General features: G+C 73.0%; 51 protein-coding genes and 1 pseudogene (2 of these 52 cut by a window edge). 28 read left to right on the top strand and 24 right to left on the bottom strand.

Features of this window, described 5'->3' with window-relative positions; genetic code table 11:
• Both AB0A94_RS25790 and AB0A94_RS25785 read left to right on the top strand, forming a co-directional pair.
• Positions 1-2,426, top strand: partial view of a molecular chaperone Hsp90 gene (locus AB0A94_RS25790; RefSeq protein WP_361748018.1) — the 3' portion only. Its footprint begins 757 nt before the window's first position; only the last 2,426 of its 3,183 coding nucleotides appear in the window; its start codon lies beyond the left edge, outside the window; the stop codon is at positions 2,424-2,426.
• 167 nt (positions 2,427-2,593) lie between these two features.
• Positions 2,594-3,373, top strand: coding sequence for a DUF5707 domain-containing protein (locus tag AB0A94_RS25785; RefSeq protein WP_361748016.1), 780 nt, complete (start codon positions 2,594-2,596; stop codon positions 3,371-3,373).
• A gap of 11 nt (positions 3,374-3,384) precedes the next feature.
• Here AB0A94_RS25785 and AB0A94_RS25780 read toward each other — a convergent pair whose 3' ends face one another.
• Positions 3,385-5,784 (bottom strand): cation-translocating P-type ATPase, encoded by a 2,400-nt coding sequence (locus AB0A94_RS25780; protein WP_361748014.1) that lies wholly within the window; start codon positions 5,782-5,784, stop codon positions 3,385-3,387.
• Between the two features lie 188 nt (positions 5,785-5,972).
• Complete coding sequence (locus AB0A94_RS25775; RefSeq protein ID WP_361748012.1) at positions 5,973-6,263, bottom strand: DUF2530 domain-containing protein; 291 nt, start codon at positions 6,261-6,263, stop codon at positions 5,973-5,975.
• A 181-nt stretch (positions 6,264-6,444) separates the two neighbouring features.
• Here AB0A94_RS25775 and AB0A94_RS25770 point away from each other — a divergent pair, with 181 nt between their 5' ends.
• Complete coding sequence (locus AB0A94_RS25770; protein WP_361748010.1) at positions 6,445-7,896, top strand: NCS2 family permease; 1,452 nt, start codon at positions 6,445-6,447, stop codon at positions 7,894-7,896.
• Positions 7,897-8,026: 130 nt separating this feature from the next.
• Here AB0A94_RS25770 and AB0A94_RS25765 read toward each other — a convergent pair whose 3' ends face one another.
• Positions 8,027-8,209, bottom strand: coding sequence for a ribbon-helix-helix protein, CopG family (locus AB0A94_RS25765; RefSeq protein ID WP_361748008.1), 183 nt, complete (start codon positions 8,207-8,209; stop codon positions 8,027-8,029).
• Positions 8,210-8,364: 155 nt separating this feature from the next.
• On the opposite strand from AB0A94_RS25765, the gene AB0A94_RS25760 reads away from it, so the two are divergent.
• From AB0A94_RS25760 to thpR, 3 genes are read left to right on the top strand one after another with little or no spacing between them, the layout of a single operon-like run.
• Positions 8,365-8,802: a MarR family transcriptional regulator gene (locus AB0A94_RS25760; RefSeq protein ID WP_217130473.1), complete on the top strand. Its 438-nt coding sequence runs from the start codon at positions 8,365-8,367 to the stop codon at positions 8,800-8,802.
• A gap of 36 nt (positions 8,803-8,838) precedes the next feature.
• Complete coding sequence (locus tag AB0A94_RS25755) at positions 8,839-10,206, top strand: MFS transporter (protein ID WP_361748006.1); 1,368 nt, start codon at positions 8,839-8,841, stop codon at positions 10,204-10,206.
• A 15-nt stretch (positions 10,207-10,221) separates the two neighbouring features.
• Positions 10,222-10,794, top strand: coding sequence for an RNA 2',3'-cyclic phosphodiesterase (thpR, locus tag AB0A94_RS25750; protein WP_361748003.1), 573 nt, complete (start codon positions 10,222-10,224; stop codon positions 10,792-10,794).
• A 121-nt stretch (positions 10,795-10,915) separates the two neighbouring features.
• On the opposite strand, the gene AB0A94_RS25745 is transcribed toward thpR, so the two are convergent.
• From AB0A94_RS25745 to AB0A94_RS25735, 3 genes are all read right to left on the bottom strand, one after another.
• Positions 10,916-11,908 (bottom strand): aldo/keto reductase, encoded by a 993-nt coding sequence (locus AB0A94_RS25745; RefSeq protein ID WP_361748001.1) that lies wholly within the window; start codon positions 11,906-11,908, stop codon positions 10,916-10,918.
• Positions 11,909-11,938: 30 nt separating this feature from the next.
• Entirely contained in the window at positions 11,939-12,541 is a 603-nt protein-coding gene (locus AB0A94_RS25740; protein WP_217130477.1) for a Uma2 family endonuclease, read from the bottom strand.
• A gap of 110 nt (positions 12,542-12,651) precedes the next feature.
• A complete protein-coding gene (locus AB0A94_RS25735) occupies positions 12,652-13,329 on the bottom strand; it encodes an SGNH/GDSL hydrolase family protein (protein ID WP_361747998.1) in 678 nt (225 codons plus the stop codon).
• Positions 13,330-13,417: 88 nt separating this feature from the next.
• On the opposite strand from AB0A94_RS25735, the gene AB0A94_RS25730 reads away from it, so the two are divergent.
• Entirely contained in the window at positions 13,418-14,389 is a 972-nt protein-coding gene (locus AB0A94_RS25730; protein WP_361747996.1) for a WD40 repeat domain-containing protein, read from the top strand.
• Here AB0A94_RS25730 and AB0A94_RS25725 read toward each other — a convergent pair whose 3' ends face one another.
• On the bottom strand, positions 14,390-15,169 hold the full coding sequence (locus tag AB0A94_RS25725; RefSeq protein WP_361747994.1) for a TetR/AcrR family transcriptional regulator: 780 nt from the start codon (positions 15,167-15,169) through the stop codon (positions 14,390-14,392).
• Positions 15,170-15,255: 86 nt separating this feature from the next.
• On the opposite strand from AB0A94_RS25725, the gene AB0A94_RS25720 reads away from it, so the two are divergent.
• Together AB0A94_RS25720 and AB0A94_RS25715 are read left to right on the top strand one after the other, a co-directional pair.
• On the top strand, positions 15,256-16,221 hold the full coding sequence (locus tag AB0A94_RS25720; RefSeq protein WP_361747991.1) for an ATP-binding cassette domain-containing protein: 966 nt from the start codon (positions 15,256-15,258) through the stop codon (positions 16,219-16,221).
• Positions 16,218-17,042 carry an ABC transporter permease gene (locus AB0A94_RS25715; protein WP_361747990.1) on the top strand — a complete coding sequence of 275 codons (825 nt, stop codon included), beginning with the start codon at positions 16,218-16,220 and terminating at the stop codon, positions 17,040-17,042. The genes AB0A94_RS25720 and AB0A94_RS25715 overlap by 4 nt, the downstream gene beginning before the upstream one ends.
• An 81-nt stretch (positions 17,043-17,123) precedes the next feature.
• Here the strand turns inward: AB0A94_RS25715 and serC are convergent, their stop codons facing one another.
• The 7 genes from serC to AB0A94_RS25680 form a co-directional block, all read right to left on the bottom strand.
• Entirely contained in the window at positions 17,124-18,242 is a 1,119-nt protein-coding gene (serC, locus tag AB0A94_RS25710) for a phosphoserine transaminase (protein ID WP_361747988.1), read from the bottom strand.
• Positions 18,243-18,400: 158 nt separating this feature from the next.
• Positions 18,401-19,651: a cytochrome P450 gene (locus AB0A94_RS25705; protein ID WP_361747986.1), complete on the bottom strand. Its 1,251-nt coding sequence runs from the start codon at positions 19,649-19,651 to the stop codon at positions 18,401-18,403.
• Positions 19,648-20,883: a cytochrome P450 gene (locus AB0A94_RS25700; RefSeq protein ID WP_361747984.1), complete on the bottom strand. Its 1,236-nt coding sequence runs from the start codon at positions 20,881-20,883 to the stop codon at positions 19,648-19,650. Before AB0A94_RS25700 ends, AB0A94_RS25705 begins: the two co-directional genes overlap by 4 nt.
• Positions 20,880-21,497 (bottom strand): ATP/GTP-binding protein, encoded by a 618-nt coding sequence (locus AB0A94_RS25695; protein ID WP_361747982.1) that lies wholly within the window; start codon positions 21,495-21,497, stop codon positions 20,880-20,882. The genes AB0A94_RS25700 and AB0A94_RS25695 overlap by 4 nt, the downstream gene beginning before the upstream one ends.
• On the bottom strand, positions 21,478-21,825 hold the full coding sequence (locus AB0A94_RS25690) for a DUF742 domain-containing protein (protein ID WP_217130489.1): 348 nt from the start codon (positions 21,823-21,825) through the stop codon (positions 21,478-21,480). The genes AB0A94_RS25695 and AB0A94_RS25690 overlap by 20 nt, the downstream gene beginning before the upstream one ends.
• A complete protein-coding gene (locus AB0A94_RS25685; protein ID WP_361747980.1) occupies positions 21,822-22,229 on the bottom strand; it encodes a roadblock/LC7 domain-containing protein in 408 nt (135 codons plus the stop codon). The genes AB0A94_RS25690 and AB0A94_RS25685 overlap by 4 nt, the downstream gene beginning before the upstream one ends.
• On the bottom strand, positions 22,226-24,331 hold the full coding sequence (locus AB0A94_RS25680; RefSeq protein ID WP_361747978.1) for an ATP-binding protein: 2,106 nt from the start codon (positions 24,329-24,331) through the stop codon (positions 22,226-22,228). Before AB0A94_RS25680 ends, AB0A94_RS25685 begins: the two co-directional genes overlap by 4 nt.
• A 300-nt stretch (positions 24,332-24,631) precedes the next feature.
• On the opposite strand from AB0A94_RS25680, the gene AB0A94_RS25675 reads away from it, so the two are divergent.
• Positions 24,632-27,499, top strand: a complete 2,868-nt coding sequence (locus AB0A94_RS25675) for an FAD-binding and (Fe-S)-binding domain-containing protein (RefSeq protein ID WP_361747977.1) — start codon at positions 24,632-24,634, stop codon at positions 27,497-27,499.
• A 30-nt stretch (positions 27,500-27,529) separates the two neighbouring features.
• On the opposite strand, the gene AB0A94_RS25670 is transcribed toward AB0A94_RS25675, so the two are convergent.
• Both AB0A94_RS25670 and AB0A94_RS25665 read right to left on the bottom strand, forming a co-directional pair.
• Positions 27,530-27,814 carry a hypothetical protein gene (locus tag AB0A94_RS25670; RefSeq protein WP_361747975.1) on the bottom strand — a complete coding sequence of 95 codons (285 nt, stop codon included), beginning with the start codon at positions 27,812-27,814 and terminating at the stop codon, positions 27,530-27,532.
• Complete coding sequence (locus AB0A94_RS25665) at positions 27,811-28,062, bottom strand: hypothetical protein (RefSeq protein ID WP_361747974.1); 252 nt, start codon at positions 28,060-28,062, stop codon at positions 27,811-27,813. The genes AB0A94_RS25670 and AB0A94_RS25665 overlap by 4 nt, the downstream gene beginning before the upstream one ends.
• Before the next feature lie 141 nt (positions 28,063-28,203).
• Between AB0A94_RS25665 and AB0A94_RS25660 the strand changes: the two genes are divergently transcribed.
• A complete protein-coding gene (locus AB0A94_RS25660; protein WP_361747972.1) occupies positions 28,204-28,443 on the top strand; it encodes a GntR family transcriptional regulator in 240 nt (79 codons plus the stop codon).
• A 37-nt stretch (positions 28,444-28,480) separates the two neighbouring features.
• On the opposite strand, the gene AB0A94_RS25655 is transcribed toward AB0A94_RS25660, so the two are convergent.
• Positions 28,481-28,933: an NUDIX domain-containing protein gene (locus tag AB0A94_RS25655; protein ID WP_361748053.1), complete on the bottom strand. Its 453-nt coding sequence runs from the start codon at positions 28,931-28,933 to the stop codon at positions 28,481-28,483.
• Positions 28,934-29,158: 225 nt separating this feature from the next.
• Here AB0A94_RS25655 and AB0A94_RS25650 point away from each other — a divergent pair, with 225 nt between their 5' ends.
• The 11 genes and pseudogenes from AB0A94_RS25650 to AB0A94_RS25600 all read left to right on the top strand — a co-directional run bounded on the left by AB0A94_RS25650 (position 29,159) and on the right by AB0A94_RS25600 (position 42,290).
• A complete protein-coding gene (locus AB0A94_RS25650; protein WP_361747970.1) occupies positions 29,159-30,115 on the top strand; it encodes an EamA family transporter in 957 nt (318 codons plus the stop codon).
• Positions 30,116-30,727: 612 nt separating this feature from the next.
• Complete coding sequence (locus AB0A94_RS25645) at positions 30,728-31,447, top strand: hypothetical protein (protein ID WP_361747968.1); 720 nt, start codon at positions 30,728-30,730, stop codon at positions 31,445-31,447.
• Between the two features lie 159 nt (positions 31,448-31,606).
• Entirely contained in the window at positions 31,607-32,404 is a 798-nt protein-coding gene (locus tag AB0A94_RS25640) for a TIGR03084 family metal-binding protein (RefSeq protein ID WP_361747966.1), read from the top strand.
• The gene (locus AB0A94_RS25635) at positions 32,401-34,092 is read left to right on the top strand and encodes an acyclic terpene utilization AtuA family protein (RefSeq protein WP_361747964.1); all 1,692 of its coding nucleotides are present in this window, start codon (positions 32,401-32,403) and stop codon (positions 34,090-34,092) included. Before AB0A94_RS25640 ends, AB0A94_RS25635 begins: the two co-directional genes overlap by 4 nt.
• Positions 34,089-35,687 (top strand): carboxyl transferase domain-containing protein, encoded by a 1,599-nt coding sequence (locus AB0A94_RS25630; RefSeq protein ID WP_361747962.1) that lies wholly within the window; start codon positions 34,089-34,091, stop codon positions 35,685-35,687. Before AB0A94_RS25635 ends, AB0A94_RS25630 begins: the two co-directional genes overlap by 4 nt.
• 7 nt (positions 35,688-35,694) lie before the next feature.
• Entirely contained in the window at positions 35,695-37,536 is a 1,842-nt protein-coding gene (locus tag AB0A94_RS25625; protein WP_361747960.1) for a biotin carboxylase N-terminal domain-containing protein, read from the top strand.
• 108 nt (positions 37,537-37,644) lie between these two features.
• Positions 37,645-38,781, top strand: a complete 1,137-nt coding sequence (locus AB0A94_RS25620) for an acyl-CoA dehydrogenase (protein WP_361747957.1) — start codon at positions 37,645-37,647, stop codon at positions 38,779-38,781.
• Positions 38,782-38,815: 34 nt separating this feature from the next.
• Positions 38,816-40,396 (top strand): annotated as a pseudogene (locus tag AB0A94_RS25615) (4-coumarate--CoA ligase family protein).
• Complete coding sequence (locus AB0A94_RS25610; protein ID WP_361747955.1) at positions 40,393-41,127, top strand: enoyl-CoA hydratase family protein; 735 nt, start codon at positions 40,393-40,395, stop codon at positions 41,125-41,127. Before AB0A94_RS25615 ends, AB0A94_RS25610 begins: the two are co-directional and overlap by 4 nt.
• On the top strand, positions 41,115-41,729 hold the full coding sequence (locus AB0A94_RS25605; RefSeq protein ID WP_361747954.1) for a TetR/AcrR family transcriptional regulator: 615 nt from the start codon (positions 41,115-41,117) through the stop codon (positions 41,727-41,729). The genes AB0A94_RS25610 and AB0A94_RS25605 overlap by 13 nt, the downstream gene beginning before the upstream one ends.
• 3 nt (positions 41,730-41,732) lie before the next feature.
• Positions 41,733-42,290, top strand: a complete 558-nt coding sequence (locus AB0A94_RS25600) for a hypothetical protein (protein WP_361747952.1) — start codon at positions 41,733-41,735, stop codon at positions 42,288-42,290.
• Positions 42,291-42,302: 12 nt separating this feature from the next.
• On the opposite strand, the gene AB0A94_RS25595 is transcribed toward AB0A94_RS25600, so the two are convergent.
• Both AB0A94_RS25595 and pdxH read right to left on the bottom strand, forming a co-directional pair.
• Positions 42,303-42,461 carry a hypothetical protein gene (locus AB0A94_RS25595; RefSeq protein WP_361747950.1) on the bottom strand — a complete coding sequence of 53 codons (159 nt, stop codon included), beginning with the start codon at positions 42,459-42,461 and terminating at the stop codon, positions 42,303-42,305.
• Complete coding sequence (pdxH, locus tag AB0A94_RS25590; protein ID WP_361747947.1) at positions 42,458-43,144, bottom strand: pyridoxamine 5'-phosphate oxidase; 687 nt, start codon at positions 43,142-43,144, stop codon at positions 42,458-42,460. Before pdxH ends, AB0A94_RS25595 begins: the two co-directional genes overlap by 4 nt.
• A gap of 274 nt (positions 43,145-43,418) precedes the next feature.
• Here pdxH and AB0A94_RS25585 point away from each other — a divergent pair, with 274 nt between their 5' ends.
• Together AB0A94_RS25585 and AB0A94_RS25580 are read left to right on the top strand one after the other, a co-directional pair.
• Positions 43,419-44,519 (top strand): citrate synthase 2, encoded by a 1,101-nt coding sequence (locus AB0A94_RS25585; protein WP_361747945.1) that lies wholly within the window; start codon positions 43,419-43,421, stop codon positions 44,517-44,519.
• Between the two features lie 911 nt (positions 44,520-45,430).
• On the top strand, positions 45,431-46,825 hold the full coding sequence (locus AB0A94_RS25580) for a PAS domain-containing protein (RefSeq protein WP_361747943.1): 1,395 nt from the start codon (positions 45,431-45,433) through the stop codon (positions 46,823-46,825).
• Between the two features lie 107 nt (positions 46,826-46,932).
• On the opposite strand, the gene AB0A94_RS25575 is transcribed toward AB0A94_RS25580, so the two are convergent.
• Entirely contained in the window at positions 46,933-47,688 is a 756-nt protein-coding gene (locus AB0A94_RS25575) for an SIS domain-containing protein (RefSeq protein ID WP_361747941.1), read from the bottom strand.
• 228 nt (positions 47,689-47,916) lie between these two features.
• Between AB0A94_RS25575 and AB0A94_RS25570 the strand changes: the two genes are divergently transcribed.
• Both AB0A94_RS25570 and AB0A94_RS25565 read left to right on the top strand, forming a co-directional pair.
• A complete protein-coding gene (locus AB0A94_RS25570; protein WP_073934467.1) occupies positions 47,917-48,609 on the top strand; it encodes a metal-dependent transcriptional regulator in 693 nt (230 codons plus the stop codon).
• A 543-nt stretch (positions 48,610-49,152) separates the two neighbouring features.
• A complete protein-coding gene (locus AB0A94_RS25565) occupies positions 49,153-50,085 on the top strand; it encodes an alpha/beta hydrolase (protein ID WP_361747939.1) in 933 nt (310 codons plus the stop codon).
• An 8-nt stretch (positions 50,086-50,093) separates the two neighbouring features.
• Here the strand turns inward: AB0A94_RS25565 and AB0A94_RS25560 are convergent, their stop codons facing one another.
• From AB0A94_RS25560 to AB0A94_RS25550, 3 genes are all read right to left on the bottom strand, one after another.
• On the bottom strand, positions 50,094-51,692 hold the full coding sequence (locus AB0A94_RS25560; RefSeq protein WP_361747936.1) for a transporter: 1,599 nt from the start codon (positions 51,690-51,692) through the stop codon (positions 50,094-50,096).
• Positions 51,693-51,697: 5 nt separating this feature from the next.
• Complete coding sequence (locus tag AB0A94_RS25555; RefSeq protein WP_361747934.1) at positions 51,698-52,474, bottom strand: ABC transporter ATP-binding protein; 777 nt, start codon at positions 52,472-52,474, stop codon at positions 51,698-51,700.
• Between the two features lie 147 nt (positions 52,475-52,621).
• Positions 52,622-53,284 (bottom strand): bifunctional DNA primase/polymerase, encoded by a 663-nt coding sequence (locus tag AB0A94_RS25550; RefSeq protein WP_361747932.1) that lies wholly within the window; start codon positions 53,282-53,284, stop codon positions 52,622-52,624.
• Positions 53,285-53,590: 306 nt separating this feature from the next.
• Between AB0A94_RS25550 and AB0A94_RS25545 the strand changes: the two genes are divergently transcribed.
• Entirely contained in the window at positions 53,591-54,976 is a 1,386-nt protein-coding gene (locus AB0A94_RS25545) for a transcriptional regulator (RefSeq protein WP_361747930.1), read from the top strand.
• A gap of 177 nt (positions 54,977-55,153) precedes the next feature.
• Positions 55,154-56,878, top strand: a complete 1,725-nt coding sequence (locus tag AB0A94_RS25540; RefSeq protein WP_361747928.1) for a hypothetical protein — start codon at positions 55,154-55,156, stop codon at positions 56,876-56,878.
• A gap of 50 nt (positions 56,879-56,928) precedes the next feature.
• On the opposite strand, the gene AB0A94_RS25535 is transcribed toward AB0A94_RS25540, so the two are convergent.
• Positions 56,929-57,226, bottom strand: partial view of an ABC transporter substrate-binding protein gene (locus AB0A94_RS25535; protein ID WP_361747926.1) — the 3' portion only. It continues 1,016 nt past the right edge of the window; only the last 298 of its 1,314 coding nucleotides appear in the window; its start codon lies off the right edge, out of view — the gene reads right to left on this strand; its stop codon occupies positions 56,929-56,931.

The raw sequence follows: 57,226 nt of genomic DNA, 5'->3' as shown, positions 1-57,226 counted from the left end.
ACGGACTCGTCGTCGTCGAGGACTCCCTCCCCCACTCTCGGCTTCGCTCGAGCGGGGGGACCCCCACCGGCGTCACCCGCTGGCGCACCGCCCTCGCGCACGGCCCGCTCACCCCCGATCTGCTCGCCGACCGGCCGGTCGAGGAGCGGCTGCGCCCCCACTGGTCGGTCACCTGGGCCGTTCCCGTGGACCCCGACGGGGGCCCCGCCCGGCCCCGCACCAGCGCCGTCGTGCACGCCCCCACCCCCAGCGACGAGCCGCTCGGCGTGCCCGCGCTGCTCATCGCCTCCTTCCCGCTGGACTCCACCCGCCGGCACGCCGCCCCCGGCCCGCTCACCGACTTCCTCGTGCAGCGCGCCGCCGACGCCTACGCCGGGCTCCTCGCCGACTGGCGCCCGGTGACCGCCGGGATCATCGACCTGGTGCCGGGCCCGCTCGGCAAGGGCGAACTGGACGGCGCCCTGCGCCGGGCGATCCTCGAACGGCTGCCCCGTACGTCCTTCCTCCCGCCGGCCGTCGGGCCGCGCGGGCAGGACGGCGACTCCGAACTGCCGGAGTCGCTGCGGCCCCGGGACGCCGAGGTCGTCGAAGGCGCGGGGGCCGACACCGTACGGGTGCTGGCCGAAGTCCTCCCCACCCTCCTGCCCGCCGGTCTCGAACGCCGCGTCGAGCTGCGCACCCTGGGCGTGGCGCGCGTCCCGCTCACCGACGCGATCGACCGGCTGGCCGGTCTGGAGAAGTCCCCCGACTGGTGGCGGCGGCTGTACGACAGCCTCGCCGGGGTCGACCCGGACCGGCTCTCCGGGCTGCCGGTGCCGCTGGCCGACGGCAGGACGACGATCGGGCCCCGGCAGGTGCTGCTGCCCACCCCCGACTCGGCCTCCCTCGACGCGGAACTCCTCGCCCGGCTCGGGCTCAAGGTCGCCCACCCGGACGCCGCCCACCCCCTCCTGGAGAAGCTCGGCGCGCTCCCCGCCACCCCGCGCGCCGTCCTCACCACCCCGCAGGTGCGGGCCGCCGTCGCCGCCTCGCTCGACGACGAGGGCGGGGTGAACTGGGAGGAGGACGTCCCGGACGCCGAGGAACTCGCCGACACCGTGCTCGGCCTGGTGCGCGACGCCGGGCTCGAACCCGGCGACGAGCCCTGGCTGGGCGCCCTCGCCCTGCCCGATGAGGACGGCGAACTCTCCCCGGCCTGCGAGCTGGTCTTCCCCGGCGGACCGTTCGCCCAGGTCATGCGCGAGGGCGAACTCGCCGCAGTGGACGGTGAACTGGCCGAGCGGTGGGGCGAACAGCCGCTGGCCGCCTGCGGGGTGCTGGTGGACTTCGCGCTGATCCGCGCCACCGACGTCGTCCTCGACCCCGACGAGCTGGAGCCCCGCGAAGGGGACTTCGCCGAACCCGACGACGCCGGTCTGCTGGACGCCGTGGACGTGTGGAGCGAGGACGTCCTCGACCGCTTCCCGGACAGCCCCGTCCCGCCCGTCGCCACCGAGATCGTCGCCGTGCGCGACCTCGACCTCGTCGACGACGACCGCTGGCCGCAGGCCCTCGCCCTGCTGTCGCGGCCCCCGCTGCGCGACGCGCTCATCCAGCCGGTGCGGATCCTGCTGCACGACGGCACCCACGAAACCGTCCGGCCGTACACCGCCTGGTGGCTGCGCGGGCACCCGGTGATCGGCGGGCGCCGCCCCGCCGGCCTGCGCGCGGCCGGCGGCGACCCGCTGCTGCGGGGCCTGTACGACGAGGCCGACGCGACCGGGTTCGAGGACGAGCAGGTGCTGCGGGCGCTGGGCGTACGGACCTCGGTGGCCGCCCTCCTCGACGAGCCCGGCGGCGCGGCGGAGCTGCTGGACCGCCTCGCCGACCCCGACCGTCCCGTCACGGCCGCCCAACTGCACGCCCTGTACGGCGCGCTGGCCGAACTGGATCCCGAACAGGTGACCCTGCCGGACGACCTGCGGGCCGTGGTCGACGGCCGGGTCGAGGTGGTGGACGCCGCCGACGCGGTGGTCGTCGACTCGCCCGACCTGCTGCCGTTCACGTCCGGTGTGCCGCTGCTGCCGGTGCGGCCGGCGCGGGCCGCCGAGCTGGCCGAGCTGTTCCAAGTGCGGCGGCTGAGCGAGTCCGTCACCGGCGAGGTGGACTCCGAGGGCACGGAGCACGACGTACCGGACGCGGTGCGGGTGCTGCTGGGGCCGGGCACCCCGGCGTCGTACGTCGAGCACGAGGAACTCGTCGTCGACGGCGTGGAGATCGACTGGCGCCTGACGGACGACGGTGTGCTGCACGCCGCGACGCTGGAGGGCGTGGCCGCGGGCCTCGCCTGGGCGGCGGGCCAGTGGCCCCGGCGCTTCGAGGTGGCGGCCCTGCTGGAAGACCCGTCCCGCACGCAGGAGTTGGCCCGGGACCGCTGGTTCGACTGAGCCCGACGACGGCCGCACATTTGTTTCACTTCTCGTACAACCATTTGGGCGAGTGGTGTATCTGATCATGCGAGTCAACAGACTCCATGGTCATTCGGGGCCCCGCGCCGACGACCGGTCGTGGAACACGATCAGAGCCGGGGCCCCTGTCTTCACGTGGGGAACACATGCGATTCCGCGCCACCGTGGCCGCCGTCTCCGGCGCCCTGGCCCTGTCCGCCCTCGCCGTCCCGGCCGCCCACGCCGACGACTCCGAGGGAGACACCAAGATCTCCAACGTGGTGGTCAACGGCGGCAAGTCCGTCGTCGTCGGCCCCACCACCGCCAAGAAGGTCACCGTGACCTTCACCGTCACCGACAACTCCGGTGCCGACTGGGCACAGGCCATCCTGTACCACGGCTCGAGCATCGAGGAGTCCGACAGCGGAGCGGTCGCCGACACCAGCGACGGCGAGGCCAAGTGCACCAAGGTCGACGCCACGACGTCGACCTGCACGTCCCCCTTCACCCTGGACCCGGGCGAGAACCTGATCAACTCGGTCGCCGGCACCTGGAAGGTGTGGGCCATCGCCACGGCGAAGGACTACGACTTCACGCAGAAGGACAACGCCAAGAGCTTCAAGGTCCAGCGCGCCTCCAAGCTCACCGTCAACGCCTCCCCCGAGCCGGTGAAGAAGGGCAAGACCATCACCGTCACGGGCAAGCTGACCCGGGCCAACTGGGAGACCGGCACGTACGCCGGTTACTCCGGCCAGTCGGTGAAGCTGCAGTTCCGCAAGAAGGGCTCCAGCACCTACAGCACGGTCAAGACCATCAAGACCAACTCCAAGGGCGAGCTGAAGACCACGGTCAAGGCCTCCGCCGACGGCTACTACCGCTACTCCTTCGCGGGCACCTCGACCACCCCGGCGGTCAACGCGACGGGTGACTTCATCGACGTGAAGTAAGCACCTCAGCGCTAAGCGGGAACGCGGCGGTCCACCCACCTCCACAGGAGTTCCAGGGTGGCCGCCGCCACCACCGCGATGCCGGTCGCGACCCACGGCATGGTCATGCCGACCAGCCTCAGCGCGAAGAACTCCTGCAACCACGGCACCACCAGCACCAGCAGGAACCCAGCCCCCATCGCCGCGACCAGGCCGATCCGCCACCAGGTGTACGGCCGGGCGATGATCGCCAGCACCCAGATCGAGATCAGGAACAGCGTCAGCGTCGCCGCGCTCGTCTCCGCGTCCAGCGCGCCCGCACCGGTGTAGTGCTCCCGTGCGACCAGGTACGACGCGAACGTCGCCAGTGCGGCCAGCACCCCGCCCGGGATCGCGTACCGCATGACCCGCCGCACGAAGTTCGGCCGGGCGCGTTCCCTGTTGGGGGCGAGGGCGAGGAAGAACGCCGGGACGCCGATGGTGAGCGTGGACAGCAGCGTCAGATGGCGCGGCAGGAACGGGTACTCCACCTGCGAGACCACCACCAGCACCGCCAGCAGCACCGAGTACACCGTCTTCACCAGGAACAGCGTCGCGACCCGGGTGATGTTGCCGATCACCCGCCGCCCCTCCGCCACCACCGACGGCAGCGTGGCGAAGCTGTTGTTCAGCAGCACGATCTGGGCGACCGCCCGCGTGGCCTCCGAACCGGAGCCCATCGCCACGCCGATGTCGGCGTCCTTCAGCGCGAGCACGTCGTTCACGCCGTCCCCGGTCATCGCGACCGTGTGGCCCTTCGACTGGAGCGCGCCCACCATGTTCCGCTTCTGCTGCGGGGTGACCCGCCCGAACACCGTGCCCTGATCGAGCGCCTCGGCCATCCCGTCCCGGTCGGCGGGCAGCCGGCGCGCGTCCACCGTCGTACCGGACAGACCCAGCTTGGACGCGACCGCCCCGACCGACACCGCGTTGTCCCCGGAGATGACCTTGGCGCGGACGTTCTGCTCGGCGAAGTAGCGCAGGGTGTCGGCCGCGTCGGGGCGCAGCCGCTGCTCCAGCACCACCAGCGCGGTCGGCCGTACGCCCTCGGCGGCTCCGGGGTCGTCGACGTCCACGCCGTCACGGGCGCGGGCGAGCAGCAGCACCCGCAGTCCCCGCTCGTTCATCCGCTCGGTGTCGGCCAGCGCCGGGTCGTCGGGGTCCAGCAGCACGTCGGGCGCTCCCAGCAGCCAGGTGACGGACGTGCCGGGGCCCTCGTCGAACGTGGCGCCGCTGTACTTGCGGGTGGAGGAGAAGGGCAGGGTGTCGGTGAGGCGCCACTCCCGCGTGTGCGGATACGCGTCGATGACCGCCTGCAGGGAGGCGTTCGGGCGGGGGTCCGCCGCACCCAGCGCGCCCAGCACCTCGCGCACGTACGTCCCGTCGCCGTCGCCGAGCACCCGCAGCTCGGTGACGTCCATGCCGCCCTCGGTGAGCGTGCCGGTCTTGTCCAGGCAGACCGTGTCGACGCGGGCCAGCCCCTCGATCGCGGGCAGCTCCTGCACCAGGCACTGCTTGCGCCCCAGCCGGATCACCCCGATCGCGAAGGCGACGGAGGTGAGCAGCACCAGCCCCTCGGGGACCATCGGCACGATCCCGCCGACCGTGCGGGCGACCGAGTCCTTCAGCTCGTTGTCCTTGACCACCAGCTGGCTGATGATCAGACCGATCGCGGTCGGGACCATCATCCACGTCACGTACTTGAGGATGGTGGAGATGCCCGAGCGCAGCTCGGAGTGGACCAGCGTGAACCGGGACGCCTCCTCGGCGAGCTGCGCCGCGTACGCCTCGCGCCCCACCCGGGTCGCCTGGAAGGAGCCGCCGCCCGCGACGACGAAGCTGCCGGACATGACCTGGTCCCCGGGCCGCTTCACCACGGGGTCGGCCTCGCCGGTGAGCAGCGACTCGTCGATCTCCAGGCCGTCCGCCTCGACGCACACCCCGTCGACGACGACCTTGTCCCCCGGCCCGACCTCGATCAGGTCGTCCAGCACGATCTCGGAGGTGCCGACCTCCGCGGCCGTCCCGTCCCGGCGCACCGTGGGCCGTACCTCGCCGATCACCGCGAGGGAGTCGAGGGTCTTCTTCGCCCGCCACTCCTGGACGATGCCGATGCCGGTGTTGGCGAGGATCACGAAGCCGAACAGGCTGTCCTGGATGGGCGCGACGATCAGCATGATCACCCAGAGCACGCCGATGATCGCGTTGAACCGGGTGAGGACGTTCGCGCGGACGATCTCGGCCAGGGACCGGCTGCTGCGCACCGGTACGTCGTTGACCTGCCCGCGCGCCACTCGTTCGGCCACTTCCGCGGCCGTCAGACCGGTCACCGGTGAGGTGACCCCGGCGGGTCGCACGCCGTCGACCCGGTCGTCCGCCTCGAGATGCGTCATGCATTCGACGGTACGGGCGGATCCGGGGGGCCACCCACCCGATCGGGGGAAGATCCGACCTGGGGAGGACGGCCGTAGTGCCGTGGTCGTACGGCGGTGGCGCGGAGGCCGGCCGGGGTCAGTCGGCCGGTGGGGAGCGGAAGCCGGCCGGGGTCAGCCGGCCGACGGGGAGCCGCGATCCGGCGGGCTCAGTCGGCCGACGGGGCGGGGGAGCGGTCCGGCTCCGGCGCCTCGGCCGTCCGCGCCCGCCGGATCGCGGCGTCGCGCCTGCGGACGTACCAGATGCCGATGAAGCCGAGCCCGCCGCCGGCCAGGCAGGTCCACAGCCACCAGGTGTGGCCGTGGTCGTCGAACCAGCCGTAGAACGGCAGCTGGACCAGGAACAGGGCGAACCAGACGATCGTGCCGCCGATGATGGTGGCGACCACGGGGCCCTCCAGGGGCTCCGGCGCCTCGTGCTTGGGGGTCCACTTCGCCATGCGGACAAGCTTACGAGGCCCGGCACGTGACGGGGACCGCACGGGACCACATGGTTCTACGCGCGGAGATAGCGTGGACGACGTTATATGTTCATACTGAATCCGTTTGTCTCTGACCGCTTTTATTCGTAGAAAACACCAAAGGGCTTCGGGGGGCGCCCGCCGGTGATGAGGTCTTTGCATGTCCACGTCGGCCACCACCAAGGCCCCCACCCCCGAGCAGCCGGGGTCAGGTGCCGCGTCCGGCGCCCTCGACCGCTACTTCCGGATCTCCGAGCGCGGCAGCACCCTGTCCCGTGAGGTCCGCGGCGGTTTCGCCACCTTCTTCGCCATGGCGTACATCATCGTGCTGAACCCGATCATCCTGGGCAGCGCGAAGGACATGTACGGCAACCAGCTCGACAACGGCCAGCTGGTCACCGCGACCGCCCTGACGGCGGCGTTCACCACGCTGCTCATGGGCGTCATCGGCAACGTCCCGATCGCGCTGGCCGCCGGTCTCGGCGTGAACTCGGTCGTCGCGCTCCAGCTCGCGCCGCGCATGTCGTGGCCGGACGCCATGGGCATGGTGGTGCTGGCCGGCTTCGTCGTGATGCTGCTGGTCGCCACCGGTCTGCGCGAGCGCGTGATGAACGCCGTCCCGCACGGTCTGCGCAAGGCCATCGCCATCGGCATCGGCCTGTTCATCATGCTGATCGGTCTGGTCGACTCCGGTTTCGTCACCCGTATGCCGGACGCCGCCCAGACCACCGTCCCGCTCCAGCTCGGCACCGGCGGTCACCTCACCGGCTGGCCGGTGCTCGTCTTCATCCTCGGCGCGCTGCTGACGCTGGCGCTGATCGTGCGCCGGGTGCCGGGCGCGATCCTCATCTCGATCGTCGCGATGACGGTCGTCGCGGTGGTCATCAACGCCGTCGCCGACATCCCGTCCTGGGGCCTGACGACGCCGACCTGGCCCGGCAACCCGGTCGCCACCCCCGACTTCGGTCTGATCGGCGAGGTCAGCCTGTTCGGCGGCTTCGGCAAGGTCGGCGTGCTGACCGGCGTCCTGTTCGTCTTCACCGTGCTGCTGTCGTGCTTCTTCGACGCGATGGGCACGATCATGGGCGTCTCGGACGAGGCCAAGCTGACCGACGCGCAGGGCCAGATGCCCGGCATCAACAAGGTCCTGTTCATCGACGGCGTCGCGGTCGCCGCCGGCGGCGCCAGCTCCTCCTCGGCCACCACCGCGTTCGTGGAGTCCACGGCCGGTGTCGGCGAGGGGGCGAGGACCGGCTTCGCCAACGTCGTCACCGGCGGTCTGTTCGCGGTGGCGCTGTTCCTCACGCCCGTCGCCACGATGGTCCCGTCCCAGGCGGCCACCCCGGCGCTGCTCGCGGTGGGCTTCCTGATCCTGGCCGGTTCGGTCAAGGAGATCGACTGGGCGGACCACACGATCGCCGTCCCGGCCTTCGTGACGATGGTGATGATGCCGTTCACCTACTCGATCACCAACGGCATCGGCATGGGCTTCATCACCTTCGCGGTGCTGCGGCTGGCGGCCGGCCGCGGCCGGGAGGTCCCGCCGGCGATGTACGTGGTGGCGGCGGTCTTCGCCTTCTACTACCTGATGCCGGCACTGGGCCTGACCTGATCCCACGCCACGGGCTCACGTGACCCCGCGCCACAGGCTCACCTGATTCCGCGCCACGGGCTCACGTGATCCCACGCCACGGGCTCACCTGGTTCCGCGCCACGGGGTCACGTGACCCCGTACCACGGGCTCACGTGACCCCGTAGAACTTCTCCGTCTCCTCGACGGCGGTCTGGAACCGCTGGTCGAAGTCATCGCGCATGAGCGTCCGGACGACATAGTCCTGGACGCTCATGCCGCGTCTGGCGGCATGCTCGCGGAGTCGTTCGAGCAGGTCGTGGTCGATGCGCAGGCTGAACACGTCGGTCCCCATGCGCATGAGGGTTGCTGCACACCACGGTGCGGCGCGCCACGATTCGCGGATGGATCACTCGTATGGGTGATGCGGTGTGGCAGTGGCGGGGGTCACGGACGTGTGAGCGCCCTCCGGGTAGTCCTTAGCGAGGGTAATGAGTTACGCTAAAGAACATGCCGGACTTCAGCCATGGCGACGACGCAGCCGCCGTGAACGCCCTCCGATCCGCCGTGATGCGGCTGTCCCGTCGGCTCAAGCACCAGCGCGTCGACGAGTCCCTCAGCCCCACCGAGATGTCGGTGCTGGGCACCCTGGCCCGCTGCGGCCGGGCCACCCCGGGCGAGCTCGCCCGCAAGGAGCACGTCCAGCCGCCGTCGATGACCCGCATCGTGGCCCTGCTGGAGGCCAAGGGACTGGTCCGCCTCGAGCCGCACCCCGACGACCGGCGCCAGAAGGTCGTCACGCAGACCGAGCAGGCCGAGGCGATGCTCGAGGAGAGCCGCCGCAAGCGGAACGCGTTCCTGGCCTCGCTGGTCGAGGAACTCGACGACGACGAGTGGGCGAAACTGCGCGCCGCCGCCCCCGTGCTGGAGAAACTGGCGCACGTCTGAGCACACGGCACAGCAGCAGCTAGGAGGCGAACCCTTTTGAGTACGGGATCCGGAGCAGCTTCCGCCCCCGCACCTGACCCCCACGACACCCCGGCCGCCCCCGACCCCACCCCCGCCCGCAAGACCTCGATGTTCTCCTCGCTGAAGGTCAGGAACTACCGCCTGTTCTTCGTCGGCCAGGTCGTCTCCAACATCGGCACCTGGATGCAGCGCATCGCCCAGGACTGGCTGGTGCTCAGCCTCACCGGCTCCTCGGCCGCCGTCGGCATCACCACGGCCCTGCAGTTCCTGCCGATGCTGCTGTTCGGCCTGTACGGCGGTGTCCTCGTCGACCGCCTGCGCAAGCGCCCCACGCTGCTCGTCACGCAGATCGCGATGGCCCTCACCTCCCTCGTCCTCGCCGCCCTCACCCTGACGGGACGGGTCGAGGTCTGGCACATCTACGTCGCCGCCTTCGCCCTCGGTCTCGCGACCGTCGTCGACAACCCGGCCCGCCAGTCCTTCGTCTCCGAACTCGTCGGCCCCGGCCAGTTGCAGAACGCGGTCAGCCTGAACTCCGCGAACTTCCAGTCCGCCCGCCTGGTCGGCCCCGCCGTCGCGGGCCTGCTGATCACCGGCGTCGGCACCGGCTGGGCGTTCCTCCTCAACGGCCTGTCCTTCGTCGCGCCGCTGGCCGGCCTGATGCTGATGCGCGCCCGCGAGCTGCACGCCGTCGAGCGCGCCCCGCGCGGCAAGGGGCAGCTGCGGGAGGGCCTGCGCTACGTCGCCGGGCGGCCCGACCTGGTCTGGCCGATCGTCCTGGTCGGCTTCATCGGCACCTTCGCCTTCAACTTCCCCGTCTACCTCTCGGCCTTCGCCGACGACGTCTTCCACGGGGGCGCGGGCGCCTACAGCATGTTCAACACGCTGATGGCGGTCGGCTCGGTCTCCGGCGCCCTGCTCGCCGCCCGGCGCGGCACGGCCCGGCTGCGGCTGCTGATCCTGGCCGCGCTGGCCTTCGGCGCACTGGAGATCCTCGCCGCCGCCTCGCCGGAGCTGTGGATGTTCGCCCTGATCATGGTCCCGCTGGGCCTGTTCTCGATGACGGTCAACGTCACCACCAACACCAGCCTCCAGATGGCCACCGACCCGGCGGTGCGCGGCCGCGTCATGGCCCTCTACATGATGGTCTTCCTCGGCGGCTCCCCCGTCGGCGCCCCGATCGTCGGCTGGATCACCGACACCTACGGCGCCCGCGTCGGCTTCGCGGCCGGCGGCGCGGTCGCGGTCGCCGCGGCGGCCGTCATCGGCCTGATCCTGGCCAGGGTCGGCGGACTGCGCCTGTCGGTGGGCTGGCACCGCGGCCACCCCAGTGTCCGCTTCGTGCCGCGGGAGCGTCAGGAGGCACTGGCGCCGGTGGCCTGACGGCAGACTGGCTCCATGAGACTCTTCGCCGCCGTACTGCCCCCCGAGGACGTGGTCCAGGAGCTCGCCGCCGAGGTGGCGGAGTTGCGGAGGCTGCCCGGGGCGGACGGGATGCGGTGGACCGAGCGGGCCGGGTGGCACTTCACGCTCGCCTTCTACGGCGAGGTCGACGACGAGCTCGTACCGGAGCTGACCGCGCGGCTGGGGCGGGCCGCGTCCCGGACCGAACCGTTCCGGCTGGCTCTCGCCGGCGGCGGCCAGTTCGGGCACGGCCGGGCGCTGTGGGCCGGTGCGGAGGGGGACCTGCGCACCATGCGGCTGCTGGCCGAGCGGGCCGAGGCGGCGGCGCGGAAGGCCGGGGTGCCGATGGAGGACCACCGCCGCTACAAGGCCCACCTGACCGTGGCCCGCAGCCGGGACGCCGTCGACACACGACCGTACGTGACGGCCCTGCACGCCTTCCACAGCCGTACCTGGACCGTGGACGAGCTGGTGCTGGTGCGCAGCAACCTGCCGACGTCGGGGGTGCCGGGCGAGCAGCCCCGTTACGAGGCGGTCGCCCGACGGGCACTGGGCGCGGCCGGTTAGGCTCGGGGGCGTGGACCCGAAGACCCGTAACCGGATCATGGCCGGCGCGCTCGTGCTGATGTTCGTCGTGGTGGTGCTGACGGCGGCGCTGGGCAGGTAGCGCCGCCGCCGTACGCGCCCGCTACCAGGCGAAGGCCTCCGGCGACGGCCCCGGGCCCGGGAAGATCTCGTCCAGCGAGGTCAGCAGCTCCTCGCTCAGCTCCAGCTCGACCGCCTTCAGCGCGGAGGCGAGCTGCTCGGCCGTGCGCGGGCCGACGATCGGGCCGGTCACGCCGGGACGGGTGAGCAGCCAGGCCAGCGCGGCCTCGCCGGGTTCGACGCCGTGCTTGTCGAGCAGGTCCTCGTACGCCTGGATCTGCGCGCGGGACGACGGATCGGCGAGCGTGTCGGCGGCCCGCCCGGAGGCGCGTCGGCCGCCCTGCACCTCCTTCTTGAGCACACCGCCCAGCAGGCCGCCGTGCAGCGGCGACCACGGGATGACCCCGAGCCCGTACTCCTGCGCGGCCGGGATGACCTCCATCTCGGCGCGGCGCTCGGCGAGATTGTAGAGGCACTGCTCGCTGACCAGGCCGATGGTGCCGCCGCGCCGGGCGGCGATCTCGTTGGCCTGGGCGATCTTGTAGCCGGGGAAGTTCGAGGAACCGGCGTAGAGGACCTTGCCCTGCTGGACCAGGACGTCGATCGCCTGCCAGATCTCCTCGAACGGGGTGTTCCGGTCGACGTGGTGGAACTGGTAGACGTCGATGTAGTCGGTGCCCAGCCGCTTCAGCGAGGCGTCGACCGCCCGCCGGATGTTCACGGCCGACAGCTTGTCGTGGTTGGGCCACGCCTCGCCGTCCGCGCCCATGTTCCCGTACACCTTGGTCGCGAGGACCACCTTGTCGCGGCGGTCGCCGCCCTTCGCGAACCAGCTGCCGATGATGCTCTCGGTGCGGCCCTTGTTCTCGCCCCAGCCGTAGACGTTGGCCGTGTCGAAGAAATTCACTCCCGCGTCCAGCGCGGCGTCCATGATGGCGTGGCTGTCGGCCTCGTCGGTCTGCGGACCGAAGTTCATCGTCCCGAGGACGAGCCGGCTGACCTTGAGTCCCGTGCGTCCGAGCTGCGTGTACTTCATGGTCGTCAAGCCAACGGCTTGGAGTGCGCTCTATGCAAGAGGGGATCGGTCCCGGGGGAAGTTGCTGGTGCTCACGGTCAGGTCGGCCACGGTGCCGGTCAGATCGATGTCGTCACCGAAGTCCACCCGCGTCCGCGTGACGTAGTCGCCGTTCTTCGGGTCGGTGTAGACGTAGCAGCGGCCCCGGTAGGGGTCGACGATGACGTAGAGGGGCACTTCGGCGGTCGCGTAGGCGGCCTTCTTCGGGCCGTAGTCGTTGGCGGCCGTGCCTTCGGAGATGACCTCGAAGACGAACTCGACGTCCTCGTACCGCCAGTGGCCCTCGTCGTCCTTCTCGGCGGAGGCGCGGAGTACGGCGACGTCCGGGCAGAGACCGTTCTCGTGGCCGGGGAAGTCGATGCGGACGTCCGAGAACACCTTGACGTCCTCCCCGAACCGGGCTTCAACAGCCATGGCGAGCTTGAAGATGATGGCCCAATGGGTGTCACGCTGCGGTGTCATGTAGACGTTGCCCCCGACGATCTCGACCCTGAATCCTTCGGGGACGGGCATCCGCTCCAGGCGCTCGAACCACTCGTCCAAGCGCTGAGTGTTGACGTCGGCCATGGCGATCCTGTCTTCAAGGACGGTCATCGTGGCGCTCCTCCCCGGCCGCCCCACGGACGAGTGCGGCCGCGCGGTACAACGATACGCACGGTGAGGAGGACACGGGGCGGAGCGCATATGCCAGAACTCCCCGACCGCTACGCCGCCCCGTACGGCCCGCCCAGCCCCCACCCCCGCCACATCGCCTCCGCGAAGGCCCCCGCGATCCTGTGCTCGCCGCTCTCGTTGGGGTGCGTGCCGTCGTAGGTGTCCGTGTGGAAGTCGTACGACGCCGGCGGCGGGACCAGCAGCAGTGGCGAATCCGCCTCGTCCAGGTCGGCGACGGTCTTGGCGAGGAGTTCGTTGAAGTGGGCGACCTGTTCGGCGAAGGCCGGGTCGGCCTCCACGCGGATGTTCCGGATCACCGGCATGACGGCCACGCGGACGCGCGGGTTGGCCTCCCGCGCCCCGGCGACGAAGGCGCGGACGTTCTCCGCCGTCTGTTCGGCGTTCGTGTAGAAGCCCAGGTCGATCAGGCCCAGCGACACCAGCAGCACGTCCGCGTGGCAGGAGCGCACGGTCTCGCCGATCAGCGGGGCCATGTGCTGCCAGCCCTCGCCCCAGTCGGCCAGGTGGGCGCGGGGGAAGTCCGGGTCGGCGTACGCGTACGACGTGGGGGCGTCCGTCGACGGGTCGTGGAGCGCCTCGCGCGGGCCCACCAGCGTGAAGGGGCCGCCGTACGCCGTGCACAGGTGCTGCCACAGCCGGTAGCGCCAGGTGTGTTCACCCGCGCTCCCGATCGTCATCGAGTCACCTACGGGCATGAACCTGAGCACCCGATCATCATGGACGATCGGTCCGGGCGCCGCGATGTGAGTCCGGACACCCGCCGTGAAGTGCGCTGAACAATGGCACTCTTGGCACATGCGCCGACCCTTCGCCCTGCTCGCCGCGACCCTCCTCACGGGCGCGCTCGCCGTGCCCGCCGCCTCCGCAGCCGACGGGGACGAGGGGTTCACGATCAAGGACCCGCGCATCACCGAGTCCAGTGGACTCGCCGCCTCCCGCCTCCACCCCGGCGTCTACTGGACCCACAATGACCAGGACGACGGGCCCTACCTGTACGCCGTCGACGGCGGCACCGGCGAGACGGTCGCACGCGTCGCGCTCTCCGGCGTCGGCACGCTCCGCGACGTCGAGGCCGTCTCCATCGGCCCCGGCAACAAGATCTTCGTCGGTGACATCGGGGACAACCTCGGCGGCACCTGGCCCCACGTGTGGATCTACGAACTGCCCGAGCCGACGGAGCTGAAGGACCGGACGGTCCGGGCGACGCAGTACGTCGTGAAGTACGCGGACGGCGCCCGCGACGCGGAGTCGATGGTCGTCCACCCGAAGACCGGACGGGTCTACATCATCGACAAGAACGAGGACGGCGGACACCTGTACGAGGGCCCGGCGAAGCTCTCCGCCTCCGGAACGAACGTCTTCCGGCCCACCGTCCCCGTCGAGCTCTGGGCCACCGACGCCGCGCTCTCCCCGGACGGCGAGCGGCTCGCGGTGCGCGGCTACCTCGGAGGCATCTGGTACGACTGGAACGGCGGCGAGATCCGGCGCGGGGGGCGGATCAGCGTGCCCCTGGGGCAGGGCGAGTCCGCCACCTACACCACCGACGGCAGGAAGCTGCTGCTCGGAATGGAGGGGGCCGAGAGCCCCGTCGAGGCCGTGGACGCGCCCGGGGGCGGTGGAGAGCCGGGGGCGGGCGCCGAGGGCGAGGGGAGCGGGAGCGGCGCCGCCGCCGACGGTACCGGGGGCGGGATCAAGGTCGGCGCCGCCGCCGCGACGGCCCTCCTCTGCGTGCTCCTCTTCAGGCTGCTGCGGCGCCGCAACCGCTGATCAGCCGTCCTGCCGCTCCGCGTTCCGCCCGGCGACGAACACCTCGAGGCCGTCCAGGATGCGCTGCAGCCCGAACTCGAAGTGGTCGAAGCCGGAGCCGAAGGTGTCCTCGGAGAGGCCGGCCAGGACGGGGTAGCGCCCGCTGAGCATGGCCTTCTCCAGCACCGGCCGCTGCGCCTCCCAGAACTGCGCGTCCGTCAGCCCCGAGTTGCGCTCGGCCTGCTCCTGGTACAGCTGGGTCCGGGCGGCCCCGACCACGTACCCGTCGACCATGACGATCGCCGACAGCAACTCGGGGTCGGACAGGCCCATCGGCTTGATCCGGGTGAGCACCTTCTCCATGCCGTCCAGCGTGCCCGGGCCGAGGACCGGGCGGGACTGGTTGACCTCCAGCAGCCACGGGTGCCGGCGGTACAGGGCGAGGGTGGCGCGACCGAGGGCCTCCAGTGCCGCGCGCCAGCCGCCGTCGCCGAGGTCCGCGGGGTCCTCCGAGGGGCGCTGCACCCGGTCCAGCATCAGGTCGAGCAGCTCGGACTTGCCGGGGACGTAGCGGTACAGGGACATCGTGCCGGTGCCGAGCTCCGTGGCGATCCGGCGCATGGACAGCGCGGCGAGCCCGTCCCGGTCCGCGACCTCGACGGCGGTCTCCACGATGCGGTCCAGCGTCAGTCCCGGCTTCGGCCCCCTGCTGGGCCGCGGGCCCGTGTCCCACAGCAGGTCTAGGGTGCGGGCGATATCGCCGCCGCCACTGCTCTCCGTACCGCCCCTGCCGCTGCTCATGGGGGCAGTTTAAATCCGCGCCGAAAAACTGAGTACGTCGTACGCACAATCGGGTACGGTGTACTCAGTTAGTGGAAGGGGGACCCATGAAGGACGACGGTTACGCGGTCCGGGCCGAGGGACTGGAGAAGCGCTACGGCGAGAAGCGCGCCCTCGACGGATTCGGCCTCGCCGTCCGCGAGGGCACGGTGCACGGACTGCTCGGGCCGAACGGCGCCGGCAAGACCACCGCCGTGCGCATCCTGTCGACGCTGATCCGCCTCGACGGCGGCCGGGCCACGGTCGCCGGGCTCGACGTGGCCCGGCAGCCGCGCGAGGTGCGGGCGCGGATCGGGCTCACCGGGCAGTACGCGGCCGTGGACGAGGTGCTCACCGGGCGGCAGAACCTGGAGATGTTCGGCAGGCTGTTCCACCTCGGCGGCAAGCGGGCCCGGGCGCGGGCCGCCGAGCTGCTGGAGCGGTTCGGCCTGACCGACGCCGCCGACAAGGGCGTCGGCGGCTACAGCGGCGGCATGCGGCGGCGCCTCGACCTCGCCGCCTCGATGATCCTCGCCCCGGCCGTGCTGTTCCTGGACGAGCCGACGACGGGACTCGACCCCCGCAGCCGGGGCGAAGTCTGGGATTCCGTGAGGGCGTTGGTGGCGGACGGCACGACCGTGCTGCTGACCACCCAGTACCTGGAGGAGGCCGACAGGCTGGCCTCCCGGATCACCGTCATCGACCAGGGACGGGCCATCGCCGACGACACCCCGGACGGGCTGAAGAACCTGGTCGGCGGCGACCGCGTCGAGGTCGTGGTCGCCGAGCGCTCCGACATCCCGCGCGTGGTGAAGGTGGTCGCACGGGTCGCCGACGGCGAACCCGAATCGGACGAGACCGAGTCGCGGGTGCACGCCCCCGTGACCGACCGGGTGGCCGCGCTGACCGACGTCGCGCGCACCCTCCAGGACGAGGGCGTACGGGTCGAGGACATCGGGCTGCGCAGGCCCAGCCTCGACGACGTGTTCCTGCGCCTGACCGGACACCGCACGGAGAAGGAGGCGGCGGCGTGAGCGCGCTCGACCCGACCGGACCGGCCGCCACCCACGGCCGTACGTACTGGGCGCTCGCGGACTGCTGGAACATCGTCCGCCGCGGCCTCACCCACTACCGGCGCCAGCCCGTCAACATCGCCTGGCAGCTCGGCTTTCCCATCCTGTCGGTCCTCCTCTACGGCTATGTCTTCGGCAGCGCGATGACCGTGCCCGGCGGCGGGGACTACAAGGACTTCCTGATGCCGGGCATGTTCGTGATGACCATGGCGTTCGGCTTCATCAACACGGCGACCGTGGTGGTGTACGACTCCACCAAGGGGGTCATCGACCGGTTCCGCTCCATGCCGATGGCCTCCTCGGCGGTGGTGGCCGGGCGCGGGGTGACCGATCTGGTCGTCGCCTGCGCCGAACTGGCCATCATGATGCTGACCGCGCTGGCCATGGGCTGGCGGCCGGACGGCGGCTGGGGCTTCCTGGCGGCGTTCGGGCTGCTGCTGTGGCTGCGGTTCGCGCTGATCTGGATCGGGGTCTGGCTGGGTCTGCTGGTGCCCAACCCGGAGGCCGCGGGAGGGCTGTTCGCGGTCGCGTTCCCGCTGACGATGATCTCCAGCATCTTCGTCGCCCCGCAGCTGATGCCGGACTGGCTGGGCTGGGTGGCGGCCTGGAACCCGATCTCCTCCACGGCCGCGGCGGCCCGCGACCTGTTCGGCAGCCCGGCCGGCAGCGGCGACTCCTGGGTCGAGCAGCACGCGCTGCTGATGGCGGGAGTGTGGCCGGTGGTGCTGACGGCGGTCTTCCTGCCGCTCGCGGTACGCAGGTTCCAGCGGCTGAGCCGGTGAGACGCGCCGGGTGAACGGAGAAGCGCCACATGAATGAGGGGCGCCCGGCCGATCGCCGGGCGCCCCTCGTTCACGTACGGGTCAGAGCTGCTCGATCACGTAGTCGACGCACTTCGTGAGGGCCTCGACGTCCGCCGGGTCGATCGCCGGGAACATCGCGACGCGGAGCTGGTTGCGGCCGAGCTTGCGGTAGGGCTCGGTGTCGACGACGCCGTTGGCGCGCAGCACCTTGGCGACGGCGGCGGCGTCGATCTCGTCCGTGAAGTCGATCGTGCCGATGACCTGGGAGCGCTTGGCCGGGTCGGTGACGAACGGGGTGGCGTACTTGGACTCGTCCGCCCAGGCGTACAGACGGGTCGAGGAGTCCTTGGTGCGGGCCGTGGACCAGTCGAGTCCGCCCTGGCCGTTGATCCACTCCAGCTGGTCGTTCAGCAGGAAGAGGGTGGCCAGCGCCGGGGTGTTGTACGTCTGGTTCTTGCGGGAGTTGTCGATCGCCGTGGGCAGCGAGAAGAACTCCGGGACGTGGCGGCCGGAGGCGTGGATCCGCTCGGCGCGCTCGATCGCGGCCGGGGAGAACACGCCGATCCACAGTCCGCCGTCGGAGGCGAAGGACTTCTGCGGGGCGAAGTAGTAGACGTCCGTCTCGGCGATGTCGACCGGGAGGCCGCCCGCGCCGGAGGTGGCGTCCACGAGGACGAGGGCGCCCTCGTCGGCACCGGTCACGCGCTTGACGGGCATGGCGACGCCGGTGGAGGTCTCGTTGTGGGTGAACGCGTACACGTCCACGCCGGCCTCGGCCCCCGCCTCGGGGTGCGTGCCCGGGTCGGAGGAGACGACGGTGGGCTCGGCGAGCCACGGGGCGAGCTTGGCGGCCTTGGCGAACTTGGAGCTGAACTCGCCGAAGGTGAGGTGCTGCGACTTGTTCTCGATCAGACCGTGGGTCGCGACGTCCCAGAACGCGGTGGAACCGCCGTTGCCGAGGACCACCTCGTAGCCGTCGGGGAGCCGGAACAGCTCGCGGATGCCCTCGCGCACCTTGCCGACCAGGTTCTTCACCGGGGCCTGGCGGTGGGAGGTGCCCATGAGGGACGTGCCGGTCGCGGCCAGCGCGGCCAGCGCTTCCGTCCGCACCTTGGAGGGGCCCGCACCGAAACGGCCGTCGGCGGGCTTGATGTCAGCAGGAATCCGGATCTCAGCCACGACCGGAGCCTAGCGGCTGCGGGAAACCCGGGCGAAACATCGTCCGTCCGCTGAGACGAGCGGTGGGACGGAAGTGGAACCGGAAGAGACAGAAGGGGGACGGAAGGGGGACGGGTGGCGGACGGACCGGGGGGAGGCCCGCCCGCCACCCGCGTCGTTCACCCGCCGAGCCTCACCGGAAGCTCGTACAGGTCGTTCTGGGTGACCACCGGCTTGTTGCGCAGCTCGTCCGCCGGGACCGCCAGGTCCAGCTTCGGGAAGCGGGCGTACAGGGCCGGGAGGGCCACGCCGGCCTCCAGGCGGGACAGGGCGGCGCCGGGGCACACGTGCGGGCCGTGGCCGAAGGAGATGTGCCGGTTGGCACTCTCCCGGGTGATGTCGAAGTCACCGGCCGTCGGGCCGTGCGCCTGCTCGTCGCGGCCGATCGCGGCGTACGACACGATCAGCGCGTCACCGGCCGGCAGGACCTTGTCGCCCACCGGTACGTCCTCGGTCGCGAACCGGATCAGGACGTGGGACGTCGGCGTGGCGTACCGGAGCGTCTCCTCGACCACCGCCGACCAGTCCGCCTTGCCGGAGAGCACCAGCTCCCGCTGGTCCGGGTGGGTGGAGAGGTTGACCACCGCGTTGACGATGAGGGAGATGGTCGTCTCGTGGCCGGCCGCGACCATCAGCTGGAGCGTGGCGACGATCTCCTCGTCGGTGAGGCTGTCGCCGTTCTCCGACGCCTGGATGAGCGCGGAGGTCAGGTCGTCGCCCGGGTTCTCGCGCTTGTTCGCGACCGTCTCGGCCATGATCCCGGCCAGCTCGGTCAGCGTCGCGACGACCTCCTCGGGCGGGGTCTGGGTGGAGAAGAACTTCTCGAAGAGTTCCTTCAGGCGCGGCAGCCGTTCCTCCGCCAGACCCATCAGGTCGGCGACGACGTACATCGGCAGCGGGTAGGCGAACGCCGCCTTCAGGTCGACCGTGTCGCCGGGCTGCGCGGCCACCTGGTCCAGCAGGCCCTCGGTCAGCTCCGTGATCCGCTCCCGCATCCGCTCCACCCGGCGGGGCGTGAGCGCCTGCGCGACCAGGGTGCGCAGCCGGCGGTGGTCGGCGCCGTCCACGGTGAGCATGGAGCGGGGCGGGTTGGCCAGCCCGATCAGGGGCCAGTCGGGGGCGATCTCGCCGCGCTGCCAGGCGGTCCAGACGTTGATGTCCTTCACCACGCGCGGGTCGGTGAGCAGTTTCTTCGCCTCCGCGTGGTGCGTGACCGCCCACACCGGTACGTCACCCGGCAGCGTCACGGCGGCCAGCGGTCCGGCGGCCCGCAGCGCGGCGCTCTCCCCGTCCAGGTCGGAGACGAAGGGGTCGAGGGGGATGCGGGTCTGCTCGGTGTCGGTCGTCATGGTGTCCGTACCAGCCGTCATGCGAGCGAGCCTCCAAGGGCGGGAGTGGGTGTGAACGTGACCGGGAGTTCGGACAGTCCGCGCAGCCACGGCGACGGGCGGCGGGCCAGCTGCGCGGCCGGCACCGCGAGGTCGATGTCCGGCAGCCGGTCCAGTACGACCTCGATGCCGGTCCGGGCGATCACCTCGGCGATCTCCTGCGCCGGGAACGGGCAGCGGTGCTCCCCGTGACCGAAGGAGAAGTGCGCGCTGTTGCCGCCGGTCAGCGCCGAGCCGTCGGTGCGCACCTGCGGATCGGAGTTGGCGCCCTGCAGGCCGAGCAGCAGCATGTCGCCGGCGCGGACGCGGCGACCGCCGAGCTGGGTGTCGCGGGACGCCCAGCGGGCGGCGATGACCTGGGACGGCGTGTCCTCCCACAGCACCTCGTTCATCGCCTCGGCGATGCTGTTGCGGCCCCCGAAGAGGGAGGCGGCGAACCGGGCGTCGGTGAGCATCAGGTGCAGCGAGTTGCCGATCCAGTCGGCGGTCGGCTGGTGCCCGGCCGCCAGCATCACCATCATGTCCTGGACGATCTCCTCCTCGGTGAAGCCCGAGGAGTCGGCGAGCATCCGGGACGCGACGTCCTCGGCGGGCGCGCTCCTGCGGGCGGCCACCAGCTCCGTCATCGACGTGAACAGGTGGCTCTGGCCCGCGAGGGCCCGCTCCCGTCCGTCGATCATGTCGTTGAGGGCGGTGACCAGGTCCGGGCCCTCCTCGTCGGAGAAGCCGAAGAGCCGGGCCAGTACCCGTACCGGCAGCAGCATCGCGAACTCGCCGATCAGGTCGGCGGTGCCCTCGGAGCAGATGCCGTCGATGAGCTCGTCGGCGAACTTCTCGGCGTACCCGCGCAGTTCGAACGGGTCGACCGCCTCCAGCGCGTTCCCCAGCATCCCGGCCCGCTCGCGGTGCCGCTCGCCGACGGTGTACAGGATCGACGGCTGCCTGCGGCCGATCATCGGCAGCAGCGGCCAGTCGTCGGGGATGTTCTCCCACTGGTTCCACAGGTCGGAGTCGCGGCTGAACAGCACCGGGTCGCCGGTGATCTGGTGCAGCTCGCGGTAGCCGAGCACCAGCCACGCCGGGGCGTCCCCGTCCAGCACCACCGGGACGACGCTGCCGTGTTCGCGTCGCATCTCCCGGTAGACGCGGGCCGGGTCGTCCTGGAGCAGGGAGCCTTGGAAGCGGACGGCATCGGGGACGGAGGCGGGACTCACACCAGCTCCTGACGGGGGGCTCGGACCGGGGCGGCGTACAGGGCCTGGATGTGCTCCACCAGCGTGATCAGCACGATCTTGCTGGACTCCCGCGACCGCGCGTCGCAGTTGACCAGCGGCACGTGCGGGTCGAGGTCGAGGGCCTCGCGGATCTGCTGCGGGGTGAAGGTGGGCCCGCCGAAGTCGTTGCAGGCCACGATGAACGGCGTGCCGTGCTTCTCCAGCCGGTCGATGGCGTACCAGGAGTCGTCGATGCGCCGGGTGTCGACCAGCACGACCGCGCCGAGCGTGCCGGAGAACAGCCGGTCCCACAGGAACCAGAAGCGTTCCTGCCCGGGGGCGCCGAACAGGTACAGCACGTTGCGCGTGTCGAGGGTGATGCGGCCGAAGTCGAAGGCGACGGTGGTCGCGGTCTTGCCGCTCACCCCGCTGGTGTCGTCGACGGCCTCGCCGGCCTGGGTCATCGTCTCCTCGGTGTTGAGGGGACGGATCTCGCTGACCGAGCGGACCATCGTCGTCTTGCCGGCGCCGAAGCCGCCCACGACCACGATCTTCAGGCCGTTGTCGGCCGACGCGTCGAGCGGCGTGCGCGTCTCAGAGGTTGCGGAGTCCAACGAGCACCTGCTCCAGGATGTCGGGGTCGGGTACGGCGGCCTTGCGGGGGTGTCGGGCGCTGACCCGGCCCGCCGCCTGTAGGTCGGAGAGCAGGATCCGGGTGATGCTCACGGGCAGTTTCAGCTCGGCCGCGATCTCCACGACCGCCGTGGGGCGTTCGGTCAGCCGCAGGATCGCCGCGTGCTCGGACTGCATGCCGGGCACCGGATCGCACTCGGCGACGACCAGGGTCACCAGGTCGAAGGGGTTGTCGGGACCGGACCGGCTGCGCCCTCCGGTGAGGGTGTAGAGCCGGTCCGGGGCGTCGTCCCTGCCGGGCCTGCTCATGAGGTGCGCGGCTGCGCGGTCAGGTGCTCGCCGAGCTGCTCCACGAGCTCGCTCATGTTGTGCCCGACGAGCCCGGCGTCCGCGTCCTCGGCGGTGACCACGGCCAGGTGCGCGCCCTCGCCGGCCTCCACGATGAACAGCACACCGCCGTAGAACTCGGTCATCGCCGAGCGCACGCCGCCGCTGCCGTCGCCGAACTCGACGGAGGCGCCGTGCGACAGCGACTGGATGCCGGCGGCGATCGCGGCGAGCTGGTCGGCCTGGTCGGTGGAGAGCTCCGGGGTGCGGCACAGTTTCAGGCCGTCACGGGAGAGCACGAGCGCGTGCCGGGCACCCGGCGTGCGCTCCAGCAGGCCCTCTATCAGCCAGGTGAGCTTCTCGTCGGCGGTCGTCGTGCCGGTCATGAGGTGGTGTCGCCTTCCGGGGTCGCGGGGGTGGGCTGTGCTTCGGGGGTCGCGTCAGGGGTCGCGTCGGTGGTGGTGCCGGTGTCCGGGTCGGCCGTGGCGTCCGGGGTGGGCGGGCGGACGGCCTGACGGAAGCTGCTGAAGCGGGCGGTGCGCGCCTTGGTCTCCTCGGCGGTCGGGGCGGGCCGGGGGGTGGTGGCACGGCCGCCCGGACGCGTGCGCTCGGCCTCGGCGAGGGTCCGGCCCCGGCGGCGTCGGGGCAGCACGAGCGGAGGTGTGTCGGAGCCCCGGTCCGGGGACTCGTGGGTCGGCACCGGGTCGGGGTCGAGGTCGGCGCCCGCGCGGGAGGCCGCGTAGGAGAGGGCGGGGCGGGTGCTCCCGGGGATCGCCGGCCGGTCCGCCGGGGCGGTGCCGGTGCCGCCGTCGCCCGCGGTGTCGCCGTCGTGCGCGGTGACGTGGCTCGTCTCCGGTTCCGGCCGGCCGGGGGCGGTTTCCGCGCGGTGGCCGTGACGGTGGGGGAGGGTGCGGGCCGACTCGTCCGCCGAGGGCTCCGGGGTTCCGGAGCCGTGCGTCCCGGTGAGCGCGGCCGGAGTCGTGGGGACGGACGGGGTGCCGGCCGAAGCGGTGGCGCGGGGTGTCGGCGTGGTGGTGCCGCCGGTCGTCGCGGTGGTGCGGGACATCGATGGGGTGGTGCCGCCGGTCGTGGCCGGGGTCGCGGGGGCCGCGTCCGGTGGTACGAGGATGTCCTGCGGGACGAGCATCAGGACGCCCGTGCCGCCGCGGGCCGAGGGCCGGTAGGAGACCCGGAGTCCGTACCGCCGGGACAGCCGGCCGACCACGGCGAGGCCGAGCCGGGTGCCGGTGAGGCCTCCGAGTTCGGCGGACTCGCCGGAGACCGCGCGCTCGGCGCGACGCAGCTGCGCCTCGCCCATGACGAGCCCGCTGTCCTCGACGGACACGATGACGCCGGCCGGGACCTCCTCGACGTAGACGTGGACCTCGGCGGTCGGCGGTGAGAAGTTCGCGGCGTTGTCGAGGAGTTCGGCGAGCGCGTGCATCACGCCCTCGGCGGCGTGTCCGGCGACCGCGGTGTCGCTGGTGGAGTGGACCCTGACCCGCTGGTAGCCGTTGATCCGGCCCATGGCGCCGCGCAGGATGGACTCCATGGCGATGGGCCGGGCCCAGCGGCGGCCGGAGCGGGCGCCGGTGAGGACGGCGACGGAGTCGGCAAGCCTGCCCGCCTGCGCGGTGCGGTGGTCGAGGTGGAGCAGGTCGGCGAGGACCTCCTCGTCGTGGTGCTTCTCCTCCATCGCGCGCAGGTCGGCGAGCATGCCGGTGGACAGGGCCTGCATGCGGCCGGCCGCGTTGGCGGTCGCGGACAGCGCGGCGGCGCGGGCGCCGTCGGCCTCGCGCAGCCGGGTGGTCAGCCGCGCGTTCTCCGCGGTGAGCCGGTCCCGGTCCGCCCTGAGCCGGTCCCGCTCCTCGGTCAGCCGGTCGCGCTCCTCCGCGTGGTCGCGGGCCGACCGGGCGGTGTGGGCACCGTGTTCCTCGGTGATGAGGCGCAGTTTCTCGGCGTGTTCCTCGGTGAGCCGTCTCAGTGCGGTGGCGTGGTCGTCCGTGAGCCGGGCCCGCTCGTCGGCGTGGTCCCGCGTCAGACGGGCGGTGTCGGCGGCGTGCTGCTGGGTGAGGCGGTCGCGTTCGGCGGCCAGGGTCTCGGCGAGGTGGTTGCGCTCCTGGTCCAGCTCGGCGGACAACCGGGCGCGCTCGCGGGTGAGTTCGCCGGTCAGCCGCTCGTGCTGGCGGCGGGACTCCTCCGTCAGCCGGGCGCGTTCCTGGAGCAGTCGGCCGACGTCCTGGGTGACGGCGTCCAGCCGTGCCCGGGCGGCTCGCGCCGACAGGACGGCGTACGTGGCCACCGTGGCCGCCGCGCACAGGAGCACGGCGGCGATCGCCCCGACCACGACGACGGAGCCGACCGCGTCGTCCGGGACGAGGAGGAGGGCGGCGAGGACCGCGATCGCGGCGACCGCCGCGGTGAGCAGGGGAACGGGCAGCAGGCTGCGGGGGGTGGGGCGGTCACCGGGGAGCAGGGGAGAGGTCATCAATCAGGGTCCTCGGTCGGGTCCTCGGTCGGTCCGCGGGCGTGCGCCGTCGTGTCTGCGCGGCCCCCGGGCGGGCTCGATGGTGATACCGGACCCGATTCGGGGGGTCGCTTTCCGAACGGGCCCGACAACTGCGCGCAACTCGCGGTCACTATATGGGAGTTCGTGATCGACTTGGGAAGATTCCGCTTCCGTTTTCGGTAACCGACCCTTCGCGTGCGTGCCCCAGGACCTTCCCGGCGTCGCGGGACGTGTGTGCCGTCGCCCGCCGTCCGGCCCCGGCGGAGGCATCCTGAGGGCATGACGGATCACCGGGAACTGTCGGCCGGGCTGCGGGCGGCCGTGCGCGGCGAGGTCGACTTCGGCACGACCGCACGTGCGCTGACCACGATGGACGCCTCCAACTACCGCCGGGTGCCGCTCGGTGTGGTGGCCCCACGGGACGCCGACGACGTGGCGGCGGCGCTGTCGGTGTGCCGGACGTACGGCGTCCCCGTGGTGCCGCGCGGCGGCGGCACCTCGATCGCGGGGCAGGCGACCGGCACGGGTGTGGTGCTCGACTTCACACGGCACATGAACCGTCTGCTGTCCCTCGACCCCCGGGCGCGCACGGCGGTCGTCCAGCCCGGCCTCGTCCTCGACCGCCTCCAGGAGGCCGCCGCCCCGCACGGCCTGCGCTTCGGACCGGACCCCTCCACCCACAGCCGCTGCACCCTCGGCGGCATGATCGGCAACAACTCCTGCGGCTCCCACTCGGTGGCCTGGGGCACGACGGCCGACAGCGTGCGCGAGCTCGCGGTCGTCACCCCGCGGGGGGACCGGTTGCGGCCGGGACGGGCGTGGGCGGGCGCTCCGACGGGCCTGCGCGAGCTGGTGGAGGGCGAACTGGCCCGCCTGCGCACCGGTTTCCCGGAGCTGCCCCGCCGCATCTCCGGATACGCCGTGGACGCCCTGCTGCCCGAGAGGGACGCCGACGTCGCCCGTTCCTTCTGCGGCTCGGAGGGCACGCTGGGCGTGCTCACGGAGGCGGTCGTGGACCTCGTACGGGCACCCCGCGCGCGTGCGCTCGCCGTGCTGGCGTACGCGGACGAGAGCGGGGCCGCGGAGGCGGCGGCGGGGCTGCTGCCGTTCGGTCCGCTGACCGTGGAGGGCATGGCGGCGGACCTGGTGCCGGCCGCGGCGGACCTCCCGCGCGGCGGCGCCTGGCTGTTCGCGGAGACCGGCGGGGACACGGCGGCGGAGGCACGCGCGCGTGCGGAGACGATCGTCCGCGCGGCGGACGTCGTGGACGCCCTGGTGGTCACCGACCCGGCGCGGCAGCGTGCGCTGTGGCGGATCCGGGAGGACGCGAGCGGCACGGCGACCAGGATGCCGGACGGGACGGAGGCCTGGCCCGGCTGGGAGGACTGCGCGGTGCCGCCCGCCCGGCTCGGCGGATACCTGCGCGACTTCCGGGCCCTCATGGCGGACCACGGGCTGCGCGGCGCCCCGTACGGGCACTTCGGGGACGGCTGCATCCACGTCCGCATCGACTTCGACCTGCTGACCGCGCCGGGCGTCGCCCGCTTCCGTCGTTTCTCGGAGGACCTCGCCGACCTGGTCGTGGCCCACGGCGGCTCGCTCTCCGGCGAGCACGGCGACGGGCAGGCCCGCGCCGAACTCCTGCCCCGTATGTACGGCGCGGAGACGGTCGCCCTCTTCGAGCGCGTGAAGGCCGTCTGGGACCCGGACGACCTGCTCAACCCGGGCATGCTGGTCCGCCCGGCGCCCTTGGACACGAACCTCCGCTTCTCCGTCCTCCCGCGCGAACCGGTGGACGTCGCCTTCGGCTACCCCGCCGACGGCGGCGACTTCTCGGCGGCGGTGCGGCGCTGCGTGGGCGTCGCCAAGTGCCGTACGACGTCCGTGTCGGGGCCGGCGGTGATGTGCCCGTCGTTCCGCGCGACGGGCGAGGAACAGCACTCCACGCGCGGGCGCGCCCGCCTGCTGCACGAGATGCTCGCGGGTGAGCTGGTGACCGACGGCTGGCGGTCCACGGAGGTGCGGGACGCGCTGGACCTGTGCCTGTCCTGCAAGGGCTGCCGCTCGGACTGCCCGGTCGAGGTCGACATGGCCACGTACAAGGCGGAGTTCCTGCACCACCACTACGCGGGCCGTCGTCGCCCGGCCGCGCACTATGCGATGGGGTGGCTGCCGGTGTGGCTGGGCTGGGTGGCGCGGACCAGGTCGGCGGGGGCGGCGAACGCCCTCGCCTCGGTGGGCCCGCTCGCGCACGTGGTGAAACGGCTGGGCGGGATCGCGGGCGCGCGGGAGATCCCCCGGGTGGCGGGGGAGACGTTCACGCGGTGGTGGCGGGGGCGGGGAGCGCCCTCCGGTGAGGGGAAACTGGTGGTCCTGTGGCCGGACACGTTCACCGAGCACCTGTCACCGTCGGTGGGCCGGGCGGCCGTGCGCGTGCTGGAGGCGGCGGGCCTGCGGGTGGCGCTGCCCCCGACACTGCGGCCGGGCGGACGCCCGGTGGGCGACGCCCGTTCCCGCTCGGCCCTGTCCTTGCTGGCGGCCCGCAGGGGCCGGGTCTGCTGCGGCCTGACGTACCTCTCCACGGGCCAGCTCGACCGCGCGCGCACGGTCCTGCGCCGCACCCTCGACCTCCTGGAACCGGTCCTGGCCACGGACGCCCCGCTGGTGGTCCTGGAACCGAGCTGCGCGGCGGCCCTGCGCACGGACACGCCGGAGCTGTTGCACGACGATCCGCGCGCGGCGCGGCTCGCGGCACGGGTGCTGACCTTCGCGGAGGTGCTGGAGCGGCACGCCCCGGACTGGACCCCACCTGTGCTGAACCGCCCGGTCACCGGCCAGACCCACTGCCACCAGCACGCGGTCCTGGGAGAGGAGCCCGACCGCCGACTTCGCGCGGCGGCCGGCCTCACCGGCGAACTGGCGGGCGGCTGCTGCGGCCTGGCGGGCAACTTCGGCTTCGAGGAGGGTCACTACGAGGTCTCCAGGGCCTGCGCGGAGGACCAGCTCCTGCCGTCGGTACGGAAGGCACCCGAGGAGGCGGTCGTCCTGGCCGACGGCTTCTCCTGCCGGACGCAGTTGGAACAACTGGCGGGCGTCCGGGGGCGGCACCTGGCGGAGGTCCTGGCGGCTGCTCTGGAAAAAGAGTGAGCAGTCGCCGCCCTGGTGTCCTCGACGCGCTCAGTTGAGCCGCCCCAGCCTCCGCCCCCGGCTCTCCGCCACCCGCAGCGCGTCGGCGAGGGCGTCGGTGAGGCACTCGGCGAGGTGGCGGAGTTCACCGCGCGGTGTGTCCGGGAGGAGTTCCCGGGCGTGGGCGAGCAGTTCCCGGCCCATCCCGAGCTGCACGGCCTCGGTGGTGTCGGCCAGCCGGGAGACGGGCCCGCCATGGTCATCGCCGATCAGGTAACAGGCCTTGTCCTCGTCCCCGGCCCAGGGCAGCAGACGCGGCTCGCGCGGTTCCCTCATGCCGCCTGCCTCTCCTGGAACCAGGACGCGGTGACGTACGGGCGTACGGCGACGGTCTCGGCTCCGTCCAGTACGGAGGGCAGGCCGTAGGGGCTGCGGTGGGAGGGGAGGGACCGCCGGGTCACGGCCGGAGGAGGCGCGGACGGCGTGGGCCCGAGAACCGCGTGGGGGCCGGTACGGCGGTGCATCCCGCGTGGGTGGAGCAGCACGCTCACCCATGTGATGAGGCGGCCGATAGGGTCGGTCATGTCATCAGCTCCGATCAGTACTCACTGGTGGCCACGCCCCTGGACGGCGGCATCCGTCGCGGGGGTCTTCTGTAAGGCATTCTAGGCATGCTAGGGGTCCCATGGATCGCCTATCGCGCTAAGTATGCTCATCCTGAATCGGTGATCGAGTTCGCTCCCGACATCCCCCGCTGGCGCCAGGTCGCCGAGGTGGTGCGTGGTCGCATCGCCGACGGCACCTACCCGCCGCGTACGCGCGTCCCCTCCGTCGTGCAACTCACGGCGGAGTTCGGGATCGCCAACGCGACAGCGCACAAGGTGCTCCGGGCGTTGCGTGAGGAAGGCCTGACCTACACGGAACCCGGCCTCGGCTCCTTCGTCGCCGCACGGCCCGAGGCATAGTGCCCGCCGGGGTGCCCGCGCGTACGGGCCGGCACCCTCAGGGTGCCGTCTCGCCCCGCACCAACGGCCCGCACGCCGGCTGGACGCCCTCCGGGAGGTCGTCCGGCCGGCACCAGCGGGCCTCCAGGATCTCGAAGGGGTCCAGGCGCAGTTCGCCGCCCAGCAGGCGGGCCTCGTAGGCCACCTCCATGCGCGTGCGGAAGCCACTGTTCAGCATGGTCAGGCGGCCCACCTCCACGTCGAGGTTCGTCTCCTCCTTGACCTCGCGCACCACCGTTGCCCGGAAGTCCTCCCCCTTGCGCGCGAAACCGCTCGGCAACCCCCACTGGCGGCCCGGCGGCCACATCCGGTGCCGGAGCAGCAGCACCCGCCCCTCGTCGTCGCGCACCACACCGGTCACGCCCACCACGAACTTGGCGTGCAGCAACCACATGATGCGGCTCTGCGCGGGGCGCAGGAGTCGCCAGAGACGGGCGATGAGTCGGCGCACGGGACCTCGGGCGGTGTGGGAGCGGACGTGGATGATCACCGGTGGGAAAGGTACCCGCTGTGTCCATGTGATGAACGGAGTTGACCTGGGCGGGGCGGGAACCGCATTGTCAGGTATATAAGTGCTCCACGGTACTGACTCGGTTCAATACTCTGGACTGGGAAGTTCATCAAGATGCACACTCGGTACAGGCAAGTGTCCGCTCCGACGTCCCTGGAAGGCCCCGTGACCACCCCCAGCGCCGCCACCCCGTCCACCACAGCAGGGACGGGGCAGCACGGCCACGCGCCCGCCCCGGCCGGCGCCCCGCGCGGACGGGGTTCCCTCGGACCGGTCGGCCTGGTCCTCGCCGGTGGGATCTCCGTGCAGTTCGGCGGGGCGCTGGCGGTGACGCTGATGCCCCGGGCCGGCGCGCTCGGGGTCGTGACGCTGCGGCTGCTGGTGGCGGCGCTCGTGCTGATGGTGCTGTGCCGACCCCGGCTGCGCGGACACTCGCGCGCCGACTGGGGCACGGTGATCGTCTTCGGCATCGCCATGGCCGCGATGAACGGCCTCTTCTACCAGTCCGTCGCGCGCATCCCGCTGGGCCCGGCGGTCACGCTGGAGGTCCTCGGCCCGCTGGCCCTGTCCGTCCTGGCCTCACGCCGTGCGGTCAACCTCGTGTGGGCCGCCCTGGCCCTCGCGGGTGTGTTCCTCCTCGGTGGCGGAGGCTTCAGCGGTCTCGACCCGCTGGGTGTGGCCTTCGCACTGGGTGCCGGCGCCATGTGGGCGGCGTACATCGTCTTCAGCGCGCGTACGGGCCGCCGCTTCCCCCAGGCGGACGGACTCGCCCTCGCCATGGCCGTGGCGGCGGTCCTCTTCCTGCCGCTGGGCGTCGTCGAGTCCGGTACGAAGCTCCTCGACCCGACGGTCCTCGGCCTGGGCGCGGCGGTCGCGGTGCTGTCCTCCGTCCTCCCGTACACCCTCGAACTCCTCGCACTGCGCCGCCTGCCCGCCTCCACCTTCGCCATCCTGATGAGCCTGGAACCGGCCCTCGCCGCGGCCGCCGGCTTCCTCATCCTCGACCAGGCCCTCTCCACCGCCGAGGCCGCCGCCATCGCCCTGGTCATCGCGGCGAGCATGGGGGCGGTGCGGACGCAGGTGGGGCGGGGGAAGGCGAAGGGGGCGGGGGCCGTCTCCTGACGATCGCCGGGCGCGGCACGGCACGGGGAGTCCGCCGGTGACCGCCCGCCGGGCCCCCGGCCGGCTGCCCGTGCCGCGTCCGGTGGACGGGAGTGCCCCGATTCCCGAACACCACGCGAGTCGCCGACGGGGTCGCTTCTCCGGGCGACGGGGCACGAAAGGGCTGCGGGTGTCGCATGGCCGGCCCGTCGAACGGGGCGGGGCGGACACGGACGAGTCGAGACCGGCGGCGGCCGCGGCGCGAGCGGTGGCGGAGAGTACCCGCCGGCCCGGTCCCCGGAGGCCGGGCTGCGGCAAGCGGAACGAACCGTGGGTCGTCCGACGGATCCGTTCGACGGCGCGGCCCTGACGGAGGAACAGCGCGCCCTGTGCGCCGGGGACGTCCGGCTCAAGGACCTCGACCCGGCGGCTCAGGCACTCGGCCGGTACACACGGCGGACGCGCGCCGACCGGAAACCGGATCTCGTCGTCCGCGGCCCGGCGGCCGGACGGTTGGGGACGCGGTCGACACCGCGGTGCCGTCGTGACCGCGCGGGCTCCGGCGGCGGGGGTGGGCGACGGCGCACCTGGGTAGGGACGGGGCAGTCACAACGGGGGCGCAGGGGGAGCGACATGCTGGCGGGGGCGATCGGTGATCTGCTGCTGGGGCTGCTGGCCAGTTGTCTGAGCGGCCTGGCGGTGTGGCTGTGGCAGCGCGGCAGGCACACCCGGGACCTCCGGCTGCGGATGCGCGTCGTCGGCGCCCGTCCCGGCGACACCTGCCTGATCGTGATGAACAACAAGTACGGCGCCCCGGGCACCACCCATCACCACGACGTGCAGGCGATGATCGAGGCGGCCGTCCTCAGCCACAGCCTGCGGTGCGAGGTCGAGATCGTCCGCAGCGACGACTTCCGGGGCGGCAACGAGGACAAGCCGGAGTTCTGCATAGGGGGTCCGCTCGGTTCGAACGTGCGCAGCGCGGGCCACCTCGCCCACAGCCTCCCCGGCGTCGTGTTCCACCCCTACACCCATCCGGACCATCCGTTGGCCATCGAGGCGGGTGGCGAGCTCTACCGCTGGGACCGCGGGAACGAGGGGTACGCGCTGCTCGCGAAGTTCACCGCTCCGGGAGGGGACCGCCCCGTCGTCCTCGTCTGCGGGCAGAGCGCCGTCACCAACCACGCCGCCGCGTACTTCCTCCGCCACTCGTACCGCCGGATAGCGGACACCGTCTCCTCCACCGAACGCTTCTGCCTGCTGCTGAAGGTTCCCTCGATCCGCACCTACGGCTTCCAGGGGGTCACCCTGGAACGTGACCTCACCGACACGGTCTTCGCGCCCGGGACGTAGCGCTTCCCGCGCGTACGGGCGCAATGAGCCCTCACGTACGGGTGTGAGGGGCGGGCACATCGATTCATGCAAGCACGCTTGCTTGTTTCTGGGTGGGCTGCCATGCTCCACGCAACCGCGCCGCACACCGCCGTGTCCGTGTCCCGAGGGGAGCGCCTCGTGTCCGATCCGACGCCCGTGATCGACGATCTGCGTGAGGAGGGCGAGGAGCTCGACCGGCTGGTGGCCGGGCTCGGCCCCGAGCAGTGGGCGCGGGAGACGCCCGCCGCCGGGTGGACCGTCGCCCACCAGATCGCGCACCTCGCCTGGACCGACCGTTCCGCGCTGCTCGCCGTCACCGACGCCGACGGGTTCCGGGTGCTGGTCGAGAAGGCCCTCGCCGCACCCCACACCTTCGTGGACGAGGGTGCCGAGGAGTACGTCCGGTCCGCGCCCGCCGACCTGCTCGCGCGGTGGCGCGAGGGACGCGCGGCGCTGGACAAGGCGCTGCGGGAGGCGCCGGCCGGAGCGCGTTTCCCCTGGTACGGGCCGCCCATGTCCGCCGCCTCCATGGCCACCGCCCGCCTCATGGAGACCTGGGCCCATGGACTGGACGTGGCGGACACGATCGGTGTGATGCGGCCACCCACGGAGCGGCTTCGACATGTGGCGTGGCTCGGGGTGCGGACCCGGGACTTCGCCTACGGGGTGCGGGGGATCACCCCGCCGGCCGATCCCTTCCGCGTCGAGCTGGTCGGGCCGGGCGGTGAGCCGTGGGCGTACGGTCCCGAGGACGCGCCCCAGCGGGTCACCGGGCCCGCGCTCGACTTCTGCCTCCTGGTCACCCAGCGCGCCCACCGCGCGGACCTCGCGCTCACCGCCGACGGCCCCGACGCCGACCGCTGGCTGGACATCGCCCAGGCCTTCGCCGGGCCGGCCGGTGGCGGGCGGGAGCCGAAGGGGGACACCGCGCGGTGACGGCGACGACCCTGCGCATCGGCAACTTCTCCGGCTTCTACGGCGACCGCGCGGGCGCCCTGCGCGAGATGCTCACCGGCGGCGAGGTCGACGTCCTCACCGGCGACTACCTCGCCGAGCTGACCATGCTCATCCTCGCCCGCGACCGGCTGAAGGACCCCTCCGCCGGGTACGCCCGCACCTTCCTGCGGCAACTGGAGGAGTGCCTGGGCCTCGCCCACGAGCGCGGGGTCAAGCTCGTCACCAACGCGGGCGGGCTGAATCCCGCCGGGCTCGCCGACGCCGTACGCGCCCTCGCCGACCGGCTCGGCATCCCCGTGCGGGTCGCCCACGTCGAGGGCGACGACCTCACCGCGCGGTACCCCGGCAGCCTCGCCGCCCACGCCTACCTCGGCGGCTTCGGCGTCGCGGAATGCCTCCGCGCGGGCGCCGACGTGGTCGTCACCGGGCGGGTCACCGACGCGGCCCTCGTCACCGGGCCGGCCGCCGCCCACTTCGGCTGGGCGCCGACGGACCACGACCGGCTCGCGGGGGCCGTCGTCGCCGGGCACGTGCTGGAGTGCGGGGCGCAGGCCACCGGCGGGAACTACGCCTTCTTCGGCGAGCGCCGGCCCGGTGACCTCCGACGGCCCGGATTCCCTCTCGCCGAGATCCACGCCGACGGCAGCGGCGTCATCACCAAGCACCCCGGAACCGGCGGCTTCGTCGACGTCGGCACCGTCACCGCGCAACTGCTGTACGAGACCGGCGGCGCCCGGTACGCCGGGCCGGACGTCACCGCGCGGCTGGACACCGTACGGCTCACCCGGGACGGGCCCGACCGGGTGCGCGTCGAAGGCGTCCGGGGGGAGGCCCCACCGCCCACGCTCAAGGTCGGGCTCAACCGGCTGGGCGGGTTCCGCAACGAGGTCGTGTTCGTGCTCACCGGCCTCGACGTCGAGGCCAAGGCGGACCTCGTGCGGGAGCAGATGTCCGACGCGCTCGCCAAGTCGCCGCCCGCCGAAGTGCGCTGGGAGCTGGCCCGCACCGACCGGGCCGACGCCGGCACCGAGGAGACCGCCAGCGCGCTGCTGCGGCTCGTCGTACGGGATCCCGCGCAGGAGGCGGTCGGGCGGGTGCTGAGCGGGGCCGCCGTCGAGCTGGCGCTGTCCAGCTATCCCGGATTCCATGTGATGGCGCCACCGGGGAAGGGCTCCCCCTATGGGGTCTTCGAGGACGTGTACGTCCCCCATGGCGACGTCGACCATGTGGCCGTCCTCCACGACGGACGCCGGATCCCCGTGGACCCGCCCCCCGACACCGCCGTACTCGACGACGTACCGGCGCCCGCGCTCCCCGAACCGCTCCCCACGGGACCCACGACACGAGCCCCCCTCGGCCTCGTCGCCGGCGCCCGCAGCGGCGACAAGGGCGGGAACGCCAACGTCGGCGTCTGGGTCCGCTCCGACGACGCCTGGCGGTGGCTCGCGCACGAGCTGACCGTCGAGCGGTTCCGCGAGCTGATCCCCGAGGCCCGCGACCTGCCGGTCACCCGGCACGTACTGCCCCGCCTGCGCGCCCTGAACTTCCTCGTCGAAGGCATCCTCGGCGAGGGCGTCGCCGCGCAGGCCCGCTTCGATCCGCAGGCCAAGGCGCTCGGCGAATGGCTGCGCTCCCGGCACCTCGACATCCCGGAGGCCCTGCTGTGACGGTCCTCGCGTCCGCCCTCGACACCACCGGCCCCGATTACCGGGCGCACCGCGACGCCATGCTCGCCAAGCTGGCCGAGCTCGACGCCGAGCACGCCAAGGCCCTCGCGGGCGGCGGCGAGAAGTACGTCGAGCGGCACCGCAAGCGCGGCAAGCTGCTCGCCCGCGAACGCGTCGAACTGCTCCTCGACCCCGACACGCCCTTCCTGGAACTCTCCCCGCTGGCCGCCTGGGGGAGCGACCACACCGTCGGCGCCTCGCTCGTCACCGGCATCGGTGTCGTCGAGGGCGTGGAGTGCCTGATCACCGCCAACGACCCGACCGTGCGCGGCGGCGCCAGCAACCCCTGGAGCCTGAAGAAGGCCCTGCGCGCCAACGACATCGCGCTCGCCAACCGGCTGCCCGTGATCAGCCTCGTCGAGTCCGGCGGCGCCGACCTCCCTTCCCAGAAGGAGATCTTCATCCCCGGCGGCGCGATCTTCCGGGACCTGACCCGGCTGTCGGCGGCCGGCATCCCCACCGTCGCCGTCGTCTTCGGCAACTCCACCGCCGGAGGCGCGTACGTCCCCGGCATGTCCGACCACGTGATCATGGTCAAGGAGCGGGCGAAGGTGTTCCTCGGCGGCCCGCCGCTCGTGAAGATGGCCACCGGGGAGGAGAGCGACGACGAGTCCCTGGGCGGCGCCGAGATGCACGCGCGCGTGTCGGGCCTCGCCGACCACTTCGCCGTCGACGAACCGGACGCGCTCCGCCAGGCCCGCCGGGTCGTGGCCCGCCTCAACCACCGCAAGGCGTACGACGACCCGGGACCGGCCGCCCCGCCCAAGTACGACGAGGACGAACTCCTCGGCATCGTCCCGGGCGACCTCAAGACCCCCTTCGACCCGCGCGAGGTCATCGCGCGGATCGTCGACTCCTCCGACTTCGACGAGTTCAAACCCCTCTACGGCACCAGCCTCACCACCGGCTGGGCCACTCTCCACGGCCATCCCGTCGGCATCCTCGCCAACGCCCGGGGAGTCCTCTTCAGCGAGGAGTCCCAGAAGGCCGCCCAGTTCATCCAGCTCGCCAACCAGCGCGACATCCCGCTGCTCTTCCTGCACAACACCACCGGCTACATGGTCGGCAGGGAGTACGAGCAGGGCGGCATCATCAAGCACGGCGCGATGATGATCAACGCGGTCAGCAACTCCCGCGTCCCCCACCTGTCCGTCCTCATGGGCGCCTCCTACGGCGCCGGGCACTACGGCATGTGCGGCCGCGCCTACGACCCCCGCTTCCTGTTCGCCTGGCCCAGCGCCAAGTCCGCCGTCATGGGCCCGCAGCAGCTCGCCGGCGTGCTGTCCATCGTCGCCCGGCAGTCCGCCGCGGCGAAGGGACGGCCGTACGACGACGAGGCGGACGCGGCGCTGCGCGCCATGGTGGAGCAGCAGATCGAGTCCGAGTCGCTGCCCCTGTTCCTGTCCGGGCGGCTGTACGACGACGGCGTCATCGACCCGCGCGACACCCGCACCGTCCTCGGCCTGTGCCTGTCGGCCATCCACACCGCGCCCTACGAGGGCGCGCGCGGTGGCTTCGGCGTCTTCCGGATGTGAGGGACCGATGATCACTTCCCTGCTGATCGCGAACCGGGGCGAGATCGCCTGCCGTATCGCCCGCACCTGCGGCGAGTTGGGGATCCGAACCGTCGCCGTGCACTCGGACGCCGACGAGAACGCCCGCCACGCGCGCGTGGCGGACACGGCGGTACGACTGCCGGGGGCGGCGCCCGCCGACACGTATCTGCGCGGCGACCTGATCGTGAAGGCCGCCCTCGCGGCCGGCGCGGACGCCGTGCACCCCGGCTACGGCTTCCTCTCCGAGAACGCCGACTTCGCGCGGGCCGTCCGGGACGCCGGCCTGGTGTGGATCGGGCCGCCCCCGGAGGCGATCGAGGCGATGGCGTCCAAGACGCGCGCCAAGGAGCTGATGGGCGTCGAGCCCCTGCGCGAGGTCACCGAGTCCGATCTGCCGGTGCTGGTGAAGGCGGCGGCGGGCGGCGGCGGACGCGGGATGCGCGTCGTACGGCGCCTCGCGGACCTGGACGGCGAACGGGACGCCGCCCGCGCGGAGGCCGCGAGCGCCTTCGGCGACGGCGAGGTGTTCGTCGAGCCGTACGTGGAGGGCGGCCGGCACGTCGAGGTACAGGTGCTCGCCGACACGCACGGCACGGTGTGGGTGCTCGGCACCCGTGACTGCTCCCTCCAGCGCCGCCACCAGAAGGTGATCGAGGAGGCCCCGGCACCGGGGCTGACCGCACGGCTCACCGGGGAGCTCCACGCCCTCGCCGTACGCGCCGCGCGTGCCGTCTCCTACGTGGGCGCCGGAACCGTCGAGTTCCTCGTCGCGGGGGAGCGGGCGCACTTCCTGGAGATGAACACCCGCCTCCAGGTGGAGCACCCGGTGACGGAGGCCGTCTTCGGGATCGATCTCGTCGCCGAGCAGATCCGCGTCGCCGAGGGCCACGCCCTCCCGGGCGACCCGCCGCACGCGCGTGGACACGCCGTCGAGGCCCGCCTCTACGCCGAGGACCCGTCCCGGGAGTGGGCCCCGCAGACCGGCCGTCTGCACCGCCTCGCCGTCCCCGGCGCCGTGCGCCTGGACACCGGCTACACGGACGGCGACGACATCGGCGTCCACTACGACCCCCTGCTCGCCAAGGTCGTCGCCCACGCCCCCACCCGCGCGGAGGCGGTCCGCAAGCTGGCCGCGGCGCTGGAACGCGCGGTGATCCACGGCCCCGTCACCAACCGGGACCTCCTCGTCCGCTCCCTGCGGCACGAGGAGTTCGCGCAGGCCCGCATGGACACCGGCTTCTACGACCGCCACCTGCCCGAGCTGACCGCCCCGGCCCCCGACCCGTACGCCCCGCTCGCCGCCGCCCTCGCCGACGCCCACGGCCGCTCCCGCTTCGGCGGCTGGCGCAACCTGCCCTCGCAGCCGCAGACCAAGCGGTACGCGATGGCCGGCGAGGAGCACGAGGTCCGCTACCGGCACACGCGCGACGGCCTCACGGCCGACGGGGTGCAGGTCGTGCACGCCGGCGCGGGGCTCGTGGTCCTGGACGCGGACGGCGTACGGCGCCGCTACGAGGTCAGCCGCTACGGCGACCGGGTGTACGTGGGCGCCACCGCCCTCACCGCCCTGCCCCGCTTCCCCGACCCCGCCACCCAGCACGCCCCCGGCTCCCTCCTGGCCCCCATGCCGGGCACGGTCGTCCGCGTCGCGGAGGGCCTGACCGAGGGAGCGGCGGTGGAGGCCGGACAGCCCCTCCTCTGGCTGGAGGCGATGAAGATGCAGCACAAGATCACGGCCCCGGTCACGGGAACCCTCAGCGCCCTCCACGCCGTGCCGGGACAGCAGGTGGAGCCCGGCGTGTTGCTGGCCGTGGTGCGACCCACCTAGGGGCGCGGGGCCGTGCCCGACATGCGGTTGCCGCCGCGTGGGCGCGAGAGACCACGACCAACCCGCATCCTCCGCACGACCCGAAGCCCCTCCCCCTCAGGAGCGCTCATGCCGGTGATCGAGTCAGAAGAGCACAAGGCCCTCCGCGAAGCGGTGGCCTCCTTCGCGAACAACCACCCCCGAACCCCCGGCGCCGACAACCGCCCCTTCTGGCAGGAGGCCGCCAAGCTCGGCTACATCGGCGTCAACCTGCCGGAGGCGTACGGCGGTGGCGGCGGCGGCATCGCCGAACTCTCCCTCGTGCTGGAGGAGATGGGCGCCGCCGGAAATCCCCTGCTGATGATGATCGTCTCCCCGGCGATCTGCGGCACCGTCATCTCCCGCTTCGGCACCGAGGCCCAGAAACGGGAGTGGCTGCCCGCCCTGGCCGACGGCAGCCGCCTGATGGCCTTCGGCATCACCGAACCCGACGCCGGTTCCAACAGCCACCGCATCACCACGACGGCCCGCAGGGACGGCACCGACTGGCTCCTCACCGGCCGCAAGGTGTTCGTCTCCGGCGTCGACATCGCCGACGCCACCCTCGTCGTGGGCCGCACGGAGGACGCCCGCACCGGACGCCTCAAGCCCTGTCTGTTCATCGTCCCGCGCGACACCCCCGGCTTCGAACGCCGGAAGATCGACATGGAACTCGACGCCGTCGAGAAGCAGTTCGAGCTGACCCTCGACGACGTGCGGCTGCCCGCCGACGCGCTCGTCGGCGACGAGGACGCGGGCCTGCTCCAGCTCTTCGCCGGCCTCAACCCCGAACGCGTCATGACGGCCGCGTTCGCGATCGGCATGGGCCGCCACGCGCTCGCCCGCGCCGTCGAGTACGCGCGTGAGCGCACCGTCTGGAACGCCCCCATCGGCGCCCACCAGGCGATCGCGCACCCCCTCGCCCAGGCGCACATCGACCTCGAACTGGCCCGTCTGATGACGCAGAAGGCCGCGCACCTCTACGACGCCGGTGACGACGTGGGCGCGGGTGAGGCCGCCAACATGGCCAAGTACGCGGCGGCCGAGGCCTGCGTGAAGGCCGTCGACCAGGCCGTGCACACCCTCGGCGGGAACGGCCTCACGCGCGAGTTCGGGCTCGCCTCGCTGATCACCGCCGCACGCGTGTCCCGTATCGCCCCGGTGAGCCGGGAGATGATCCTCAACTACGTCTCCCACCAGACCCTGGGCCTTCCCAAGTCGTACTAGGCCCTCATGGCCCCTCGGCCGTCCTGGAGGAACCGTGTTCCGAAGCGAGTACGCAGACGTCCCGCCGGTAGAACTCCCCATCCACGACGCGGTGCTCGCCCGGGCCGCCGAGTTCGGGAGCACCCCGGCGCTGATCGACGGCACCGACGGCACCACCCTCACCTACGAGCAGGTGGACCGCTTCCACCGGCGGGTCGCCGCGGGACTGGCCGAGGCGGGCGTGCGCAAGGGCGACGTGCTCGCCCTGCACAGCCCCAACACGGTCGCCTTCCCCACCGCGTTCTACGCGGCCACCCGCGCGGGTGCCGCCGTCACCACCGTGCACCCCCTGGCCACCGCCGAGGAGTTCGGCAAGCAGCTGAAGGACTGCGCGGCCCGCTGGATCGTCACCGTCTCACCGCTGCTGGACACCGCGCGGAGGGCCGCCGAGCTGGCCGGCGGGATCGAGGAGATCCTCGTCTGCGACAGCGCGCCCGGACACCGTTCCCTGATCGACATGCTGGCCTCCACCGCGCCCGAGCCGGTGGTCGGCATCGACCCGGCCGAGGACGTCGCCGCCCTGCCGTACTCCTCCGGCACCACCGGCGTCCCCAAGGGGGTGATGCTCACCCACCGCCAGATCGCCACCAACCTCGCGCAGCTCCATCCGCTGATCACGGCGGGGCCCGGCGACCGCGTCCTCGCGGTGCTCCCGTTCTTCCACATCTACGGCCTGACGGCCCTGATGAACGCCCCGCTCCGGCAGGGCGCCACCGTCGTCGTCCTGCCGCGCTTCGACCTGGAGACGTTCCTCGCGGCCATCCAGAACCACCGCATCACCGGCCTGTACGTGGCCCCGCCGATCGTCCTGGCCCTCGCCAAGCACCCCCTGGTCGCCCGGTACGACCTGTCGTCCCTGAAGTACGTCGTCAGCGCGGCCGCGCCCCTGGACGCGGGCCTCGCCGCCGCCTGCTCGCGGCGGCTCGGGCTGCCGCCCGTCGGCCAGGCGTACGGCATGACGGAACTGTCGCCCGGCACCCACGTCGTCCCCCTGGACGCCATGAGCGAAGCGCCCCCCGGCACCGTCGGCAAGCTCATCGCCGGCACCGAGATGCGGATCGTCTCCCTCGACGACCCCGGCAAGGACCTCGGACCCGGCGAGCCCGGCGAGATCCTCATCCGCGGGCCCCAGGTCATGAAGGGCTACCTCGGCCGCCCCGACGCCACCGCCGCGATGATCGACGGGGACGGCTGGCTGCACACCGGGGACGTCGGCCACGTCGACGAGGGAGGCTGGCTCTTCGTCGTGGACCGCGTGAAGGAACTGATCAAGTAGAAGGGCTTCCAGGTCGCCCCCGCCGAACTCGAGGCGCTGCTCCTCACCCACCCCGGCGTCGCGGACGCCGCCGTCATCGGCGTCTACGACGAGGACGGCAACGAGGTCCCGCACGCCCACGTCGTCCGTCAGCCGTCCGCCCCGGAGCTCTCCGAGGGCGAGGTCATGACGTACGTCGCCGAGCGCGTCGCCCCGTACAAGCGCGTCCGGCGCGTCACCTTCATCGACGGCGTCCCGCGCGCCGCCTCCGGAAAGATCCTGCGCCGCGAGCTCCGCGCGGCGCACGAGGAGTCCTCGTGACCCTGATCGGCCGCACCCGCGCGCGGGGCGTCGAGACGCTCCGCCTCGACGCCCCGGAACGGCGCAACGCCCTGTCCGCCGCCCTCGTCGGCGAACTGGCCGACGCGCTGAGCGACGCGGGCGGGGACACCGGCGTCCGCGCGGTGGTCCTCACCCACACCGGCACCACCTTCAGCGCGGGCGCGGACCTGCGCGACCCGCCCGCGCCCGAGGCGCTGGTGGGCCTGTTGCGGGGGATCGTCGAGCTGCCCAAACCGGTCGTCGCGCGGGTCACCGGGCACGTCCGCGCGGGCGGCCTCGGCCTGCTCGCGGCCTGCGACATCACCGTCGCCTCCCACGCGGCGACGTTCGCCTTCACCGAGGTCCGCATCGGGGTCGCGCCCGCCGTGATCTCGCTGCCGCTGCTGCCCCGCACCGACCCGCGCGCCCTGGCCCGCTACTACCTCACCGGGGAGCGCCTCGACACCGCCGAGGCCGTCCGCGTCGGCCTGCTCACCGCCGCCGGTGACGACGTCGACGAGGTCCTCGCGCCGATCCTCGACGGCCTGCGCAGATCCGCCCCCGACGCCCTGGCCGAGACGAAACGGCTGCTCACGGCTAGGGTGCTGGAGACCTTCGACCGGGACGCGGCCGATCTGACCGCGCTCTCGGCGCGCCTCTTCGCCTCCGCCCCCGCGCGCGAGGGAATGACGGCCTTCCTCGAACGACGGGATCCGGAATGGGTGGTGTGAGCACGGCCGACCGTGCGGAACGAGTCCCCAAGCAGGACCGCAGCCGGGCCACCCGGCAGCGGCTCCTGGAGGCCGCCGTGGCCTGCCTCGCGGAGCACGGCTGGGCGGGCTCCACGGTCTCCGTCGTCGCCGAACGCGCGGGCGTCTCCCGGGGGGCCGCCCAGCACCACTTCCCGACCCGTGAGGACCTCTTCACGGCCGCCGTCGAGTACGTCGCCGAGGAGCGCTCCACCGCCCTGCGCGCCCTCTTCCCGGAGGGCGCCGCGGCACATGACCGCCGCGCGGTGATCGCGGCGCTGGTCGGCCTCTACACCGGCCCCGTCTTCCGCGCGGCGCTCCACCTGTGGGTCGCCGCCTCCAACGAGGAACAGCTGCGCCCGCGCGTGACCGAGCTGGAGCTGCGCGTCGGCCGCGAGTCCCACCGCATCGCCGTCGAACTCCTCGGCGCCGACGAGTCCCGCCCCGGCGTCCGCGAAACCGTCCAGGGCCTCCTCGACATGGCCCGGGGCCTCGGCCTCGCCAACCTCCTCACCGACGACGGGGCCCGCCGCGAGCGGGTGGTGGCGCAGTGGGCGGCGCTGCTGGACGAGGCGCTGGACTGACCCATGGGCGACCGATTCCAGGTGATCGTCGACCTCGACGCGGACGAGGCGGACGCCGGCCGGCTCGCCCGGCGGGTGGTGGAACAGCTCGTGGCGGAGGGCGTCGTCCTCGCCGAACGCACGAAATGCGTCCCCGGACAGCCCCTGGGGCATCCGCCGGGCCCGCACTGGGAGCGTGCGGTGACCGACGACTGGGACCTCGAGCCCTGGGACGGACTCGCCGTCCACACCCGCCGCACCGGCTTCACCAGCGGCGCGGACATGCCCGGCGCGGCTCTCTGTCCGCGCTGCGGAGCCTCCACCCCCCTGGGGGACGAGACCTGGCAGCGCTTCGGCACCGCCATGCGGACGTGGTACGACAACGGCACCGCGACCGTCGACTGCCCCGCCTGCGCGACCGCCGTCGCCGTTCCGGACTGGGCCTGGGACGAGGCCCCGCTTGCCTTCGGCTGCCTGGGCTTCGAGTTCTGGAACTGGCCCGACCTCACCGACGCCTTCCGCGCCCGGCTGGCCGAGCTGCTCGACGGCCACCGCACCACGTACGTCTGGGGCAAGCTGTGAGAACGCCCGCGATCACGCCCGCTCGCGGGCCTCGCGCACCGCGCGGATGACGTCGATGACGTCGTCCGCCGTGACCTCACCGCGCGTGGCGAGGGCGCGGGCCTCGGCCGCCGCCTCGCGCGGCGAAAGCTCCGTGGCCTCGTCCCGCCCGCGGGACTCCCGCTCGTTCACGGGCTGAGCCGCTCCACCCGCCAGCCCCCGCCCGCCTCCGCCACGTACCGCAGGCGGTCGTGGAGGCGGTTCTCCCGGCCCTGCCAGAACTCCACCGCCTCCGGGACCACCCGGAAGCCGCCCCAGTGGGGCGGCACCGGTACCTGCTCGTGCTCCGGGTAGCGGGCCGCCAGGCCGGCGTAGGACGCGTCGAGCTCCGCGCGGCCGGCGATCACCGAGGACTGGCCGCTGGCCCACGCGCCCAGCTGGGAGCCGTGCGGGCGGGTGCGGAAGTAGGCGGCCGTCTCGTCGCGGCCGGTGCGGCGCGCGGTGCCGGTGACGATGACCTGCCGGGCCATCGGGTGCCAGGGGAAGAGGAGCGAGACGTGGGGGTTCTCCGCCAGGTCGCGGCCCTTGCGGGAGTCGTAGTTCGTGTAGAAGACGAACCCGTCGTCGTCGAAGTGCTTCAGCAGCACCGTGCGCGAGCTGGGCCGTCCCGCCGCGTCCGCCGTCGAGACGATCATGGCGTTCGGTTCGAACAGCCCGCCGTCCGTCGCGGCCTGTTTGAACCAGCGCGCGAACTGTTCGACGGGAGTGGCGGCCAGGTCGGTCTCGGAGAGCCCCTCGGTCCGGTACTGCTTGCGCATCGAGGCGAGAGCGAAGGGGACGGCGTCTCGGTCGGTCACGCCGTCATCCTGCCGCATGAGCGAAGCCCGTGGGGGCACGGTGTCCTTCGTCACGTGATGGCACTGAGTGCCGCGAACCCTCCTCAAAGATGGCACTCGGAGATATCGTGCTGCCACTGATCCGGTTGGGTGACCGCCAGCCGGGCATCACAGGGGTGACGTCCCGGACCGCGAGTCCGTTCGAACGGACCGTGGATCCACCGGACGCGCGCCTTCGCTTCCGCCGACTGCCGACACAGGGTCGTCCCACCCCACAGCACCATCTGTCACCCACCTCACAAGGAGCCGCCAGATGTCCGACTTCGTACCCGGGCTCGAAGGAGTCGTCGCGTTCGAGACGGAGATCGCCGAACCCGACAAGGAGGGCGGCGCCCTGCGGTACCGGGGCGTCGACATCGAGGATCTGGTCGGGCACGTCTCCTTCGGCAACGTATGGGGACTGCTCGTCGACGGGGCGTTCAACCCCGGACTGCCGCCCGCCGAGCCGTTCCCGATCCCCGTGCACTCCGGCGACATCCGCGTCGACGTGCAGTCCGCGCTGGCCATGCTGGCGCCCGTGTGGGGCCTGAAACCGCTCCTCGACATCGATGCCGAGCAGGCCCGTGACGACCTCGCCCGCGCCGCCGTCATGGCCCTGTCCTACGTCGCCCAGTCCGCGCGCGGCCAGGGCCTGCCCATGGTGCCGCAGCGCGAGATAGACAGGGCCGAGTCCATCGTCGAACGCTTCATGATCCGCTGGCGCGGCGAGCCCGACCCCAAGCACGTCGCGGCCGTCGACGCGTACTGGACGTCGGCCGCCGAGCACGGCATGAACGCCTCCACGTTCACCGCGCGGGTCATCGCCTCGACCGGCGCGGACGTCGCGGCGGCCCTCTCGGGCGCCGTCGGCGCCATGTCGGGACCGCTGCACGGCGGCGCGCCCTCGCGCGTGCTGGGCATGATCGAGGAGATCGAGCGCACCGGGGACGCCGAGGCGTACGTCCGGCAGGCCCTCGACAAGGGCGAGCGCCTCATGGGCTTCGGCCACCGCGTCTACCGCGCGGAGGACCCCCGCGCCCGTGTCCTGCGCCGCACCGCCCGCGAACTCGGCGCCCCGCGCTTCGAGGTCGCCGAAGCCCTGGAGAAGGCCGCTCTGGCCGAGCTCCACGCCCGCCGCCCCGACCGGGTCCTCGCCACCAACGTGGAGTTCTGGGCGGCCATCGTGCTGGACTTCGCCGAGGTCCCGGCACACATGTTCACCTCGATGTTCACCTGCGCCCGTACGGCGGGCTGGTCGGCGCACATCCTGGAGCAGAAGCGCACGGGCCGCCTGGTCCGGCCCTCGGCCCGCTACGTCGGCCCGGGCACGCGCGACCCGCGCGAGATCGAGGGGTACACGGACATCGCCCACTGAGCGGGGCCCGGAAAACGCAGGCGACCCGCGAGTCTGGTTCCTCCCTGGGGAGGAGCCGGCCGGACGTTACCGGCGACTCGCGGGTCGGGTGACTGCGTTGGATTGGGCCGGTTGCGTGTATCTCGCACACGCCGGTCCGGCGCCGAACCGAGTACGACGGCGGGCTACTGGCCCGCAGCCACCTCTTCCGTCCGGTTGTCATACATCTGCCGAACCACCTCCCTTCTGAAGTACCGCCCACCTTAAGAACCGGCTCCCGCCGTATCAACCGCTTTTTTCGTTGACCTCCGCGCGGGGGCGCGATTGGCTTGCCGGGTGAGTGATCTTCGTGTCGAGGTCGTGGACGGCGACGCCGTGCCGGAGCAGTGGCGGCACGTCCACAACGTGATCGTGCCGCCCGCCGCGATGACGCTCGACGAGGTGCGGGAGCGCGTCGCGCGCGGGTACCGGCTGGGGAACGCGTACGCCGGTGACGTGCTGGTCGGCTGCTCGACGGTGCGGCCCCCGCGGGGGGAGGACGCCGCGGTGACCGTCATCGCGCGGGTGCCGCCCGGGCACCGGCGCGGGGGACACGGGACGGCGCTCCACGCGTCGGGGATCGCGCACGCGCGCGGCGGGCGCCGGGGCCGTCGAGACCGTGGTCCTGGCCGCCGACGAGGACGGCGCACGGTTCGCCCGCGCGCGGGGCTTTCGACGAGGTCGAGCGGTACGTCCTGCCGGGGAGAGCGAGCTGTGGCGGACGCCGCGCCTGGCGCCTTTTCCCTCGTGAACGGGCGGATCGGACGGTGCCGTACAACGATTCTCCCAATCTTGCGGGAACTCGATGTGCGCTGCGTCACGTTCAAGTTGAATGATTGCAAGTGAGTGAACCGTCGTGCCGTACGTGCGGACGCAGCCTGCAGGGGGTCCAGGTGAGTGCTTCCCGGCGTAGTGGGGCCACCGACGAGCTGGGGCCGGACGAGCCCGAGCCCGCGCGGGAGGGATCGGACGGCTCCGACCTCCTCGCCGCGCTGCTCGACGGCATGGACGCCGCCCTGTGCGCCTTCGACGCGGACGGGACGGTCACGCACTGGAACCGTGAGGCGGAGCGGATCCTCGGCTGGACCGCCGGCGAGGCGGTGGGCCGGGCCGGGTTCGCCGGGTGGGCCGTGCGCAGCGCGGACGCCGAGGAGGTCGAGGCGCGGCTGATGTCGGCCATGGACGCGCCGGGCCGGCAGGTGAACGAGTTCGCGCTGCTGACGAAGGACGGCGGCCGGGTGCTGGTGCGGACGCAGTCCGCGGCGGTGCGCGGGCCGGACGGGAAGCCGGCGGGGGTGTACTGCGCGTTCAGCGAGGTGCACGCGCAGATCGACCTGGAGCGGTCGATCGCGCTGAGCGAGGCGCTGCTGGAGGAGGCGAGCTGGGGGGTCGTCCTGGTCGACGCCGATCTGCGGCCCGCGGTGGTGAACCCGCACGCCGCGCGGGCGCTGGGCACGGGGCGGACGTCGGTACTGGGGCGGCCGCTGGGGGAGCTGCTGGCGCAGGGTGCGGAGGAGCTGGAGAGCGCGCTCACCCATGTGCTCGCGGAGGGGGCGCCGCCCGCGCCGGCCGAGCTGTGGGTGAGCGTGCGCACGCCGGAGGGCGAGCGGCGGCGGTGCTGGCGGAGCGGGTTCGTGCGGCTGTCGTCACCGCTGGCGGAGGAGCCGGTTCCGCTGGGGGTCGGCTGGCTGTTCCAGGACGTGACCGAGTCCCGGCAGGGTGAGCAGGAGGCGTCGCTGCTGCGGTTCCGCGCGCAGCAGCTGCACCGCGCGGCGCGCGCGGCGGCGGAGTGCGAGGACCCGGCGGAGGCGGCGACGGTCCACCTGGACTTCGCGCTGGCCGGGTTCGCCGACCACGCGCTGATCGACCGGGTGGCCGACGGCGGCCGGGACGCCGACCGGGTGCGACTGGTGCGGATCGCCGCCACCCCGTCCGGCGCACCGGGACCGAGCAGGCTCGCCGGGCGGGCGGGGCTGCCGGTGCGGTACGGCGAGGGGCATCCGGCGGTGCAGTGCGTGGAGCGGGCCGGGACGGTGCGGGCCGATGCCGGCTCCCTGGGCACCGAGGAGGCGCGGGCGTGGGCGCTGTCCCGGCAGTGGCCGGGGGACGCGGTGCACGCCCTGTGCACGGTGCTGCGGAGCCGGGGGCGCACGCTTGGTGCCGTGACGTTTCTGCGGGGTGCGGGCCGCAACGCGTTCGAACGCTCCGACACGATGTACGCGGAGGACGTGGCGGTCCGCATCGCCACGGCCCTGGACCTGGCGGGGCTGCTCGGCGACGATCGCTGACATCCGTTTCCGCCCCCGCCGCCCCTTCCCGTCCCGAACCCGGGGCTCCGCCCCGGGCCCCGCTCCCCACATCCCGGAGGGGCTGATCTCAGCGGCCGGGGGCGGCGTCAATGGCGGTAGAAGATGCGGTCGGCGTACTCGTCGAAGACGCGCGCGTTCCAGTCGTGGCCGCCGTCCACGTTGCCCGAGCGCAGCAGCGGCGGCTCGATTCCGCGGTCGGCGAGCGTCGCCGCCGTGGTGGCCATGACGGCCTGGAGGAGCGCCGTGGTGACCACCGTCGAGGCGGGGGCGAAGGGCGCGGGGACGTTGTCGTGGGTGAGCTCCGCGTCACCGACCGCGATACCGGAGTCCAGGACGAGGTCGCAGTGGTCCTTCAGGAACGTCCCGGAGGAGTGCCGGGACGACGTCTGCGTCGCGTACGCCACCGAGGTCACGCCGATGACCCGCACGCCCAGCTCGCGGGCCTTCATCGCCATCTCCACGGGCAGCGCGTTGCGCCCGGACAGCGAGATGACGATCAGCGCGTCGCCCGCGCGGAGCGGGGAGACGCCGAGCACGACGCCCGCGAGCCCGTCGACGCGTTCCAGGGCGGAGCCCAGCGTGGCCGGCCGCACGTCGACACCGACGGCCCCCGGGACGGCGAGCAGGTTCATCAGGGCGAGTCCGCCGGCCCGGTAGACGAGGTCCTGCGCGGCCAGCGAGGAGTGCCCGGCGCCGAAGGCGAAGAGCCGGCCGCCGTCTGCGACCGTGTCGGCGAGCAGCGTGCCCGCCGCCGCGACGGACGCGGCCTCCTCGTCACGGATCCGCCGCAGCAGGTCGATCGCGGCGTCGAGGAATTGACCGGCCGGCGTGCGGTCGCTCATGCGGCGTCCCTTCGGGCGGAAGTGTTGCGGATCACCGTGCGGTCTGGACCAGTGCCGTGTCAATACGGCGCCCGACCGCGCGGTTTCCCCTCCGCGGAGCCCTTCGTTCTCACCGCGCGGCCCGGTTGTCGGTCGTATGCGTCAGAATTGAGTCCTGGGCCAGCGCACGCGCCGGTGAGCCGTCCAGCCTCCGGCAGAGCCATCCGCAGATCTCATCGAGGGGCATGTATGTCCGGACTGATCGACACCACGGAGATGTATCTCCGCACCATCCTCGAGCTGGAGGAGGAAGGTGTGGTCCCCATGCGCGCCCGGATCGCCGAGCGGCTCGACCAGAGCGGCCCGACGGTCAGTCAGACCGTGGCACGCATGGAGCGCGACGGCCTGGTGTCCGTCGCTCCCGACCGGCACCTCGAGCTCACCGACGAGGGCCGCCGGCTGGCCACGCGCGTGATGCGCAAGCACCGGCTCGCCGAGTGTCTCCTGGTCGACGTGATCGGCCTGGAGTGGGAGCAGGTCCACGCCGAGGCCTGCCGCTGGGAGCACGTGATGAGCGAGGCCGTCGAGCGCCGCGTGCTGGAGCTGCTGAGGCACCCCACCGAGTCGCCGTACGGCAACCCGATCCCCGGCCTGGAGGAGCTGGGCGAGAAGGACGGGGCCGACCCGTTCCTGGACGAGGGCATGGTGTCCCTGGCCGACCTCGACCCGGGCGCCGGGGGCAAGACGGTCGTGGTGCGCCGGATCGGCGAGCCGATCCAGACGGACGCCCAGCTGATGTACACGCTGCGCCGGGCGGGCGTGCAGCCCGGTTCGGTGGTCAGCGTGACGGAGTCGGCGGGCGGGGTGCTGGTGGGCAGCAGCGGCGAGGCGGCCGAGCTGGAGTCGGAGGTGGCCTCGCACGTGTTCGTCGCCAAGCCCTGACCGGCCGACGGGCCGGCTGACGGTCGGGGGCGGGGGCGGGACGCCGGGCGGACGAGCGGTGCGTGCCCGCCGGTGCGTGCCCGTCGGTGGGAACGCGTCGAATCCGAGATCCACTGCGGCGAATCGCAGCGCTCGCCGGATTCGCGTGCGAGGCTGTCGCGTGAGGCATATGACCTGAGTGGCTCTGGCCGGGCCCGGCAGCGATGCCATCCCGGCAGGGGAGGGGCGGGACGATGTGCCGTGACCACGTGAGGAGCCCCGGCGCCGTGCGGCGCCGGGGCCTGTCCTCCCCTGTGCTGACCCGGAGCCCCGAGCTCTCAGGGTCATTCCCCTCGGACCGGTTTCCCCGAGCGGTCCGCCTCCCGTTGAAGATCTCCCCCGGGTCACGGCGATCAATCCCCTCAGGGGGTCACTCGAACGAGGGGTGTTGCCGGGCAAGAAGCCATTTTCGAATGGCCATTCGATAATCTGCGGGCAGTGGCAACAGGCAGGACCAGCACAGCAGGCAACGGGCAGGCAGCGAGCTTGGGGGGTGCCAGGACCATGGCGCGACGCATCGACGTGACCGGGGCGGACGGCGTACGGCTCGCCGCCTGGGAGTTCGGCGACCCGCCCAAGCACGGGGCCGACCCGGCGGAGAGCGCCGCGCAGCACGCCCCCGGCGTGCTGTTACTGCACGGCCTGATGGGCCGCGCCTCGCACTGGGCGTCCACCGCCCGCCGGCTCTCCGGGCGGTACCGCGCGGTCGCCCTCGACCAGCGCGGCCACGGCCGCAGCGACAAGCCCCCGCGGGCCTCCTTCACCCGTGACGCCTACGTCGACGACGCCGAGGCCGCCCTGGAGCAGCTCGGCCTCGGCCCCACCGTCCTCATCGGCCACGCGATGGGCGCGCTGACCGCCTGGCAGCTCGCCGCCAAACGCCCCGACCTGGTGCGCGGCCTGGTCATCTGTGACATGCGGGCCTCCGCCCTCGGGGCCGCCTCGCAGCGCGAGTGGGCCGAGTGGTTCAAGGCCTGGCCGGTCCCGTTCGCCACGCTCGCCGACGTACGCAAGTGGTTCGGCGAGGACGACCCCTGGGTGGAGCGGCCCAATCCGGCCCGCGGCGCGTTCTACGCCGAGGTGATGGCCGAGTCCCCGGACGGCTGGCGTCCGGTGTTCGACCCGGACCAGATGCTCCGCTCCCGCGAGACCTGGGTGTTCGACGCGCACTGGGAGGAGCTGGCCCAGGTGCGCTGCCCCGCCCTGGTGGTCCGCGGCCTCGACGGCGAACTCGGCCGCGCGGAGGCCCAGGAAATGGTCCGCGTCCTCCCGCACGGCCGGTACGCGGAGATCGCCGACGCCGGCCACCTGGTCCACTACGACCAGCCGGAGACCTGGCTCGCGGCGATCGAACCCTTCCTGGACTCATTGGACTCATCGGACTCGCCGGACTCGCCGGACTCGCCGGACTCGCCGGACTCGCCGGGCGAGGGCTGACCGCCGGCTCAGCCCTTGCTCACCGCCGTCAGGATCTCCGGCAGCCGGCGGGCCGTCCGCGGGGCCGCCAGCCGCAGGCCGAGGAAGGTCAGGGCCGCGCCGTACGCCGTGCCCACCGGCAGCAGCAGCCACAGCGGGCCGTCGCCGCCCGCGCCGGTGTTCAGCCAGACGGTGAGGGCGATGACCGGGAGGCACAGCACCGCCGCCGCGACCATGCCGCCGAAGAGGGAGATCCAGGCCAGCCCGGCCTGCCCCGGGGCGACGCTCCTGTGGCCCTCCTGCGGGATGGAGTACGGGAAGCGGGCCGAGGTCCACGCGCCCGTCGCGAGCATCGCGCCGAGCAGCGCGAAGGACAGGCCCAGCGCCTCCGGCAGCCGCGCCCAGTCACCCAGCAGCGCCGTCGTCAGCACGGTGACGAGCGTGGCGTACGGCAGGGTGACCAGCAGCAGCGCCAGCGCGCGGGCGCGCAGCTCCACGTACGCGTCCCGGGTCGACGAGATCGTCATCGCGACCATCCAGAACGCCGAGGTGTCCTGCCCGAACTGGTTGTACATCTGGATGCCGAGCATCCCGGCGGCGAAACAGGCGAAGTAGACCGAGCCGGTGCCCTGCCAGGCGTTGAACACCGGCACGATCAGCCCGATCGCCAGCGAGGTCACCCACGCGGCCTTCGTCTTCGGATCGCGCCGGACGTAGCGCAGGCTGCGCTCCACGGCCGTACCCGTGCGGCCCGGCGGCAGCAGCCGGGACAGGCCCGTCGACGAGCGGTCGCGGACCGCCGTGTCCCCGGCCGCCTGGAGGGTGGAACCGTCCGGCGAGGTCATCAGCCGCGTCAGGGACCGCGACCACAGCGCGAGCAGCCCCGCCAGAGCCGCCGCGCTCAGCGCCAGTTGCGCCAGCGCGACCCCGTACGCCCCCTCGCCCGCCGCGTGCGCCGCGGCGACCGCCGACGCCGGCGGGAACCACCGCAGCACGTCCGCCGCCGGATCGAGCTGCTCCAGACCGGAGGAACCCAGCCGCTGCGCCCCGAAGTTGACCACCTGCGCCCCGACGGCGATCACCAGCCCGCTGAGCACCGCGAGATCCCGGCCCTTGCGGCTGGTGAGCAGCCGTACGTTGGCGGTGGCCACCGCCCGCGCGAGCGCCACGCACACCAGCAGCGCCAGCGGCACGGCGAGGAAGCCCACGGCGAACGCCGCCCCGCCGCGCGCGACGGCGATCACGGAACCGGCGAGCAGGCACAGCGTGAACAGCGGCCCGACACCGACCAGCGAGGACGCGAGCAGGGCCCGCACCAGCGGCCGCGGCCGCAGCGGCAGCATCACCAGCCGGGTCGGGTCGAGGGTCTCGTCTCCACCGGGGAAGAACAGCGGCATCACCGCCCAGCCCAGCCCCAGCACCGCCACGAGCAGCACCACCAGCGACTCGACGTGACCGGAGCCGCGCAGCGCGATCAGCCCGAGGAACTGCAGCGCGGCGAACAGCAGGGCGGCGACGGCGGAGGCGATGTACGCCGCCCTGCGCCCGCCGGACTGCCGCAGCCCGTTGCGCAGCAGGGACAGTTTCAGCCGGACGAAGACGGAGGTGAGGGCGGCGGGAGTGCTCACGGCGCTCACCGGGAACCCCCGCCCAGCCAGTCGAGATCCGCACCGGCGTCGCGGCCGTCCGCGCCGACGAGCTCCAGGAACGCCCGCTGCAGCGAGGGCGCGTCCCCGCGCACCTCGGCGAGCGGGCCGTGGGCGCGGATCCGGCCGGCGGCCATCACGGCCACCCAGTCGCACAGCGACTCGACGAGCTCCATGACGTGGGAAGAGAACACGACCGTGGCGCCGGACGCCGTGTACCGCTCCAGAACGCCCCGGATGGTCTGCGCGGAGACCGGGTCGACCCCCTCGAACGGCTCGTCCAGGAACAGGACTTCAGGGTTGTGCAGCAGGGCGGCGGCGAGCCCGATCTTCTTGCGCATGCCGGTGGAGTAGTCGACGACGAGCTTGTGCTGGGCACCGGCCAGACCGAGGACGTCGAGCAGCTGCGCGGCCCGCTTGTCGACCTCGTCACCGGGCAGCCCCCGCAACCGCCCCGTGTAGGCCAGCAGTTCACGCCCCGACAGCCGCTCGAACAGCCGCAGCCCCTCCGGCAGCACCCCGATCCGGGCCTTGACCTCCGCCGGATCCCGCCACACGTCGTGCCCGACGACCTCGACGGTGCCCTGATCGGGCCGCAGCAGCCCGGTCACCATGGACAAGGTGGTGGTCTTCCCGGCTCCGTTGGGCCCGACCAGCCCGATGAACCGCCCCGCGGGCAGTTCCAGGTCGATCCCCCCGACCGCGACCTGCTCCCCGAACCGCTTCCAGAGGCCCCGCACACGTACGGCACTGCCCTCCACCATGACTCCCTCCGTCGCCTGGAAGCCTACGGGGAGCACAGCGCCCCTCCAGGGGTGCGGGAGCGTGCCGGCATGCGGTTCCGCCGCGTGGGCGCGACCGGCCACGACGCGGCCGCCCGCGGACGGAGACCACGCACATCGACGGGCGCCCTAGCGATCCCGACCGCACGCGTACGCCAACGGCGAGACCAGTTCCTCCACATCCGGCAGCCACCGATTCGCAACCGTGGGCCGGCAGGCCCACTGCACGGCCCCCCGGCACCCGACCCGCGTGGGCGGCGCGGCCACGTACGTCCCCTCCCCCAGGACCGCCAGGTCGAGCGACGCCGACGACCACCCCAGCTTGCGCAGCAGCTCCGGCACCTTCGCCGACGCCCCCGGCAGCACGAAGAACTCCGTCCGCCGGTCCGGCGTCACCGTGACCGGCCCCAGCGTCAGCCCCATCCGCTCCATCCGCGCGAGCGCCAGGAACCCGGCCGTCTCCGGAACGGAGATCGCGTCGAACGTCCGCCCGGTGGGCAGCAGGATCGACGCGGCCGGCTGCTTCTGCCACATCCGGCGGGCGACGGTCGCGCTGCCGGTCGCCTGGGCCGCCCAGTCCGGGCGGGCCGGGTGCGCGCCGGGCGAGGGACACGCGGCGTCACCGCACGAGCAGCGCTGCACCCCCTCGACGGCCTCCATCCAGGTGCCCGGGAACACGTCCCAGTGCCGCTCCTCGGCGTAGCGAACTGCGGTCTCCAGCAGCGATTCCCCGCGCTGCTTCGGGATCTGTACGGCGTCGGCGCCCGCGATCGTCTCTTCCACGATGAACACAACTACGGCCGTCACCAGGGGTTACGCCCCCGCGCATGCGCGGGGGAGGAGCATCGGTTCCTTGTTCGGGGCGCATGGATGCATCGATGGGGGCGCGCGAGAGGATCCGCGTCCCCGCTGGGTAACCAGGAGGGGGGCCGGCAACCGCCGTTACCCCGGCAATCCTCACATGTCCCGCATTGTCGGTACTTCGGCGGGGCATTGATCTTCCCGGCCGCATTTCCCGCCGGGACGCGAGACGTACGGCCGCGGAAGACACGTCAACTCGGTGCGTGGGCAGGGCACCGCAGCCTCAGGGGGTACGCCATGGCCGCAAGGCCTCTCGTCGCGCGGCAGCCGAACGAACGGCTGCAGGCGCTCATCCAGGAAGCCGGATGCTCCAACGCCGGACTGGCCCGCAGGGTCAACATGTGCGGCGCCGAGCACGGCCTCGACCTGCGCTACGACAAGACGTCGGTGGCGCGCTGGCTGCGCGGACAGCAGCCGCGGGGCCGGGCACCGGCGATCATCGCGGAGGCACTGGGCCGCAAACTGGGCCGTACGGTCACGATCGACGAGATCGGCATGGCCAACGGCAAGAACCTCGCGTCGGGGGTCGGCCTCCAGTTCTCGCCGACGGTACTGGGGGCCATCGAGCAGGTCTGCGAGCTGTGGCGCAGCGACGTGGGCCGGCGGGACTTCCTGTCCGGATCCTCCGTCGCCGCGTCCGCGCTGGTGGAGCCGAGCCGCGACTGGCTGATCTCCGCCCCCGACGGGCAGGTGGCGCGCTCCACCGGGCCGCGCGTGGGACAGTCCGACGTGGCGGCCGTACGGTCCATGACGCAGGCGCTGGTGGACCTGGACCACCAGTACGGCAGCGGGCACGTGCGCCCGGTCGTGGTGCACTACCTCAACAGCGTCGTCTCGGGGCTGCTGTCGGGGTCGTACCGCGAGGCCGTGGGACGCGACCTGTTCGCGGCGGTCGCGCGGCTGACCGAACTCGCCGGGTACATGGCCGTCGACACCGGGCAGCCGGGGCTCGCCCAGCGCTACTACATCCAGGCGCTGCGGCTGGCGCAGGCGGCCGGGGACCGCGGGTACGGCGGATACGTGCTCGCCGCCTCCATGAGCCACCTGGCCGCGCAGCTAGGAAACCCGCGTGAGATCGCGCAGTTGGCGCGCGCGGCGCAGGAGGGCGCGCGGGGGCGCGTGACACCCCGCGCGGAGGCGATGTTCCACGCGGCCGAGGCGCGCGGGCACGCGCTGATGGGCGACGTGTACGCCGCGCAGACGGCGGCGGGGCGCGCGGTGAGCGCCATGGAGGCCGTCGATCCGGCCTCGGGCGACGACCCGGTGTGGATCGCGCACTTCGACGAGGCCTATCTGGCCGACGAGTTGGCGCACTGCCACCGGGACCTCGGCCAGGCGGAGGCCGCCGCGCGGTGCGCCCGCCAGGCGCTGGAGGGGCATCCGCCGTCACGGGCGCGGCGGCGGGCGATCGGCCATGTGCTGCTGGCCACCGCGCAGGTGCAGCAGCGCGAGATCGAACAGGCCTGCAGTACGGGCCTGAAGGCGGTCGAGCTACTGGGCGGACTCCGCTCCGACCGGGGCGCCGAGTACCTGGAGGACCTCCAGCAGCGCCTCGAGCCGTACCGGGAGGAGTCGGTGGTACGGGAGTTCGGGGCCCGGATGGAGCTCCGGACGGCGGCATGACCCCCGGGACATGACGGGCGGGGGTCGAGGAGGTGACGCGATCGGTGCGCGGTGACCCGGTTTTGTTACCGCGCTCACAGGGCAGGAGGTCAGGCCCCGTGCTGCGTGGCACCGGGCTCCGGGGACCCGGTAGCGTGAGCCGACGATTCACAAGGTCCCCCATTGGTAGGAGTCCCGGTGACGCAGAGTGGACAGGGCGAGGAGCCCTCGGCGCGCCCCGCGCGCGAAGGCATCGTGCTGCCCTCCGACGGTGGTGAACCCCTGCTGCCGGGCATGACGACCGGACCGGTCGCCCCCGGCGGCAGCGCGGACGGCCGGAACTCCGGCGGGTTCCCCGCCTCGGCCCCGCCCGGCGGCCAGACCTGGGGCACGCCGTGGGGCCCCGGTCGGCAGAGCCCGGCCCCATCGCCCGGCCAGGACCGGCAACCCCCGGCCGACGGCGGGTGGGGTGCCCCGGAGCCGCCCTCGTGGGGCGCGCAGCACCCGCCCGCCCCGGCCCACGGCGGCGGCCCCGGCCCGCTGCCGCCCGAGGACGCGCGGACCCACGGCAGCCGCCCCCCGTACGACGCGAACGGCCCGCAGCCGGGCGCCGGATACGGCGGGAGCACCCCGTCCGGCCCGCACGCGGGCGTTCCGCACGGCGGTGCCGATCCGTACGCCGCCGGAGCCCCGCTGCCGCCCGCGGACCCCTACGGCGCCCCCGCCCAGAACGGCTACGGCGCCCCCGCCCAGAACGGCTACGGCGCCCCCCAGTACCCGCCGGCCGCCGCGCCGGACGGGGCGGAAGGGGCCACCCAGTACATGCCGCCGGTGCCCGCCGCCGACGAGGGGGCGACGCAGTTCATGCCTCCGGTGCCCGCCGCCGACGAGGGGGCGACGCAGTTCATACCCCCGGTGGGCCCGGGCGCGCTGCCGCCCGAGATGCCCGCCCACGGCTCCGGGGCGGGCGGCTACCCGGGCGTGCCCCCGCAGCACGCGCCCGGCGCGGGCCCCCTGCCGACCGCCGGCCACCCCGACGCCGAGGCCACCCAGTACATCGCCCCCGTCACCGACCAGCCCCCCGGGCAGTCCTACGGCGCCCCGCCGCCCGGTGACGGCGACCGGCAGCCGCCCGCCGAGTTCGACAACCTCTTCCGCGACGGCGCCGGCGGCCCGGCCGGATCCACCCAGCAGCTCCCGCGCGTCGACTACGGCCCGCCCGCCCACACCCCGCCCGGCCCCACCGCCCCGGCCGGCGGCCGGGGCGGGCGCGGCGGTGGCCGTACCGGCTCACGCGTGCCGCTCATCGCGGCGGTCGGCGTCGGTATCGCCGTCCTCGGCGTCGGCGCGGGCGCGCTGCTCGGCGGCCCGGACGACGACGGCGGCGGCGACAACCAGCCCGTGTCCGCCACCGCGCCCGCGAGCGCGGAGGCCTCCGCCTCCCCCTCCCCCTCCGCCGACCCGGCCCGTGAGCAGGCCGTCGAGCTGGACAAGCTGCTGGCCCACAGCGGCAACAGCCGCACCGCCGTGATCAACGCGGTCGCCGATGTGAAGGCCTGCCGCGACCTCGGCCAGGCGGCCAAGGACCTGCGGGAAGCGGCCGGGCAGCGCAACCAGCTGGTGACCGACCTCTCCGGCCTGTCCGTGGACCAGCTGCCGGACCAGCAGGCGCTGACCACCGCGCTCACCAAGGCGTGGCAGGCGTCGGCGTCGGCCGACGACCACTACGCCGCCTGGGCCGACCAGGTCGCCGGAGCCAAGGGCAAGCTGTGCAAGAAGGGCCAGGCCCGCTCCACCGGCCAGACCCAGGCCGGCAACCGGGCCAGCGGCACCGCGACCGCCGAGAAGAAGAAGGCCGCCGACCTGTGGAACGCGATCGCCAGGCAGTACGGCCTGACCGAGCGCCAGCCGACCCAGCTGTGACCGGACACCGCTGATCCGCGGTTCCGCCCGGTCCCGGGCGGAACCGCGGATCAGCCCAGGTCCGCGTCCCGCAGCGTCTTCGTCACGTCGGTGAAGCCCTTGCGGGCCGCGACCAGCCGGCCGTCCCGGACCACCTGCAGGGTCACGTTCGCGTTGACCAGACGGGGGAAACCGACGGCGGCGAGCTCGTCCTGGAAGTTCCACCGCAGGGTGGGGGTGAGCCCGCCCGTGGTGACCTTCAGCCCGCCGTCCAGCGTTCCGCTCACGGTGTCGGCGCTCACCTCGCCGTCGCCGAGCGACTCGACGACCTGCTTGAACACGGTGTAGGCGATCCAGGTGGTCTGCACC

Origin of the sequence: Streptomyces sp. NPDC044984 (assembly GCF_040646935.1) — a bacterium.
Lineage (GTDB): Bacteria > Actinomycetota > Actinomycetes > Streptomycetales > Streptomycetaceae > Streptomyces.
This window is presented reverse-complemented; position numbering and strand designations above follow the sequence as displayed.

Coding starts and splice junctions, on each gene's coding strand:
- AB0A94_RS25785 (WP_361748016.1), top strand. CDS start 2,594: ATGCGATTCCGCGCCACCGTGGCCGCCGTCTCCGGCGCCCTGGCCCTG.
- AB0A94_RS25780 (WP_361748014.1), bottom strand. CDS start 5,784: ATGACGCATCTCGAGGCGGACGACCGGGTCGACGGCGTGCGACCCGCC.
- AB0A94_RS25775 (WP_361748012.1), bottom strand. CDS start 6,263: ATGGCGAAGTGGACCCCCAAGCACGAGGCGCCGGAGCCCCTGGAGGGC.
- AB0A94_RS25770 (WP_361748010.1), top strand. CDS start 6,445: ATGTCCACGTCGGCCACCACCAAGGCCCCCACCCCCGAGCAGCCGGGG.
- AB0A94_RS25765 (WP_361748008.1), bottom strand. CDS start 8,209: ATGGGGACCGACGTGTTCAGCCTGCGCATCGACCACGACCTGCTCGAA.
- AB0A94_RS25760 (WP_217130473.1), top strand. CDS start 8,365: ATGCCGGACTTCAGCCATGGCGACGACGCAGCCGCCGTGAACGCCCTC.
- thpR (WP_361748003.1), top strand. CDS start 10,222: ATGAGACTCTTCGCCGCCGTACTGCCCCCCGAGGACGTGGTCCAGGAG.
- AB0A94_RS25745 (WP_361748001.1), bottom strand. CDS start 11,908: ATGAAGTACACGCAGCTCGGACGCACGGGACTCAAGGTCAGCCGGCTC.
- AB0A94_RS25740 (WP_217130477.1), bottom strand. CDS start 12,541: ATGACCGTCCTTGAAGACAGGATCGCCATGGCCGACGTCAACACTCAG.
- AB0A94_RS25730 (WP_361747996.1), top strand. CDS start 13,418: ATGCGCCGACCCTTCGCCCTGCTCGCCGCGACCCTCCTCACGGGCGCG.
- AB0A94_RS25725 (WP_361747994.1), bottom strand. CDS start 15,169: ATGAGCAGCGGCAGGGGCGGTACGGAGAGCAGTGGCGGCGGCGATATC.
- AB0A94_RS25720 (WP_361747991.1), top strand. CDS start 15,256: ATGAAGGACGACGGTTACGCGGTCCGGGCCGAGGGACTGGAGAAGCGC.
- AB0A94_RS25705 (WP_361747986.1), bottom strand. CDS start 19,651: ATGACGGCTGGTACGGACACCATGACGACCGACACCGAGCAGACCCGC.
- AB0A94_RS25690 (WP_217130489.1), bottom strand. CDS start 21,825: ATGAGCAGGCCCGGCAGGGACGACGCCCCGGACCGGCTCTACACCCTC.
- AB0A94_RS25685 (WP_361747980.1), bottom strand. CDS start 22,229: ATGACCGGCACGACGACCGCCGACGAGAAGCTCACCTGGCTGATAGAG.
- AB0A94_RS25680 (WP_361747978.1), bottom strand. CDS start 24,331: ATGACCTCTCCCCTGCTCCCCGGTGACCGCCCCACCCCCCGCAGCCTG.
- AB0A94_RS25675 (WP_361747977.1), top strand. CDS start 24,632: ATGACGGATCACCGGGAACTGTCGGCCGGGCTGCGGGCGGCCGTGCGC.
- AB0A94_RS25670 (WP_361747975.1), bottom strand. CDS start 27,814: ATGAGGGAACCGCGCGAGCCGCGTCTGCTGCCCTGGGCCGGGGACGAG.
- AB0A94_RS25665 (WP_361747974.1), bottom strand. CDS start 28,062: ATGACCGACCCTATCGGCCGCCTCATCACATGGGTGAGCGTGCTGCTC.
- AB0A94_RS25645 (WP_361747968.1), top strand. CDS start 30,728: ATGCTGGCGGGGGCGATCGGTGATCTGCTGCTGGGGCTGCTGGCCAGT.
- AB0A94_RS25625 (WP_361747960.1), top strand. CDS start 35,695: ATGATCACTTCCCTGCTGATCGCGAACCGGGGCGAGATCGCCTGCCGT.
- AB0A94_RS25620 (WP_361747957.1), top strand. CDS start 37,645: ATGCCGGTGATCGAGTCAGAAGAGCACAAGGCCCTCCGCGAAGCGGTG.
- AB0A94_RS25605 (WP_361747954.1), top strand. CDS start 41,115: ATGGGTGGTGTGAGCACGGCCGACCGTGCGGAACGAGTCCCCAAGCAG.
- AB0A94_RS25600 (WP_361747952.1), top strand. CDS start 41,733: ATGGGCGACCGATTCCAGGTGATCGTCGACCTCGACGCGGACGAGGCG.
- pdxH (WP_361747947.1), bottom strand. CDS start 43,144: ATGCGGCAGGATGACGGCGTGACCGACCGAGACGCCGTCCCCTTCGCT.
- AB0A94_RS25585 (WP_361747945.1), top strand. CDS start 43,419: ATGTCCGACTTCGTACCCGGGCTCGAAGGAGTCGTCGCGTTCGAGACG.
- AB0A94_RS25575 (WP_361747941.1), bottom strand. CDS start 47,688: ATGAGCGACCGCACGCCGGCCGGTCAATTCCTCGACGCCGCGATCGAC.
- AB0A94_RS25570 (WP_073934467.1), top strand. CDS start 47,917: ATGTCCGGACTGATCGACACCACGGAGATGTATCTCCGCACCATCCTC.
- AB0A94_RS25565 (WP_361747939.1), top strand. CDS start 49,153: ATGGCGCGACGCATCGACGTGACCGGGGCGGACGGCGTACGGCTCGCC.
- AB0A94_RS25555 (WP_361747934.1), bottom strand. CDS start 52,474: ATGGTGGAGGGCAGTGCCGTACGTGTGCGGGGCCTCTGGAAGCGGTTC.
- AB0A94_RS25545 (WP_361747930.1), top strand. CDS start 53,591: ATGGCCGCAAGGCCTCTCGTCGCGCGGCAGCCGAACGAACGGCTGCAG.